This is a genomic window from Flavobacteriales bacterium, assembly GCA_019694795.1.
Taxonomy (GTDB): Bacteria; Bacteroidota; Bacteroidia; order Flavobacteriales_D; family UBA2798; genus UBA2798.
Genome location: JAIBBF010000007.1, coordinates 1 through 57,671 on the forward strand (window position 1 = coordinate 1; position 57,671 = coordinate 57,671).

Annotated in this window: 41 protein-coding genes and 1 pseudogene (1 of these 42 running past the window's edge); 14 read left to right on the forward strand and 28 right to left on the reverse strand. The window is 39.6% G+C overall.

The annotated features are described in order from the left end of the window. The 5 genes from K1X56_03965 to K1X56_03985 form a co-directional block, all read right to left on the reverse strand. The coding region (locus K1X56_03965) for a hypothetical protein (protein ID MBX7093855.1) at nucleotides 1-803 on the reverse strand (803 nt) is incomplete at its 3' end. Beyond that, nucleotides 796-1,701, reverse strand: a complete 906-nt coding sequence (locus K1X56_03970; protein ID MBX7093856.1) for a rhomboid family intramembrane serine protease — start codon at nucleotides 1,699-1,701, stop codon at nucleotides 796-798. The genes K1X56_03965 and K1X56_03970, both read right to left, overlap by 8 nt. A 2-nt stretch (nucleotides 1,702-1,703) precedes the next feature. Beyond that, nucleotides 1,704-2,420, reverse strand: a complete 717-nt coding sequence (locus K1X56_03975; protein MBX7093857.1) for a rhomboid family intramembrane serine protease — start codon at nucleotides 2,418-2,420, stop codon at nucleotides 1,704-1,706. Between the two features lie 23 nt (nucleotides 2,421-2,443). After that, on the reverse strand, nucleotides 2,444-4,273 hold the full coding sequence (mutL, locus tag K1X56_03980; protein MBX7093858.1) for a DNA mismatch repair endonuclease MutL: 1,830 nt from the start codon (nucleotides 4,271-4,273) through the stop codon (nucleotides 2,444-2,446). 13 nt (nucleotides 4,274-4,286) lie between these two features. Continuing rightward, nucleotides 4,287-4,604 (reverse strand): hypothetical protein, encoded by a 318-nt coding sequence (locus K1X56_03985; GenBank protein ID MBX7093859.1) that lies wholly within the window; start codon nucleotides 4,602-4,604, stop codon nucleotides 4,287-4,289. A gap of 208 nt (nucleotides 4,605-4,812) precedes the next feature. On the opposite strand from K1X56_03985, the gene K1X56_03990 reads away from it, so the two are divergent. Beyond that, on the forward strand, nucleotides 4,813-7,797 hold the full coding sequence (locus tag K1X56_03990; GenBank protein ID MBX7093860.1) for a serine hydrolase: 2,985 nt from the start codon (nucleotides 4,813-4,815) through the stop codon (nucleotides 7,795-7,797). Between the two features lies 1 nt (nucleotide 7,798). Here the strand turns inward: K1X56_03990 and K1X56_03995 are convergent, their stop codons facing one another. Next, the gene (locus K1X56_03995) at nucleotides 7,799-10,015 is read right to left on the reverse strand and encodes a patatin-like phospholipase family protein (protein ID MBX7093861.1); all 2,217 of its coding nucleotides are present in this window, start codon (nucleotides 10,013-10,015) and stop codon (nucleotides 7,799-7,801) included. Between the two features lie 120 nt (nucleotides 10,016-10,135). Further along, on the reverse strand, nucleotides 10,136-11,137 hold the full coding sequence (locus K1X56_04000; GenBank protein ID MBX7093862.1) for a formimidoylglutamase: 1,002 nt from the start codon (nucleotides 11,135-11,137) through the stop codon (nucleotides 10,136-10,138). Nucleotides 11,138-11,395: 258 nt separating this feature from the next. Between K1X56_04000 and K1X56_04005 the strand changes: the two genes are divergently transcribed. Next, on the forward strand, nucleotides 11,396-15,055 hold the full coding sequence (locus K1X56_04005; GenBank protein MBX7093863.1) for a PKD domain-containing protein: 3,660 nt from the start codon (nucleotides 11,396-11,398) through the stop codon (nucleotides 15,053-15,055). 138 nt (nucleotides 15,056-15,193) lie between these two features. Beyond that, nucleotides 15,194-18,337 (forward strand): SpoIIE family protein phosphatase, encoded by a 3,144-nt coding sequence (locus tag K1X56_04010; protein ID MBX7093864.1) that lies wholly within the window; start codon nucleotides 15,194-15,196, stop codon nucleotides 18,335-18,337. 50 nt (nucleotides 18,338-18,387) lie between these two features. Here the strand turns inward: K1X56_04010 and K1X56_04015 are convergent, their stop codons facing one another. After that, nucleotides 18,388-18,705 (reverse strand): hypothetical protein, encoded by a 318-nt coding sequence (locus K1X56_04015; GenBank protein MBX7093865.1) that lies wholly within the window; start codon nucleotides 18,703-18,705, stop codon nucleotides 18,388-18,390. 58 nt (nucleotides 18,706-18,763) lie between these two features. On the opposite strand from K1X56_04015, the gene K1X56_04020 reads away from it, so the two are divergent. Then, nucleotides 18,764-20,731, forward strand: a complete 1,968-nt coding sequence (locus K1X56_04020) for a tetratricopeptide repeat protein (GenBank protein MBX7093866.1) — start codon at nucleotides 18,764-18,766, stop codon at nucleotides 20,729-20,731. Here K1X56_04020 and K1X56_04025 read toward each other — a convergent pair. Together K1X56_04025 and map are read right to left on the reverse strand one after the other, a co-directional pair. Beyond that, nucleotides 20,714-21,457 (reverse strand): ferritin-like domain-containing protein, encoded by a 744-nt coding sequence (locus K1X56_04025; GenBank protein ID MBX7093867.1) that lies wholly within the window; start codon nucleotides 21,455-21,457, stop codon nucleotides 20,714-20,716. The two genes, K1X56_04020 and K1X56_04025, sit on opposite strands and share 18 nt — an antisense overlap. Nucleotides 21,458-21,511: 54 nt before the next feature. Then, nucleotides 21,512-22,333 carry a type I methionyl aminopeptidase gene (map, locus tag K1X56_04030; GenBank protein ID MBX7093868.1) on the reverse strand — a complete coding sequence of 274 codons (822 nt, stop codon included), beginning with the start codon at nucleotides 22,331-22,333 and terminating at the stop codon, nucleotides 21,512-21,514. Between the two features lie 105 nt (nucleotides 22,334-22,438). On the opposite strand from map, the gene bshA reads away from it, so the two are divergent. Continuing rightward, complete coding sequence (gene bshA, locus K1X56_04035) at nucleotides 22,439-23,563, forward strand: N-acetyl-alpha-D-glucosaminyl L-malate synthase BshA (protein ID MBX7093869.1); 1,125 nt, start codon at nucleotides 22,439-22,441, stop codon at nucleotides 23,561-23,563. On the opposite strand, the gene K1X56_04040 is transcribed toward bshA, so the two are convergent. Continuing rightward, the gene (locus K1X56_04040) at nucleotides 23,564-30,232 is read right to left on the reverse strand and encodes a hypothetical protein (protein MBX7093870.1); all 6,669 of its coding nucleotides are present in this window, start codon (nucleotides 30,230-30,232) and stop codon (nucleotides 23,564-23,566) included. A 107-nt stretch (nucleotides 30,233-30,339) separates the two neighbouring features. Here K1X56_04040 and K1X56_04045 point away from each other — a divergent pair, with 107 nt between their 5' ends. Next, a complete protein-coding gene (locus tag K1X56_04045; GenBank protein ID MBX7093871.1) occupies nucleotides 30,340-31,455 on the forward strand; it encodes an FAD-binding oxidoreductase in 1,116 nt (371 codons plus the stop codon). Here the strand turns inward: K1X56_04045 and K1X56_04050 are convergent. The 5 genes from K1X56_04050 to K1X56_04070 all read right to left on the reverse strand — a co-directional run bounded on the left by K1X56_04050 (nucleotide 31,452) and on the right by K1X56_04070 (nucleotide 35,403). Continuing rightward, nucleotides 31,452-32,054 carry a hypothetical protein gene (locus K1X56_04050; protein ID MBX7093872.1) on the reverse strand — a complete coding sequence of 201 codons (603 nt, stop codon included), beginning with the start codon at nucleotides 32,052-32,054 and terminating at the stop codon, nucleotides 31,452-31,454. The genes K1X56_04045 and K1X56_04050 overlap by 4 nt on opposite strands. Continuing rightward, complete coding sequence (locus tag K1X56_04055) at nucleotides 32,054-32,662, reverse strand: hypothetical protein (GenBank protein MBX7093873.1); 609 nt, start codon at nucleotides 32,660-32,662, stop codon at nucleotides 32,054-32,056. Before K1X56_04055 ends, K1X56_04050 begins: the two co-directional genes overlap by 1 nt. A 15-nt stretch (nucleotides 32,663-32,677) precedes the next feature. Further along, nucleotides 32,678-33,307 (reverse strand): outer membrane beta-barrel protein, encoded by a 630-nt coding sequence (locus K1X56_04060; protein ID MBX7093874.1) that lies wholly within the window; start codon nucleotides 33,305-33,307, stop codon nucleotides 32,678-32,680. Nucleotides 33,308-33,505: 198 nt separating this feature from the next. After that, nucleotides 33,506-34,363: a hydroxymethylglutaryl-CoA lyase gene (locus K1X56_04065; protein ID MBX7093875.1), complete on the reverse strand. Its 858-nt coding sequence runs from the start codon at nucleotides 34,361-34,363 to the stop codon at nucleotides 33,506-33,508. Then, nucleotides 34,360-35,403 (reverse strand): quinone-dependent dihydroorotate dehydrogenase, encoded by a 1,044-nt coding sequence (locus tag K1X56_04070; GenBank protein ID MBX7093876.1) that lies wholly within the window; start codon nucleotides 35,401-35,403, stop codon nucleotides 34,360-34,362. The genes K1X56_04065 and K1X56_04070 overlap by 4 nt, the downstream gene beginning before the upstream one ends. 76 nt (nucleotides 35,404-35,479) lie before the next feature. Between K1X56_04070 and arfB the strand changes: the two genes are divergently transcribed. Then, the gene (arfB, locus tag K1X56_04075; GenBank protein MBX7093877.1) at nucleotides 35,480-35,878 is read left to right on the forward strand and encodes an aminoacyl-tRNA hydrolase; all 399 of its coding nucleotides are present in this window, start codon (nucleotides 35,480-35,482) and stop codon (nucleotides 35,876-35,878) included. A 46-nt stretch (nucleotides 35,879-35,924) separates the two neighbouring features. Here arfB and K1X56_04080 read toward each other — a convergent pair whose 3' ends face one another. Then, nucleotides 35,925-37,502, reverse strand: a complete 1,578-nt coding sequence (locus K1X56_04080; GenBank protein MBX7093878.1) for a DUF4836 family protein — start codon at nucleotides 37,500-37,502, stop codon at nucleotides 35,925-35,927. A gap of 135 nt (nucleotides 37,503-37,637) precedes the next feature. Here K1X56_04080 and K1X56_04085 point away from each other — a divergent pair, with 135 nt between their 5' ends. Further along, nucleotides 37,638-38,213: a hypothetical protein gene (locus K1X56_04085; protein ID MBX7093879.1), complete on the forward strand. Its 576-nt coding sequence runs from the start codon at nucleotides 37,638-37,640 to the stop codon at nucleotides 38,211-38,213. Here K1X56_04085 and K1X56_04090 read toward each other — a convergent pair. The 4 genes from K1X56_04090 to mnmA form a co-directional block, all read right to left on the reverse strand. Continuing rightward, on the reverse strand, nucleotides 38,192-38,644 hold the full coding sequence (locus K1X56_04090) for an NUDIX domain-containing protein (protein ID MBX7093880.1): 453 nt from the start codon (nucleotides 38,642-38,644) through the stop codon (nucleotides 38,192-38,194). The two genes, K1X56_04085 and K1X56_04090, sit on opposite strands and share 22 nt — an antisense overlap. After that, nucleotides 38,641-39,276 carry a hypothetical protein gene (locus K1X56_04095; protein MBX7093881.1) on the reverse strand — a complete coding sequence of 212 codons (636 nt, stop codon included), beginning with the start codon at nucleotides 39,274-39,276 and terminating at the stop codon, nucleotides 38,641-38,643. Before K1X56_04095 ends, K1X56_04090 begins: the two co-directional genes overlap by 4 nt. A 67-nt stretch (nucleotides 39,277-39,343) precedes the next feature. Beyond that, nucleotides 39,344-39,742: a hypothetical protein gene (locus K1X56_04100; protein MBX7093882.1), complete on the reverse strand. Its 399-nt coding sequence runs from the start codon at nucleotides 39,740-39,742 to the stop codon at nucleotides 39,344-39,346. A gap of 127 nt (nucleotides 39,743-39,869) precedes the next feature. Further along, entirely contained in the window at nucleotides 39,870-41,048 is a 1,179-nt protein-coding gene (gene mnmA / locus K1X56_04105; protein MBX7093883.1) for a tRNA 2-thiouridine(34) synthase MnmA, read from the reverse strand. Nucleotides 41,049-41,119: 71 nt separating this feature from the next. On the opposite strand from mnmA, the pseudogene K1X56_04110 reads away from it, so the two are divergent. The 6 genes and pseudogenes from K1X56_04110 to K1X56_04135 all read left to right on the forward strand — a co-directional run bounded on the left by K1X56_04110 (nucleotide 41,120) and on the right by K1X56_04135 (nucleotide 47,386). Further along, nucleotides 41,120-41,994, forward strand: a pseudogene (locus K1X56_04110) (ChaN family lipoprotein). Between the two features lie 126 nt (nucleotides 41,995-42,120). Beyond that, on the forward strand, nucleotides 42,121-43,092 hold the full coding sequence (locus tag K1X56_04115; protein MBX7093884.1) for a glycosyltransferase family 2 protein: 972 nt from the start codon (nucleotides 42,121-42,123) through the stop codon (nucleotides 43,090-43,092). Continuing rightward, nucleotides 43,089-44,222: a glycosyltransferase gene (locus K1X56_04120; GenBank protein MBX7093885.1), complete on the forward strand. Its 1,134-nt coding sequence runs from the start codon at nucleotides 43,089-43,091 to the stop codon at nucleotides 44,220-44,222. Before K1X56_04115 ends, K1X56_04120 begins: the two co-directional genes overlap by 4 nt. Nucleotides 44,223-44,258: 36 nt before the next feature. Further along, the gene (locus tag K1X56_04125; GenBank protein MBX7093886.1) at nucleotides 44,259-45,068 is read left to right on the forward strand and encodes a toxin-antitoxin system YwqK family antitoxin; all 810 of its coding nucleotides are present in this window, start codon (nucleotides 44,259-44,261) and stop codon (nucleotides 45,066-45,068) included. Next, nucleotides 45,049-45,735: a hypothetical protein gene (locus tag K1X56_04130; protein ID MBX7093887.1), complete on the forward strand. Its 687-nt coding sequence runs from the start codon at nucleotides 45,049-45,051 to the stop codon at nucleotides 45,733-45,735. The genes K1X56_04125 and K1X56_04130 overlap by 20 nt, the downstream gene beginning before the upstream one ends. After that, nucleotides 45,722-47,386, forward strand: coding sequence for a S8 family serine peptidase (locus tag K1X56_04135; GenBank protein MBX7093888.1), 1,665 nt, complete (start codon nucleotides 45,722-45,724; stop codon nucleotides 47,384-47,386). Before K1X56_04130 ends, K1X56_04135 begins: the two co-directional genes overlap by 14 nt. Nucleotides 47,387-47,389: 3 nt before the next feature. Here K1X56_04135 and K1X56_04140 read toward each other — a convergent pair whose 3' ends face one another. From K1X56_04140 to K1X56_04170, 7 genes are all read right to left on the reverse strand, one after another. Next, nucleotides 47,390-48,004 carry a fumarylacetoacetate hydrolase family protein gene (locus tag K1X56_04140; protein MBX7093889.1) on the reverse strand — a complete coding sequence of 205 codons (615 nt, stop codon included), beginning with the start codon at nucleotides 48,002-48,004 and terminating at the stop codon, nucleotides 47,390-47,392. After that, nucleotides 48,001-48,771: a 3'-5' exonuclease gene (locus tag K1X56_04145; protein MBX7093890.1), complete on the reverse strand. Its 771-nt coding sequence runs from the start codon at nucleotides 48,769-48,771 to the stop codon at nucleotides 48,001-48,003. Before K1X56_04145 ends, K1X56_04140 begins: the two co-directional genes overlap by 4 nt. 7 nt (nucleotides 48,772-48,778) lie before the next feature. Further along, a complete protein-coding gene (locus K1X56_04150; GenBank protein ID MBX7093891.1) occupies nucleotides 48,779-50,314 on the reverse strand; it encodes a hypothetical protein in 1,536 nt (511 codons plus the stop codon). Nucleotides 50,315-50,418: 104 nt separating this feature from the next. Then, nucleotides 50,419-53,100: an OmpA family protein gene (locus K1X56_04155; GenBank protein ID MBX7093892.1), complete on the reverse strand. Its 2,682-nt coding sequence runs from the start codon at nucleotides 53,098-53,100 to the stop codon at nucleotides 50,419-50,421. Nucleotides 53,101-53,178: 78 nt separating this feature from the next. Further along, the gene (locus K1X56_04160; GenBank protein ID MBX7093893.1) at nucleotides 53,179-55,608 is read right to left on the reverse strand and encodes a hypothetical protein; all 2,430 of its coding nucleotides are present in this window, start codon (nucleotides 55,606-55,608) and stop codon (nucleotides 53,179-53,181) included. Between the two features lie 18 nt (nucleotides 55,609-55,626). Further along, nucleotides 55,627-56,964: a 2-oxo acid dehydrogenase subunit E2 gene (locus K1X56_04165; protein ID MBX7093894.1), complete on the reverse strand. Its 1,338-nt coding sequence runs from the start codon at nucleotides 56,962-56,964 to the stop codon at nucleotides 55,627-55,629. Between the two features lie 102 nt (nucleotides 56,965-57,066). Further along, nucleotides 57,067-57,671, reverse strand: partial view of a glycosyltransferase family 2 protein gene (locus K1X56_04170; GenBank protein ID MBX7093895.1) — the end only. It continues 1,354 nt past the right edge of the window; the window shows 605 of its 1,959 coding nt (coding positions 1,355-1,959); its start codon lies off the right edge, out of view; its stop codon occupies nucleotides 57,067-57,069.

The window sequence follows — 57,671 nt, forward strand, 5'->3', positions numbered from 1 at the left end:
CCAATTATTTTTTGCTCTGTTTTTTTTGGTTTTTCCCATGGATGCAACCACCGGCGTGTATTGGCAGTGTCTCCTATGTATTCATAATCGCTGCGTTGAAAACGAATGGAAGAGAGATGTGCATTGTAAACGCGGATGGTATCTGACTTCGTCTTTATATCTGCAAAAACCACATTGTTATTATCGTCGTTTTTAAAACGGATTTCTCCGCTGTTTATAATCGGATATGCACTGAAAATGGCGACCCCAAAATACTGTTCCATTCTCATTTTATGGGTGTAACCTTCTACCACATGTTTAGTGCGCAATATTGAAATAAGTGTATCCCGTGTTTCGAAATAACCGGGAATTCCCGAATAAAAAAATTCCTGAAAGCAAACAATATCCGGATCTTCCCGCTGTAATACTTTGAAAATTTCCTGTCGCACGGTAACGTGATCCTGGTAATTATATAAATCGAACAGGCGGACATTCCAGGTCAGCAGTTTAACTTTTTCGGATGATTCGCTTAATGGACCGGTGCTAAAATTAATTTGAAAGAAATGGCGCAGATGATTTAATCCAACAATGATGGTAAAGAGTGATAATAACATCCATTTATTACGAAGTAATAACCAAACGATGAAAAAGAGAATGGAGAGGAATAAAAAAACAGGATAGGCGAGTCCGAAAAATGCTAACAACCAAAAATCCTGGGGATCAATATGGGTGGCAAGATAGGAGAGAAGAAGACAAGCTGAACTAAGAATATTGCCAATTAGCAATAGTTTTAAAACAAAATTCAGCTTTCGCTCTTTAAACATTTTTATGCGAATTGAACAGGAATTCTTTTTCCTCTTTCGTCAAGCTTTCATAGCCGGAACGATTTATTTTATCCAGAATATCATCCACCCTTTTTTGAGTTGCAGCTTTTCTGTCATTATAAACTTCGTCGGAAATTGGACGCTTATTGTTGCTGTGTTTGACTTTTAATTTCGATGATTTTCTAAACCAGCGTGCAGGTGAAAAAAGATCGGTAAGGTCGAATCGGTTTAAAATAAAAGAAGGTTTTTTAAAAAATCCTGAAGCCCAGATTCCATATAATGCACCACCTAAATGCGCAATTCTTGCACCGCGGTTATCATTGGGAATTGCGACTAAATCCAGCATAATAAATAAAAGCGCCACAATGATCAGTTTAATGGGGAATACACCGAAAAACATGACTTCGAGTCGTGGTAAATGAAAGGTGACAGCAACGAGTAATGCCATCGTTGCTGCGGAAGCTCCGTGCAGGTAGTACATTTGTTTTCCCTCGAAAACAGGAAACAAATTCATGGCCGCAAAATAAAAAATGAAGCCGGCAAGGCCTCCGAAAATATAAGTGTTTAGTAATTTTTTTTCGTCGAGATGCTGGAGGTAAAGTTGACCGGTAAAATAAAGCAAGACCATTTGGATTAGAAGGTGCCAAAAGGATAAATGAAGGAACATGTAAATAAAAGGCGACCATGGATGCGTCAGATTGTGCCTGATCATTCCATTGGGTGCAAATACTTCAAGGATATTATCGGCAATAAAATTTTTAGGTGTGTTGTTCAGGTACATCACCAGCATCAGGATGGCCATAATGAGAAACACGCCAACATTCAACAGGATTAGTTTGGTTAAAAGGTTACCTGTTTTGAATTGATATTTTATTTCATCCGTAAAGGTGCGTTGCATGGTCAATAGAAATTACGACGGTCTTTTTTCTTCTGAAAATATACGATGAGTCCACCAATTAATGCTCCTCCCAAATGCGCAAAATGTGCCACATTATCCCATGAATATTGCATGACTCCAAGATAAAGCTCAATGAAAATCATTACTGGAATAAAATACTTTGCTTTAATCGGAATAGGTAAAAAGATAAGCATCATTTCAGTATTTGGGAATAACATTCCGAATGCAATCATAATTCCGTATAAAGCTCCCGAAGCACCCACCGCCGGCATATTCAGCGATAAATTGAGTGCAGCGACAGTTTCGTCTGAATAATTCATTCCCTGTTTAAAAAGCGATTGGCCATTTTCTTTTACGACTTCCACCACATCTGCTGGTAATTTGGAAACCAATTGAAGATATTCGACGTAATTCACCAGTGAATAAAGGAACATCGCACCAATCCCTGTGATGAAATAAAAACTAATAAATCGTTTGGGTCCCCACATCCGTTCCAAAATAGAACCAAAGGTTACCAATGCAAACATGTTAAAAAACAGATGGCCTAAATCGCCATGCATAAACATGTAAGTGATGATTTGATAAGGTTCAAAATTCGGAGAGGCAGGATTGGATAAACCTAAAATAAAATCGAGTTGTATTCCTTGCCGTTCAAATGTGAATTTGGCAAAAAACATCAATACGTTAAGAATAAGAAGATTCTTAACTACGGGTGGCATATTTCTGAAAAGGGCTTGTAACATCAGCTAAATTTTTTTTCTATTTCGTCCATCGTGTAAGTAATAATTACGGGTTTTCCCGATGGAGAAATAAAGGGTGTTTCACAAGCAAACAATTCATCGACCAAACGGTTCATTTCCTCATTTGTCAGTTTTTTTCCTGCCTTTATGGCAATGGAAGATGACAGTGAACGTGCCAAAGATTCATATTTGTTCTTCCTTATTTCAGAAGAATGATGCTTTAATTCCTCCAGCATTTTCTCAATTAATCCGACCGGATTCGCATCCCCAGCTTCTGCTGGTGTCCCGTTAATGGCAATGGAATTTCCTCCCATTTCACTGATGTCAAATCCCAAATGCTTCAGGTCCTCGTTCAACTCGCGGATCAGGGATAAATCGGCAGGACTTAAATCCATCATAGATGGAAATAACTGTTGCTGGGTCATACCCGTATGCTGCGCAAGCGAAACAATGAAACGCTCAAATAAAATCCGATCATGCGCACGATTCTGGTCAATAAGCCAAAAGCCGGATTTTACCGGACATAAAATGTATTTCCGGTGCAACTGTATGGTTATCCGCTCGCGTTCCTCTTCTTCTTCCTGTTCAAATATTTTAGGTTGTACAGGTTGATTGGTATTCATGATTTTATAAACCTCCTCCCATTGCTCAGAAGAAGCAGGTTTATTTAAATAGGCAGATGATGAGGACGAAGTTTTGGAAGCGCCACTGTTCTTTTTTTCTTGTTCAAATGGATTATAATTCGGATCAACTTTTATTACTGGTTGAACAATGGGACGATCTTTCTCCGGTAAAGGAAGATCGATAGCGGTTTCCGTATTAAAATCGATTGCAGGAGAAATATTGTATAATCCAATGGCTCTTCTTGCAGCAGAATGTAAAATAGCGTAAATACTTTTTTCATCCTCAAACTTAATTTCAGTTTTGGTTGGATGAATATTTACATCAATACTTGCAGGTGGAACATCCAGGTAAACAAAATAAGATGGGAAATTTTCTTTTAAAATAATTCCCTCATAGGCTTTGTGAATGGAATGGTGGAGATAAGGACTTTTGATAAAGCGGTCGTTGACAAAGAAAAATTGCTCTCCACGGGTTTTTTTTGAGAATTCCGGTTTTAAAAGATATCCTTTAATGTGCACAATATCCGTATGCTCTTCAATTGGAACCAGGCGTTCATTGTAGCTTTTTCCAAATATGGCAACTATACGTTGACGAATATTCCCTGCCGGTAAATTGAATATTTCATTTCCGTTGTGGTTGAGTTCAAAATGCACTTCGGGGTGTACCAGTGCCACACGTTCAAATTCATCAAGCACATGCTTGAATTCAACATTATCTGATTTTAAAAAGTTTCTTCGGGCCGGAATATTGAAGAATAGATTTTTTACCAAAAAGGTAGTGCCATCCTGACATTGATCTTCTTCAATGGACTTTATTTCTGATCCTTCAATAATGATTTTTGTCCCCAGAGCATCATTCTTTCGTTTAGTTTTGAGTTCTACCTGTGCCACCGCTGCAATGGAAGCCAATGCCTCACCTCGAAATCCTTTGGTGCGTATTGCAAATAAATCGGAAGCTTCTTTTATTTTACTGGTAGCATGCCGTTCAAAACATAAACGGGCATCTTCTGCTGACATCCCTGTTCCGTTATCCATTACCTGAATAAGTGTTCTACCGGCATCTTTAATCAGCATTCTGATTTTCGTTGCTCCGGCATCTATGGAATTCTCTAAAAGTTCCTTTACGGCAGATGCAGGACGCTGAACCACCTCGCCGGCGGCAATTTGATTGGCAATGGAGTCGGGAAGAAGTTGTATAATGTTCGACATGGTTATTCAGTCCTCAGAAAAAGCTGTCCCAAAGCTCTAGTCTCTTAATGGCATACAAACAAACACCAACTAAACCTGCTATAAGAACAAGCAAACGAACATGACGATCGCGGGCATCTCTCGTAGCATGATTTTTCGACTGCCAACGGCTGTTCATATTGTCACGGAAATTAAATTCCCGTCTTACTTTTTCAGGATCAGTTCCTGTTTTTTCCGAATGGGAGCGAACAAGGTCATCCAAACGTTCTTTTCTTTCGTTGTAATAACGCGGCGTGTACGAAAACTTTTTCGGATCGCGAACTTTAAAAAATCTGGACTTTAGACTAAACATAGGATAGATTTTACAAAAATACACTTCTTTCCTCTATAAACGAATTTTCATTGATAATATGCGTAGAAATGTGAATTCTTAACCAACGGTCATGTTGTTGCGTATCCGGTTTTCGTTCACCTGGTGATGTTGAAAATTCACCTGCCCATGTACGTTTTTAGGACCTTAGCCTGTGTATTTTCGGTTCAATTCTTGTTATTCCCTAAGCATGAGGAGTTTTTTTAAATGGTTGAGTGTGTCGTTCCTGCTGGTGCTGGTCACTGCATTTGTGTGGAAACCGGATGAGGGAGCAGGGTTTCGGTTGAATCCCATTTGGAACATAAAGCCCCGATTCCTTGATGCAGATAAGCATTGGGCCGACTCCGTACTTTCTACCATGACGCTCGATGAAAAAATTGGTCAGCTTTTCATGGTTGCTGCCTATTCTAATCGCGATTCGAGTCACCAGAAGGAGATCATTTCCCTCATAGAAAATCAAAAAATTGGTGGATTGATATTCTTTCAGGGTGGACCAGTTCGTCAAGCCCAGTTAACCAATTTATACCAGCAAAAAAGTAAAGTTCCCCTGATGATTGGTATCGATGGGGAATGGGGATTGGCCATGCGATTGGATAGCACCGTAAAATATCCCAAGCAAATGACCTTAGGTGCATTATCCAACGATACCCTGATTTACCTGATGGGACTTGAAATCGGAAGAGAATGCAGAAGAATGGGGATTCATATCAATTTCGCACCTGTTGTGGATGTGAATTCTAATCCGAAGAATCCGGTAATCAATTTTCGTTCGTTTGGCGAGGACCGATACAATGTGGCCCGGAAATCCTTTGCGTATATGCTGGGATTACAGGATCGATTTGTATTGGCTTGTGCCAAACATTTTCCCGGGCACGGTGATGCGTCCACAGATTCGCATTTGACCTTACCGGTGATTGATAAAAGCAAAAAGCAATTGGATTCACTGGAACTTTATCCTTTTCGCTTTTTAATCCGATCCGGATTATCCAGTGTTATGGTAGCGCATTTGTATGTTCCCTCATTAGAGAAAACAGAAAATTTAGCTACTACTTTATCAAAAAAGGTCGTTGCTCAATTACTGAAAAAGGAAATGCAATTCGAGGGCCTTGTTTTTTCAGATGCGCTTAATATGAAAGGGGTAAGTGCTTTTTACAAACCCGGTGAAGTAGAATTAAAGGCACTACTTGCAGGAAATGATGTGTTGTTATTTGCGGAAGATGTTCCTAAAGCGGTGGCCTTGATAAAAGAATCAATTCGTAAAAAGGAAATATCCGAAGAAGAAATTGAAAGCAGATGCAGAAAAATATTACTGGCAAAAAAATGGGTAGGACTGGATAAAGAAAAACTGGTTAAAACAGAAAATCTGTACAGCGATTTACATACCCCTTTTTCTGAATGGATTTCACGACGTTTATACGGTGAGTCGATGACCTTATTGGAGAATAAAAATAACATTCTCCCCATTATGCGATTGGATACTTCCAGAATTGCTGTTTTAACAATAGGTGATACCTTGAATAACTCCTTTATGCAATCCTGCGAAAAATATGCTTCAATCGATAAATACGCAGTTTCTCTTCAACCCGGAGGAGCAAATGTGGGAGAATTGATTTCATCCTTGAAGAAAAATGATTTAATTCTTATTAGTCTTCATCCTTCTACCAATTCCCCGGAAAAAAACTATGGAATTACAAAAGAAGCTGTTGGTTTAATCAATCAGTTGAATCAAAATAAAAAAGTGGTTGTTGCCTATTTTGGGAATGTTTACGGACTTTCTCATTTCCCGGGTGCAAGTTTATTGGATGCATTGGTGATGTGTTATGAAAATTCCCCATTAGGGCAGGATTTGGCAGCGCAGGCAATTTTTGGGGGAATTGGATTACATGGACAACTACCGGTAACGGCTTCCAGGTATTTTAAACTCAATGACGGATTATGTTATGAAGGCGGAATTCGATTTGAATACACCATTCCTGAAGTCTTTGGTATTAAGCGCGAATATTTTAATAAAATAGATTCATTAGCCACCCTTGGCATTCGGGAAAAGGCCTATCCGGGGTGCCAGATTTTTATTGCCAAACACGGAAAAGTAATTTACAATAAGGCCTTCGGTTATCACACCTATGATAGTACCCGCGCGGTAAAAACGGATGATATTTATGATCTGGCATCCGTTACCAAAATTACTTCTACTGTAGCTGTATTAATGCATTTGGTAGATCAGAAAAAATTTGATCTGGATAAAACCTTGGGAGATTATATTCCCGAATTACTCGATTCAAGTGATTATTCTAAAATTGTCATTAGAAAAATGCTTGCGCATGAGGCAGGATTGGTTCCATGGATCCCTTTTTATACAAAGACACTCATCAAAGGCAAACCGGATCCCAAAATTTACCGAACTACACCTTCAGATAGTTTTCCTTATCGTGTTGCCGACAATATGTATATTTTAAAATCGTATCAGGATTCGATTTTAAACGATATTAAACACACATCACTTCGTGGGCAAAAAAATTATTTGTATTCGGATGTTGGTTATTATCTGCTAAAAATCATTATCGAAAAAATTACCAGCACAAAATTAGATCATCTGGCAGATTCATTGTTTTATCGTCCGCTAGGTGCAAGCACATTAACCTACAATCCCAGAACAAAATTTCCATTGGATAGGATTCCACCGGAAGAGGATGATAAAGTGTTCAGAAAACAATTAATTCATGGCGACGTGCACGATCAGGGTGCGGCGATGTTGGGTGGTGTTGCTGGTCATGCTGGTTTATTTGCCAATGCCAATGACTTGGGGAAAATGATGCAAATGATGATGAATTACGGGACTTATGGTGGACAAAAATTCCTTTCCAGAAGTGTAGTTCTTGATTTTACACGTTGCCAGTTTTGTCCAGGAAATAGGAGGGGCGCAGGATTCGATCGTCCGGTAATGCAGGATGGATTAGGTCCAACCTGTAATTGTGTTTCAGCCGAAAGTTTTGGTCACACCGGATTTACCGGAATCACGGCATGGGCGGATCCCGGTGAGGATGTCATCTATTTGTTTTTATCCAATAGAAGTTATCCGGTTGCCGATAACAATAAAATTTTGAAAATGGGATTAAGAACGGATATTCAACAGGCCATCTATGATGCCATTCGGAAATCGAGAAATCACCAATAATTTATTCCAGTAATTTTTTTAGTTTCTCCATCGATTCCTGATTTTCCGGAATGTTTTTCAGTGAAGAAATTACTTGTTGTTTTTCTAAGCGGGTAAGATGCCAGCTCAGGGAAGTTCGTTGTTTTTCGTTCTGAATCATATGGAAATTCACTACGTCGAGCGGACAATCCAACCACGACGAAGCATATTGTAACAGCTGATCATTATCGAAATCCTGTGTGTTAAAAATGTTATCGTATAAATTTCCAAGCGGTTTTACGAGGAGTTTCATCACCGAATTTTTTTTGAGAGGCTCATCCACTTCTTTCTGACGATCTCTAACCTGAATGAAAACGACACCATCTGTATTTGAACTGATCCAGTTTCTGAATACATAAATATAGCGCAACGCCAAACGAATGCCATAATTGTCGCGATAACCTGCGTCCATCACCTCAATCGTTGGTTCGGATGGTAAGGTTACCATTGGCATTACATATGGAAATGATGCATTCATTCGAATGGCAGAACTATACCTTAAATTCCATGCATTTTGATGTTCAAACATTTTGGTAAATTCAATGTATTCCTGTCCCGGAATATTATCGAAATCGATTTCAGGTTGGCAGTTCGTTAAATAGGAAACCGGCTGGGAAGAAATGATTAATCGTCGTCCATCGTTGATGATAGTCGGACAAAACATCATGGTTGGAATTTCCGAATTTCGTTCAGGAACGATATAGTCATACAAGCGCTTATCAAAGGCAGAATCGAGGTTAATGTTGAGTTGCTTTTCGAACATATAACCGCGGTCGATGGTGTAGGAGTAGGGGCCATCACTAAAGTGACGATAACGAATGAAAATGTCGTTGGTAGCTATTGTAAATGCCACCGGATTTAAAATATCCTGAGAAATTTTATCAATGTATTTTTTATCGTTTCGGTGAATATCTGCTTCTGTTTTCTCTCTCAAAAACAGTTCACGGTAATAAGCTGCACCAATCATTCCTCCCGACGAACCCGTAATTAAATGGGTGCGGTCCATCAGTGTTCCGTTTAACGTACTATCTACATTTTGCAATACATTCAGTGTCCATAATGCAGAACGTATTCCTCCTCCGGATGTGCAGATCACTACAAATTTTGGTTTAGCCTTATCGCCGGTGAGAAGTTTATTGTTTTTCGCCCGCCATTGGTTAAGCGACTCCAAACCATAATTCATATCCTTTTTATGCATCTTTTTGTCCGACTGCATTTCATGGATTGTACTCAAATTATAGGTGGCTTGTTTACCACTGTAATCTAACCCGTAGGCGAAATTTTTATACGAGAATAATTCGGTGTGCAGCGATAAATAATTCAATAGAATTAATAGTCCGATCATAAAGGTAAAGGTCCAACCCCGCAACCAGCTGTACACTGCACTAATGATCATAATTAACATGGTAAACACCAGTAAAACACTGGCGCCTGCAGGAATCAGGAAGTAGGAATTTTCACCCATCGATCCAAATAACAAAAAGGAAATAACCATCACGATTTCGAAGATGGAGGCATTGATGTGATTTTGTGCTAAAACCCGTTTTAAAAGTTCCGTATCATAATGCTTACTTTCCCTTGCAATTTTAATTCTGAAAGGAGATGCCATGTAAGTCTCCACGTTCCAACCATGTTCGGTATTAAATAATTCATACCATTTAATTTTTTTATGGAGCGTGGTTTGTATGCCTTTCGATTTGATTTCTTCCTCCATGGCTTCTTCCGTTTTGCCACTGAGTTTGTAAAAATCTTTATTGGTTTTAAAGAAATAATACATGGAGAAAAAGAAAAACACAAACAAGCCGGTGAAAAATCCCGACATGTTCCGGATAATATTGCCAACCGGTTCTAATTCTTTATTGTATTGGAAATGGACCGCCTGGTAAACATATAATAGAATAAAGGCGGCAGGAATAATAAAATTATTAATGCTGAATTTGTAAAATGGTTTCGATACGGTGGCGATGAATGAGAATTTATATCCGTGCATTACATAGCTGTACATGTTAAAGGCCATAATAAATCCGGCACATGAAAAGCCCATGATAAAATGACTCATAAATCCCACTTCACCTAAGTATTCAGGATATAAAAACAAATAGGCGAGACCGAATTTAGAACCCAGTGAATGAGTAATAATCCCAAATAAAACTAACCAGAATAATAGGAGAAAATGGTTTCTCTTAAAATGAAGAAACATGAGTTGAAGTGGAAAGAAAAAAAAGATCCTTCTAAGTCCAGTGTGTATGTTGATCTTTTCTTCCACTCCCAATCTGAATTATTCCTGATACGACGCGAGGTCGAAATAGGTTCGGTTAAATTATGGTTTATTGTTAATGACCTTCATCAGGTCGCTCACCATGTAGCTGAGCGTTTTTCCGTGGATACCGGCATCCTCTTTTGAATGGCAGGGAGCTCCTTCCGGAAAATGAGCATAGGCCAAATCAACATTTTTCCCAATGTACATGATCATTTTTCTGGCAGTCTCCACCGAAAATCCACTCTCTGTCATTGCTGAACTTGGAAATCCGGCCACCGAATCCAAATCAAACTCCAGTCCTCGAAATCCATTACCGCCAAAACGAATTAATTCCAGTAATCGCTCTTCTAAAACAAATTCCCCTCTCAACCAGGCATCATAAGTGAAATAGGACATGTTCGAATTTTGATCGAGCTGCTGAAGCAGATACTCAGAGTTATAGCTTTCATGGAGTCCCGCTACAGCGTAGGTAGAAATGAGATGTTCATGCATGGCATAGGAAAAACCGTTCCCACTGTGGCGGCCTTCCTGTGGACGAATATCCGAATGGGGATCTACATTAATAATTGAAATGGTTTGCTGTTTCGCTTCAAACCAGGATTTAATTATCGGGTAAGCATTGTTATGTCCACCCCCAATTACAATGGGCAAATAACCCTTAGCGAAAATCGGTTTTAACACTGAAACGACCTTATGATCCAGCGCCTCAACTTCGGATCTCAATTGTTCGGTGGATAAATCCGATTTGTTTTTCCATTCCTCACAATCCACTTCACCGGCAATCATGATTTCGCTTCCGCTAAGAAAACGGTTGGACTGAATATTTAGGAATTTCGATAAAAACACTTCCCACATCTCCTGCGATCCAGCCCGACCTCCATTTGCTCTGGGACCAAAATCTTCGGGAATTCCAATTAGAACAAATCGAATTTGATCAGGCCAATTTTCAATGGATGCGTAATCTCCTGAAAAATGAACCTCTTCACCCAACTTTTTCTCTCCTTTACGGATAGATACAAGTTGCAAACCTTCACTGCGTGATATGGTTTTTAGATTTTTCACTTTATTCTTTTTGTAAAAATAGAATTAATAATTTGTTCATAGAATAAAAGTTATTTCACTGTTATTCAGTGATGTATGCAGATTAATCGATAAAGTAGTCAATTCTTACATTTTCAAAAATTGGTTGATTCCTTTAGTCGTTTGATAGTCCAAATCTTGCGATTGGTCAGATTTTAATTCCCGGTTAATAACTCTTTTGGTTTTCAACTCGTTTCTGTGCTCAGTTTCAATAAATTTGTCGAACCAAAATACGTGTTTATGGTTAAAAAATTACTCTTGGTGTTATTCGTGCTTGTTTCCGGCATGAGCTACGCTGTAACAAACAATTCCGGATTCGGATATTTTCAGATAACCTATGCCAGTGATTGTGCTCCGGTAAACGTCAGCTTTACCAATTTCGGGTATCCTGGTGCTACCAATTACAAATGGTACTTCGGAGATGGTTCGCCGGTGAATACCACGATGTCGCCCTCGCATACATTTGCGAATGCTGGTGTCTACACAGTGCAAGTTGAATATTATGGTCCTTCAGGAAATTTTCTGGCGAACGACTATTACTACTTGTATTTAAACGGTGATCCCAATGGAATTAACACCTACGCCAATCAAGGTTGTGTTGGCGACCGCATGGTGTTTTTTCTAAACTTCGGAGATCCGAACTCAATTTACAATGTTTATACCTATACCTACAACTACGGTGATGGTAATGTTGAAACACATCCTTATTCGTCTTCAGAACATACTTACAATAGTCCCGGAACGTATAACGTTTCCATTACTGTAAATACGCCTTGCGGAACATTTATTGAAAACACAACCATTACCATTGGAACCAATGTTCCCATGACAACAGGTTGGTTCGATATGTGGCCGAATAACATTTGTCCGGGAGATATGGCCTATGTCAATTACGGTGGTTCATCCACTCAATTTATCACCTTTGGTGATGGTACATTTGGAACAGATCCATACAACCATACCTACAATACTCCGGGTGTTTATCCGGTTACTGCAACACTGACAAATGGTTGTGGTAATTCTCAAACGTTTTACGATACGGTATATGTTTCAAATAATATTCAATTTGATCCATATTCTCCAATCAATTTCTGGCACGACAATGCTGCTTGTCCGGGAATGACGGTCAACTTCCAGGCATCTGCGCAATATTCTTCAGTGCTTTGGCAGTTCCCTGATGGTACCACTTCAAGCCAATTTGAGCTTGATAAACTTATCAATCAATCATTCGCAAATCATTCAATTTATTTAACAGTTACCAATGGATGTGGTTTCGACACTACGGTTCAGTCTCAAATCAATATTGTGAGCACCATGCCGGTTACTGACATCGATCTTTTTGCTCCTCCTACCGTATGTACAGGTGGCGAGTTCTTATTCACAGCTGATGGAAATGACTCACCGCCGGATAATGTAACTTACACTTGGGATTTTGGAGACGGAACAACAACCAATGATTATTCAGGTACACACATTTTTGCAAATTCAGGAACCTATACCATTACGCTCACAGCAGTGAATGCATGTGGTTCGGATTCTACGCAAACCATGACGGTAACTGCGGGTAACAACGTGGCTCCGGATCCTAATTACACACAGATTATGGTTGCACCGGAAGATGGAGCATGTGTAGGTGATTCGGTATTAATTGTGGTTTATCCCGGATTAGAAGGTGATTATTTCTTCGATTTTGGTGATGGTACTAACTCCAATTCCTATAGCTTCCTGAATGTGTTTGGAAGAGAATATGCATATACCAAACACCGTTATAATGCATCAGGTACTTATACTGTAACGGTTACTTACACCAACTCATGCGGATTATCGGTTACCAAATCGTTAGATTATAATATCGGTTCAAGTATTCCTGCTTCAGCCGAAGTATTGTATGATCCTTCACAAAATGTCTGCTTCGGAGATCCCGTTTCTTTTAGTGCATTTGGAGGTACTTCTTACGAATGGAATTTCGGTGATAACACAGGAACTTTAGTTACCACCAACACATTTATTCCGGTAGAACATACCTACGCTGTTCCTGGTCCGTATAATGTAACTGTTCGCGTTACCAACGCTTGTGGTAATACAGATATAGCAACCGTAAATGTGGTTGTTCCTGATAATAGAATCAATTTAACAACAAGTTCTGTAGATGCACAATGCGGACAAGAATCCGGAAAAGCTATTGCAGTTATTTCAGGCGGAAATCCTCCGTATAGCGTTACCTGGTCCAATGGCGACACTGGGGTATTAATTGATAGCCTTGCTTCAGGAATCTATGTGGCTAACGTAACCGATAGCAAAGGTTGTTACAATTTCGCTTTAGCCACAGTGAGTGATGCCCAGGCTCCTGCTATTGTGGTTAGTAATGTGGTAGATGTAACTTGTTATGGGGCTTCTAATGGCGTTATTGACATTCATGTGATCGGAAGCACTGGTCCATTTACTTATCAATGGAGCAATGGAGCAAATTCAGAAGATATTTCAAACCTGGCTGCTGGCCCATATGAAATCACCGTTACCGATGCCTATGGATGTAAAGCAGTAGAATCCATTGAAGTTGGTAGTCCTGGTGAAGTAACCGTTAGCTTTATTACTCAATCTGCAGATTGCGGTGCTAATAACGGAATGATTCAGGCAGTAGCCAATGGAAATTCAGGTCCATTTACCTATGTATGGTCTACCGGAACACTGGATGATGAATTATTCAATCTCGGAGCAGGAATCTACACTGTAAATGTAATCGATCAAAATGGCTGCCTGGTAACCGAAAGTGTTGCACTGAGTGAAGTTGACACAACAGCGGGACAATCATTTGGAGGTCCGGCCATTTTAACCAGTTCTATTTCAGATTTGGATTGTAATGGACCAGGTTCTACGATCGATATTGAAATCGTACAATCTTCAGGAAATCTATCCTACAATTGGAGTACTGGTGCAACCACTCAGGATGTCACAGTAAGTTCTGTTGGAGATTATAGTGTGATGGTAACAGACAATACCACCGGTTGTAAAGCTTATGAGTTATTTACAATTTCTCATGCAGCTCCAAACGGACAAGAAATCTGTATGGTTACTGTCGATTCCATGTACTCGTTCAATAAAGTGGTTTGGGAAAAAGAAATTACAACTCAGATTTCTCATTATAACGTATACCGTGAGTCATCTCAAAACGGACTTTACTATCTTATCGGAACAGTACCTTACGACAGTTTGAGTTTATATAACGACTACGTTGCTAATCCTATGATCACTGCCTGGAGATATAAAGTTGCAGCAGTTGACTATTGTGGTGAAGAATCATCATGGAGTGCGCTTCATAAGACTATCCACGTTAACCAAAACTTAGGATTAGGAGGAGTTGTCAACCTGATTTGGGATCATTACAAAGGATTCGATTACACAACTTATACCATTATTCGTTATACCGACGCTAATGGCTGGCAAACGATAGGTTCGGTTTCTTCTGCAAATACATCATTTACTGATCCAACCCCACCTTCAGATCCAAGTTTATTCTATGTAATTGAAACCAATCCTACAGTAGGCTGTGTTTCTACACGTGCAATCAATAACAACAGTACCCGGTCTAACCGCACACAAAACTCAGTAATGTCGCCCGCTGCTTCAGTAGGCGAAATATTGGGAAGCATCGAAGGAATGGCCATTTTCCCTAATCCAAATGATGGTCAATTTACCCTTCAGGCTGATTTTGTATCTGCGGATCAGGCAACTATCGAACTGTATTCCATGGATGGAAGAGTTATCTCAGCATGGCAAATCAATGCCGGACAAGGAAGATATTCCAGATCCATCGATATGAGTTCAGAGCCTGCAGGTATCTATTTTGTTCGCATCAGTAACGGAACATCCTCCTTTGTTAAAAAGGTAATCATCCGTTAATACAGGATAAATTTTCTAAACAGACCCCCGGAATTGCTCCGGGGGTTTGTTATTTTAGGAAAAAACGGCCATTTTTACGCTTCCTAATAATATTGATTGCGACTGATTTTCAGATATAGTTCCATTTTTATTCTTTTCATGTTTGCGCAAAACGCGTGGGCATGGGGCGATGAAAAAGGCGGATTGAACATAAGGAACTATTCTCCCCAAGAATATGGCGCACACGCTCAAAATCTTTGTATTACTCAGGACAAACGCGGAATCATGTACTTCGGTAATAATTCAGGCGTGTTACAATACGACGGTAATTACTGGACTTTAATTGATATTTCCGCAGGTAAAAGTGTTACCCAATTAGCCGTTGATTCTTCGGGTGTGGTTTATGTTGGAGCAGATGAAGATTTAGGATATTTATTACCGAATGCTAATGGAAAATTGGTGTTTCATTCACTGTTATCCAAATTGCCGAAAGAGGTAGAAACACTGGAGCGCTTTGTTGGTGTTTTCCCATCTGATTCTGGTGTTTATTTTATCACCAGAAAATACGTTTTATTTTATAACAAGAAATCCTTTTCGGTTATTGAACCCGAAGCACAAATTCATAATTCCTTTTTAGTCGGAGATCAAATTTTTCTGACGTTAAAAATAATTGGAATTCATTATTTGAAACAAGGAAAACTGGTAGCTCTTCCAGGGACAGAGGCCTTGCAAAACACCAATATTTACGATATTTCCATGTTCCGCGGGAATATGGTAATTACCACTTCCGACGATGGAATTTATGTTTACAGAGGCAATCATTTACAATTGGTGAATAAGGAAATTGTAAATGTGTATAATGCCATCAATGTATTTAACACCTATTACGCTGTTGGTTTATATGGCGATGGATTAGTTGTCCTGAATAAAAATTTCGAAAAGGAATTTTTCTTTGGATTAAACAATGGACTGCAAGACGGAACGATTTCCGATATTTTTGTGGACCGTGAAAATAATTTATGGTTAGCGCTTGTTCGAGGTATTGCTAAAATTGAACTGATTTCTCCTATATCCTTGCACAACTTTAATACAGGATTAAATGGAACGGTAGAAGACGTAATTCGACACAAGGGAAAAATTTATGCATCCACCTTGAATGGTGTTTTTTACATGGATCCAGCAGCAGAGGGGGAAAAGAAATTTAAACAAGTTCAGAATTTATCCATCGATTGCTATGGCATGTGCAATTTCATTCTGGAAGGCGACACTGTTCTGTTGATTTCGGGTGTAGATGGAGTTTACGAAATGTTACCCGGAAATATTCCTCACAAAGTGATGGAAGGAGCACCTTGGAATGTGCAACAATCCATATCCTATAAAAACCGCGTAATCGTAGCAGAGTATGGTGGATTATCATCGTTTGTGCGCAAAGAAGGAAAGTGGGTTACCGAAGGAATGGTGGAAGGCATTGAAGGTGATATTTTCAATTTCGTTGAAAAGAAAAACGGCGAACTCTGGTTAGGGACTTCAGACATCGGCGTTGTTAAAACCGATACCCGCGTATTTACCGATAAAAACACAAAAATCATATTTTACGATTCCACTTCAGGCATTCCTTCCGGGCTGGTTTATTTAACGCTGGATCCAAACGATAATGTGGTTTTTGGTACCGACAATGGCATTTTTCAGTTTAATGAAAAGCAAAAAAAATTCTATAAGGATAAAAAATACGATATAAAATCACCTACCGGAAAAACAGGAATTCACCGGGTGAACTTTGATAAAAAAGGTCATTTATGGACCTCTGTTTTCTATTCAGGAAACAGTTACGATGTTATGTTTTATAAAAATAATAACTGGTACAAAACACCATTTTTAAGATACAACGGCGAGATTGTTCATGCCATGTATCATGAATCGGATGGAACAACGTGGATTGGATCAGCTTCCGGCTTGTTGCGTTTCGACCAGAATTTCCAGAAAGAATATGAATCGCTTTTCGATGTTTCGATTCGTGAGGTAAGAGGAGGAAATAAACTGATTTTTGAAGGAGCATTTTTTAATTCCGATTCACTTCCTGTTTCTGACCAACCGGATTGGTTTGTACCTGAATTAGCGTATACCAACAACAATTTAGAGATTAAATTTTCGGCACTCTCGTTTTTCGATGAGAAAGCTACTTTGTTTTCATTTATACTCGAAGGGCAGGACAATGAATGGAGTCGCTGGTCTTCATCTTCATCAGCTACCTTTACCAACATCCACGAAGGAGAATATATCTTTCGGGTGAAAGCCAGAAATGTATATGGTGTTGAATCGGAAGAAGCAACCTTCCGTTTTATCATTTTGCCTCCATGGTACCGAACCATTTGGGCTTATATCGCTTATATTATTTTCTTCATCGCTTTTGTTTGGGGAGCAATTTCTGTTTCAACCAGAAGTCTGAAACGTATTATCCAGGAGCGTACGGCAGAGATAGTACACCAAAAAGAAGAGATTGAAAAACAAAAGGAAATTGTAGAGGAAAAGAACAAGGATATTCTCGATAGTATTAAATACGCGAAACGCATTCAGGATGCTATTCTTCCGGAAGAGGAAACCATGAAAGATGTAATGGGCAAGGACCTCTTTGTTCTATTCCGTCCTAAGGATATCGTTTCGGGTGATTTTTACTGGATGAAAGTGAAGGGGCCGAAAGTCCTTTTTGCAGCCGTAGATTGCACTGGTCATGGTGTACCCGGAGCATTCGTATCCATTGTAGGGAATAATGGCTTAAATCGGGCCGTAAATGAGTTTGGATTGGTGAAACCTGCCATGGTGTTGGATAACCTGGCTGTTAATGTTGAGGAGAGTTTCCGTCAGCAGGGTCATTCCGAGGTACGCGATGGAATGGACATATCGCTTTGCAGTTTAGAAATGTTGGGCTTTAATCAGGCAAAACTGGAGTGGAGTGGAGCTAACAATCCGATTTGGATTATTAAGGGCGAAAATCCGACAGAAGTGCTGGAGGTTAAGGCCGATAAACAACCGATTGGAAAATTTGAAAACAGAAAACCATTTACCAATCACGAATTTGATCTGGTGAAAGGCGATACCATTTATATTTTCACAGATGGATTTGCGGATCAGTTTGGTGGACCACAAGGCAAAAAATTCAAATATTCTCAGCTGAAAGAACTCTTATTGTCACTTCAGAATTTATCCATGGCCAATCAACGCCAAATCATCAGCGATAAATTCGATGAATGGAAAAACGAATTGGAGCAAATTGATGATGTCTGCATCATCGGTGTACGCATCTAAGCAAAAAAAAAGGCTTCCGTTAGGAAGCCTTTTCATTACAAACAATATGATTATACATCGCGGGTTTTGATGATAACTTTACATCCACCACCTGGAGTTCCACCACCTCGCTTATTCATGGTGAAGATTAAATCGCGTATGATGGCAATTTCATCTGTAGTAGGGGTTCCGTCTACAGCCAGGTTGGTAATCATTCTAGCTTTGGTAGCCGTTCCTGTTTCATCGGTTTCATACGATACGCCATCATTGTTGCTGATGTTATCTTTTAATACGTCGCCCTTGTAGGCCACTTCTTTGGCACCGGGTGATGGCAGAATGGTAGCTTGTGTACGATCTGCAGAAATTCCATAAATAATACCTGTGTTCATGATGTGTTTTTTTTAGGTTCTCTACAATACTAAAAAAAGAAAACTATATTTACTAGCGATGAGGGTACTGAAATTACATCTGTTTTTGACCTTTTTTGGGCTGATTCTTACATTTTCGGGTAAGGCGGAGAATGCGAAACTTGACTCACTTAGCCTTGAACTTGAGCGTGCTAGGTCGGTTGAAGCTAAACTTAATATTCTATATGCGATTTCAGTAAATTATAATTTCATTAATCCGGATTCGGCAGTTCTCATCAGTTCTAAAGGAATTGAACTATCCGAGCAAAATCATCAAATTTTATTAGAAGCTAAATTTAAATCTTCACTGGCCGATGCGCATCGGATTAAAGGTAATTATCAAGTAGCAATCAATTTATTATTAGAGGCCATTAACATTTTTGATGCTAATAATGATGAATTAGGGATGGGAGATTGCTACAATAAAATTGGAGCGGTATATATTGAATTAAATCAGTTTGAAACAGCAATTGACTATTTTTTAAAATCATTAGTAAAATTTGAACACCAAAAAAACTTAAAAGGAATTTCGAATTGTCTAAACAATCTTGGTGCTAGCTATTTTTACCTTGAAGAATATGAGAAAGCAATTGATTTTTTTAAGAGGTCACTTTCAGTTGAAGAGCAAAATAATAGTAAACAAGGTGTTTGTGAAGGATTAATGAATATTGGTGCTGTATATCACGGATTAAATAACTATGAATTAGCAGAAAAATATTTTATTGATGCGCAAATAATTGCAAAGGAAATTAATGACAAATCTTTAGAAAGTAATCTACTAAATAACATCTCACAAATTCAACTTGATATTAAAGATTATCATGCGGCTATTGAAAACTTAAAAAGGGCAGTTGCACTTGCTTTAGAATCGGGAAATTCGGATGATTTAGATACCTACTTAGTTAATTTAAGCGCAGCCTATGCGAGGGCGGGCGACTACCTTTCTGCATACCATACTTCACAGGATTTAATTGTTCACCGCGATAGTATCTTAAGTGTAGAAAACCAACGATCCATTGCGGAAATGACCACCAAATACAAGGCGGATCAAAAGGAAAAAGAAAATCAGATTTTACGTCAGAATGCGGTGATTTCCGATTTGGAAATTGAAAATCAGCGTTGGTGGATGTATGGAATTTCATCAGCACTTTTTGTAATGGTGGTTATCGGATTTTTAATCTTCTGGGCTTATCGTCAGAAACAAAAAGCCAATGTGATTTTAAAAGAACAACGGGATACCATTGCCATGCAAAAAAAGGATCTGACAGATTCTATTCAGTATGCCCGTCATTTACAAGATGCCATATTACCGGAAGATGATTTTCTAAAAGGCGTTTTTGCGGAATCATTTATTTATTATCAGCCAAAAGATATTGTGTCGGGCGATTTTTATTGGTTTCACGAAAGTGAAGAATATATTTTTCTTTCCGTTGCAGATTGTACCGGACATGGCGTTCCGGGGGCAATGGTAAGTATGGTTTGTCACAATGCTATTCAGCGGACCGTAACCGAATTCAATATTATTGAAACAGGAAAAATTCTCGATCATGTTTCAGAGTTAATTGAAAAAACCTTTTCAGGAAATAATCACTCGGTGCATGATGGAATGGATATTTCATTGTTGAGGATTACAAAAAAAGACCTCTCCATTCAATGGTCAGGAGCCAATAATCCATTATGGATATTAAGGAAAGATGCAGAAGAAATGGATGTAATTCGTCCAAACCCTCAGCCCATCGGTTCATTTTTCGAGCGCAGTTTATTTACCACCAATCACGACCAATTACAACGAGGCGATACCTGTTATCTATTCTCCGATGGTTATGTTGATCAGTTTGGTGGTCCCACAGGTAAAAAATTTAAAACTGGTAACCTGAAAAAACTGTTTTGTGCCTTATCAAAAACAACACTTCAACACCAACAGGAAATTCTCATCAATACACATATTCAATGGAAAGGTGAGATGGAACAGGTGGATGATATTTGCGTTTTAGGAGTTCGGATTTAATAAAAACAGCGCTTGTTTATTGCTGTAATTTTTCATTTTTCTAAACGTTCTGTTCCGAACGGCATTGACAGATTTTACAAATTGGAAAAATGATATTCCTGCTGTTTTAAATATTTTACGGTGATCCTTCCAAACCATTAGAATAGCACCTTGGGTAAGTACCCAATGATGAAATAAAATCCAGGCCCTCCGGAAGGAATTTCGTTTCTCATAAAAATGAGACAAGGTATAGGCCTGAAATTCCAAATGGTATTCCTCATCCGAAAGAATCTGAATACAAATATCATTCAGCGTTTCAGATTTTGTACAATGTCTCAATGCATCGTAATACACAGCGGCCACCATTTCGGCTGTGACCAATATGTAAACCGAATGTTCGATGGTCCCCCAGGAACGTATTTTTCGGAATACCGAATCGCTGAAATTTTTTCGGTTGGGAGGAATACCGTTTTCTTTCATAAAAACAGCGAGAATTTTCGCATGGTTTTGTTCTTCCCGTATAAAGGAGTGGATGGTTTTTAAATAGGATGCATCTCCCCATTCTTTTGCGGCGTGAATTAGATTTCTTCCTTCCGAATTTTCTCCCCGCTGAAAGATGGCAATGGATTTTCCAATGATGGATTTTTCTTTGGGACTAATCCAACTTGAGGAATCAAAAAGAATGTGATCGAAATGACCTTTGTTCGATTCGAAATGATTGTACCAGTGATCAAATTTTCCGTTCATGTTTTTGCTTTGGAGGCAAACGGAAAATTGAAGCGAAGAATTACTTCATTAACATTATTTGTGAATCGCCAGGGCAGAGGATGGTTTCCACATTCCTCGTTTTTCGAGCGCTGCTTCTACAAAATCGAAGGTGGAAAGAATATCTGCATTTCCATTTACAACAGCTACATCATGTTCGAAATGCGCTGAGGGTTTATTGTCGGCAGTGGTAATGGTCCAACCATCCGAAGATTGACGGATATTCCGGGTACCCATGTTGATCATCGGTTCAATGGCAATTACCAGTCCTTCCTGCATTTTCGGTCCATATCCTTTTCGGCCATAATTTGGCACCTGAGGCTCCTCGTGGAGGTCCTTACCCAAACCGTGACCAACAAGCTCTCTCACCACTCCGTAACCGTGTTTTTCGGCGTGGATTTGAATGGCATTAGATAGGTCTCCAATTCGGTTACCTGCTTTAACTTTAGATATTCCGATGTACAGGCAATCATAAGTGACCTGCAAAAGTTTTTTGGCATCTTCATTAATTTCTCCAATGGCAAACGTAAAGGCATGGTCGCCATGAAAGCCATTGAGTTTGGCCCCGCAATCCACGGAAACAATATCTCCTTCTTTAAACGGATTCTTGGTTGGAATTCCGTGAACAACAGTCTGATTAATGGAAACACATAAGGTGTTCGGATAACCATGATAGCCTAAAAATGTAGGTGTACCACCGTTATCGCGAATGTATTCTTCGGCAATTTTATCGATTTGAAGCGCAGTAACACCCGGACCAATCATTTCTGCAATAGCACCAAGGGTTCTGGAAACCAATTGGGCACTGTTTCGCATCAGTTCAATTTCTTCGGGAGTTTTATAGAGGATTGAAGCCATAATGCAAAAATGCCAATAATTCGGCAAAAGGAAAAATAATCAATTTTAAAATTAAAGGAACTTTCAATCGTCTTATTTGTTACTTTGAAATCAAATTCACCAGCAATGAAGATTGGAATAGTGTGTTATCCCACGTTTGGAGGGTCCGGAGTAGTGGCAACGGAGTTAGGAATAGCACTTGCAAATAAAGGACATCAGGTTCATTTTATATCCTACGATCAACCGGTTCGACTCAACGGTGCCCAGAAAAATATTTTTTATCACGAGGTTCGGGTTTCCGATTATCCCTTATTCGATTATCAGCCCTACGAACTCGTTTTAACCAGTAAGTTGGTTGACGTGGTGAAATATGAAAAGCTCGATTTATTGCATGTTCATTACGCCATACCTCACGCCAGTGCAGCTTATATGGCCAAACAAATTCTTAAAAAAGAAGGAATCGATATTCCATATATCACCACCCTGCATGGAACGGATATCACCTTATTGGGTAAAGATGAATCCTTTGAACCAGTAATTACATTTGCCATCAATGAAAGTGATGCAGTTACTGCGGTTTCCGAAAGTTTAAAACAGGACACGGTAAAATTTTTCCACGTAAAACGTGACATCAAAGTGATTCCCAATTTTATTTGTCCGGACGAATATGAAGTTCCCCGTAACGAAGGATTGCGAAAAATTTATGCACCGAATGGTGAATTTATTCTTACACATATTTCTAATTTTCGTCCCGTTAAGCGAGTAGGGGATGTGATGAAAGTGTTTGAGCAAGTGAGAAAGGAAATTCCGTCGAAATTATTATTGGTTGGAGATGGACCTGAACGTCACGCCCTGGAGAAAATGTGTCGCGATTCTCATTTATGCGGTGATGTGATTTTTGTTGGAAAGGTGAAACAGACCATCGATTTATTGCGGTTGTCCGATTTGTTTTTGCTCACTTCAGAAACAGAAAGTTTTGGTCTTGCCGCATTGGAAGCACTTGCAGCAGGCGTGCCGGTTATCAGTAGTAATACAGGAGGTATTCCGGAAGTTAACGTTCAAAATTATTCCGGATTTTTAAGTGATGTGGGTAACGTGGAAGAGATGGCTAAAAATGCCATTTCCATTCTCAAGAATCCAGAAAAATTTGAACAGTTTAAATCGAATGCTTTAGAGGTTGCCTCTCGTTTTAATATTGAGAAAGTGCTGCCTTTATATGAGGATTTATATCACTCGGTGATTCGGAAATAATTATTCTTTCGGAACGGCGGTTTCAACGCTGAATTGAGTTTCAGAAATGGGTTTTCCATCCTTAAAGTAGGAGTTACCGGTTCGGTTGGTAATCATCAAATATTCGTGAAGATTTTCACCATCGCGCACCATGCGTTGAATGGTAATTTCAAGCGGACGACCCTGTCCGTCGTTTTTCTGGAACGATTTTTCACTTACTAAACGGGCAGTATTGCCACTGAACGGATCGTTGGTTTGGTACTTGGTATTCTCCAGTTTTTCCTGGTTATTATCGCGCACCAAATCACCGTGTGATGAAATTTCTTCTTCCTTCAGATTTCTGAAATCCTTTTCTTCCTGAAGTTTTTTATTGTTTTCACCGGCATTCTGCCCCATATCCGCATAATGATTTTCGCGTTGAATGAGTTCTTCGGTGAGTTGATCTTTGGTTCCCTGACGTTTTTCAGTGGCGTTACCTTCGAGTGTACTTTCCGTGTTGTAACGATCTTCTTTTACCTGTGCAATGTTTTGTTCTTTTTCCTGACGGATAATGTCTTCTTGCGCTAATTGATCGGTTAGCGTATAATTATCCTGCGTCAGTTTTTCACTGGTACCTAGGCGTTTTTCAGTAGCATTACCTTCCAGTGTTCCTTCCATTTCATAGCGTTGTTCTTTGAAGTCGGAAAGGTTCATGTGTTTTTCCTGGCGAATAATATCTTCCTGCGCTAATTGATCGGTTAATGTATAATTATCCTGTGTCAGTTTTTCGCTGGTGCTGTAACGTTTTTCAGTGGCACTTCCTTCGAGTGTACTTTCCTGATTGTAGCGGTCTTCTTTAAACTGAGAGATGTTTTGTTCTTTCTCTTGACGAATAATATCTTCTTGCGCCAATTGATCAGTGAGTGTATAATTATCCTGCGTCAGTTTTTCGCTGGTGCCTAATCGTTTTTCAGTAGCTGTCCCTTCAAGGGTGCTTTCCTGGTTGTAACGATCTTCTTTAAACTGTGAAATGTTTTGTTCTTTCTCTTGGCGAATAATATCTTCCTGCGCTAATTGATCAGTGAGGGTGTAATTATCCTGTGTCAGTTTTTCGCTGTTATCTAATCTCTTTTCCGTTGCATTTCCTTCGAGTGTACCTTCCATTTCATAGCGTTGTTCTTTGAAATCGGAAAGATTCATATGTTTTTCCTGACGAATAATATCTTCCTGTGCAAGTTGATCGGTTAAACGATAATTATCTTGCGTTAACTGTTCGCTGGAGCTGTAACGTTTTTCAGTAGCATTTCCTTCGAGTGTAGTTTCGGTCGTGTAAATGTCCTCTTTTTGATCTCCGATATCGCGGACATTTTGGCGACGAATCATGTCGGTTCCAACTTCACTGTACACGTAGTCGGTTTTCATTTGTTCGTAAACACGACTATTCTCCAGCAATACCTCATTACGAGATCCGCTCAATTCTGAATTCGCCACTTCGCGTTGTTCTTTCAAATTGGCATAACCACTTACATTATCGGCACGTTTTTTCTCACCTTCTTCACTATAGGTTTCAAAACTTTCTTCGACAACAGTAAAGTTCTGGTCGTTTTCAATTCTTCGTTCGTCCTGCTTGTTTGTGGCAATCCTGTTTTGCTCATCAACCGCCAGCTTTTCATCTTCCGAGCTCGACCAACGGGCTTCATCCAGCTCCGATTTGGTTTTTGCCATTAAAGCCTGCGCTTCTTTTATATCAATATCAACAGGATTTCCATAATACGATTCTTTAAGAACCGGTGCATTGTTGCCTTGGTTTTGTACTTTTTGCTGATTGAATCCCTGGTTATTGGAGTTATTACTGTTACCTCCTAATAGCGCATCAATTTCTTTGATTCGTTTTTTAGGGTATTCGATGGTAGGTTGAAGATCGGATGCTTTAACATATAAATCGCGGGCTTCCGTGTAGTTTTTGGTATTAAAGTTCTTGTTGGCTTCTGCTATTATCTTGTTGTAATCTGAAGCACCCTGTTGAGCATTTTCTTTGGACTTAATTTTCTCCAGCTGATCCTTTGGATATTGTTCATTCGGCTTAAAGGTTAAAGCCCGTTTGTATAAATCTTTGGCGTCGGACCACTTACTGTTATTAAAATTCTCATCTGCTGCAGCAATAATGGCCTTATACTGATTTTCGAAAAATGCTTTTTTGTTTTCTAACTCCTCACGCGATTTCTCAAGCATTTTGGTCGCGTCTTTATCACCGGGAATAGCTTCAAGTGCTTTTTCAAAGTGAACGATGGCTTTATCAAATGCACCGGCATTAAATTCGTTCATTCCTTTGTTGTACTCAATCTGATATTTTTCTTTAGCACTTGCTTTGGCCGCTAATTCATCTTTGAGTCGTTTTGCTTCTTCAATTTTATCCTTAGGATATTGTTCACTTGGATAAATACCTAAAGCTTCATTGTAGGATGCAATGGATTTGTCAAAATCATTCTTGCCTAATTCTCCATCTGCGCGTTTAACAATGGCATCGTATTTTTTCCTTTTTTCTTCTTCGGCGAGCTTATCATTCAATTTCTTGTTGATTTCCTCAATCCGGTTTTTTGGATGCTGATCGGTAGCATTTAATTTAATGGCACGTTCATAATACATTTTTGCATCCGCATAATTTCCGGCATCAAAATCTTTATCAGCCTGCGCAATAATAAGATCGTATTGTTTCTTGATTTCACCTTGTGAGATTTCTTTTAGGCGAATATTGGCTTTGTCGATCATCTCCTGCGGATAGGTTTCGTCAGGTTTGATTTTCATTGCCTCAGCATAAATCTTTTTCGACTCTTCGTATTGCTCACTATTAAAGGCACGATCGGCTTCTTCAACCTTGGCCTGGTATTTTCTTTTTTGCTCTTCTAACTTGGCATTATTGGCAGCATTAGCAGCTTCCTCCGCTTTTTTCTGATTGGCTTTAGCAATCTGATCATCCGGATATTTTTCAGCTGGCTTTTTGCTTTTTGCCTGTTTGTAAACATCAATTGCCTGATCCCATTGTGAAGCAGCAAAGGCAGCATCCGCCTGGGCAATTAAATCTTTATATTCCTGATCTAAACGCGCCTGTTCATCTTTCGCTCTGATTTCATCTTTCTTTTTATTGGCAGCTGCAATCTGATCTTTTGGGTATTGTTCATTCGGTTTTAATGCAAGCGCTGCATTGTATTCCTGAATGGCTTCATCATAGGAAGCTGATTTGAAGAACTTGTCGGCCTCAGTTATTTTTTTCAAATACTCTTCCTCAAGTTTCTTCTTGTTATTTTCTAAGTCTTTTTGTTCCTGAATTTTTGCATTCGCTTTTGCAATTTGATCATCCGGATAGGTTTCTGTACCAATTATTTTTTTCGCCGCCTCATAGAGTGGGATAGAAGCAGACCATTGTGCAGCGTTAAATGCGGCATCTGCTTTTTTAATGGCCTCATTGTATTGTGAGCGTAATGCTTCGTTTTGTTTTTTCTCGTCGATTTTCTTTTGGGCCTCGGCAGAACGTTCCTTGGGATAGGATTGGTCCTTCATGATGTTGGCAGCACGATCGTAATATCCTTTAGCATCTTCATAATTACCGGCATTAAATTCTTTGTCGGCAAAAGCGATCATATCATCATACATCCGTTTTTTATCTGCGAACTTTTTGTCTTTTTCCTGACGTGCTTTTTCGAGATAATCCGACGCATTTTTATCGTTGGGCGTATAGGTTAAAGCTTCTTCGAAACGCGAGATTGCCAAATCAAATTCTCCGGCATTATAATGCGTCATTCCTGCATCAAATGCGGCTTTCGATTTCGCTTTCTTTTCATTTTCGGATGCAATTTGCGCTGCTTGTTCATTTTTCTTTTGTGTGGCAATTGCAATTTGATCTTTTGGTGTTTTTTCGCTGGGTTTAACTTTTAACGCATTATTATAATTTTCGATGGCTTTATCCCAATTACCTGCATTGAAATCGGCATCTGCTTTAGCCATAAATTCAACAAATTCCTGATCCTTTTTTGCGAGGGCTTCATTCTCTGCCTTTTTGGCTTTGGCTTTCGCAATTTGATCGGCAGGGTATTTTTCATTGGCTTTAATTCCCAATGCCGAAGTATAAGCACTAATGGCACTATTCCAATCGCCACTATCAAATGCCACATCTCCCTGCTGAATAAATTCCTTGTATTTCGCTTCTTGTTCCTCTTTCGATTTGAGTGCTAATTCTTCGTCGTTTTTGGTTTTTCGAACGGCATCCAGTTTAGCCTGATATTCCGGTTTCGGATCTAGTCCAATAGCCTCTTCATAGAATTTAATAGCGTCGTCGTATTTTTTCTGAGGAACCAAAGCATCTGCTTTTGCTACCAGATCTTTTGCTTTTTTAACCAGCGCTTCTTTGTCGAGCAGTTCCTGTTTCTTCTGTTTGGCCTGGTCGATGAGTTCTTGGGGACGACTCTCGCTGGGTTTTAATTTTTTAGCAGCTTCAAGTGTTGCAATGGCTTTATCAAATTCGGATGCATTCAATTCGGTTTCTCCCTGGCGCATCAGATCCTGATACTGTTTTTCGAGTGCAGCATTTTTTTCTGCATCCGCTTTTTTCTGTTTAGCCAGATTAATCTGATCGGTCGGATATTTTTCTCCGGGTTTAAGTCCAAGTGCGGAGGTATAGTCGGCAATGGCTTTATCGTATTCGCCTGCATTTAGATTAGCATCTGCTTTTGCAATCAGGTCCTGATATTGTTTTTCTTTAGCTTCTTTTTCTTTGTTGGCTAATTCAGCATCATCCTTCGCTTTTTTAGCTGCATCGAGTTTCTTTTGGTATTCAGAATTGTTATCAAGATTTAGAGCTTCCTGGTAGAGCGCAATGGCATCATCGTATTTTTTCTGAGGCAAGAATGCATCAGCTTTGGCAACAAGTTCTTTGGCCTTTTTAATATTGGCTTCTTTGTCGAGCGCTTCTTGTTTTTTCGCTTTTGCCTGTTCAATCATTTCCTGTGGCTTGGTAGCATCAGGCTTTACTTTTAAAGCAGCTTCATAACCGCTTATGGCTTTGTCCCATTGTGATGCAGTAAAATCGGCATCTGCAATTTTCATTAATTCAGTATACTGCTTTTCAATAGCAGCATTTTTTTCTTTGTCGGCCGCTTCCTGCTTCTTTTGTTTGGCCAGGTCGATCATTTCCTGGGGTTTACTTTCAGCGGGTTTGAACTTTTTAGCTGCTTCAAAGGAGGCAATCGCTTTATCCCATTGTTGGGCATTTAAATCGGTTTCACCTTGCTTCATTAAATCAGCATACTGCTTTTCGGTAGCGGCATTTTTTTCTGCTTCAGCTTTTTTCTGTTTGGCTAGAGCAATCTGATCGGCAGGATATTTTTCAGAGGGACGCAAAGCTTGTGCTTTCGTGTAGGCTTCAATGGCTTTGTCCCAATTACTTCCGTTAAGTTCATTATCACCTTGGGTGATTAAATCGATATACTCTTTATTCGCTTTGTCTAAATTCGCTTTATCGGCTTTTGCTTTATCCAGTTTAGCTTGAACGGCAGGATCTTTTTTAATATCCAATGCCGAGGTGTAATTGCTTATGGCATCGTCGAGTTTCTTAGCCGTTACGGCATCGTCACCTTTTTTAACGAAGGCAAGGAATTCCTGATTTTTTTTATCGGCATTCGTTTTGGATTCCTGGGCTTTTGCAATTAAATCCTTTGGTTCCTGTTCAGTTGGTTTTATTTTCTGCGCTTCGGTATATTTTTTTATCGCATCGTCATATTTCCCCTCATCAAAGAATTTATTTCCGTCGTTAATGGCCGTTGAATAATTTTTATCCTTTTCCATTTCTGCATTGATCAACTTATCAATTTCAGCGATCTTTTGCGGTGGAAGCGGTTCATTGGGTTTTAGTTTGCCGGCCTCCTGATAATTTAATTTGGCAGTAGCATAATCCTTTTGTTTAAAGGCGGCATCTGCTGCTGTGATTTTCTCCTGGTATTGTTTATCTATTCCCTTTGATGCTTCTAATTCGGCTTGTTTCTTTTTGGCATCATCCAATTTAGCAACTACTGCCGGATCATTTTTAATGGCAATGGCTTCGGTATACTTGGTAATGGCAGTTGTATAATCTTTTTTTGTTCCAGCGGCATCACCTTCCTGCACCAGCTTTGCAAATTTGGCATCCGCTTCGGCAGCACCTTTTTGTTTTTCTTCAATTTTCTTAATGATTTTCGCGAGCTCTGAATTATACGCTTCAACCACTTTAAAATCCCAGTTAACATCCTCCTCGCGTTTGTCATAACGGATAATTCCCGTCGGCTTGTTGGCTAAAGGGGAATAATCCACTCCTTCTACGATGGGAACCATCGACATATCCAACGGAAATCCATATCCTTCTTCCGGAATGTGTGCAGGAGGAATGTTGGTCAGGTCGACCTCCACATACCGGGTGTAAAATCCGGAAATGGTAAATGAAATTTTGTATTTGGCATCAAGTTCAATTGGATTCAGCTTCACTTTACCGTTGGAACCTGTCGTTTTGGTTTCTACTACTGAACCATTTTTTTCAACCGTAACTGTAACACCCCCCATCGGAGCGCCGGTCATTTTGTTCACCACTTTGGGGTTATCGAAAATCGCCGGTGGTTTTTCCTGGGCATAGGAAGTAAATGCAAGGAAAATACCAAGCACCGCTAAATTATGAGCAAGCCATTTCATCGATCGATTTTTCTTCTGTACACCCATTCAAGCCAAAGGTTGAGCCTACCTTACAAATATCGTTAAAAATTGCATTAGATTCGCCTTTAGGACTAATAACAAAGACCATGCAATTAAGTTACTGGGAGAAAAAGCGATTTTTTGATGGCATCGATGTGGCCATCATCGGAAGTGGTATTGTAGGACTTTCTGCAGCCATTGAACTGAAACGGACTGCGCCCAATAAAAAAATAGTGGTTCTTGAACGAGGATTCCTGCCCTATGGAGCCAGTACCAGAAATGCGGGATTTGCATGCTTTGGAAGTATAACTGAATTGGAGGAGGACCTACTTTCGGTAGGCGAACAAGAGACCTTTGCATTGGTGGAACGTCGTTATAAAGGATTGGTTAATTTGCGTCAATTACTTGGCGATCATTCCATTGGATTGGAACGGAAAGGTGGATATGAAGTGTTTTCTTCGGAAGAAGAATGGGAAAAGGCGAGAACCAGAATTCCCTATTTCAATCAGCTTTTAGCAAATGGCATTGGGGAAAAAGTGTATTCTGAATTTACTTCATTGGAATCCCAGTTTGGTTTTTCGGGATTTAAGGGTGCTATTTTAAACCAATTCGAAGCCCAAATTGATACCGGAGAAATGATGGCTAATCTATTGCGACTTGCCCAAAAAGAGGGAATCATCATTTTAAACGGAATTCAGGTAGAGGACCTGGATGGTCAACGGATTATTACCCGGGATTTCGATTTTAAGGTGGGACAGGTTTTAATTACGACCAATGGCTTCGCCCGCCAATTAATTCCTGAATTGAATGTAGACCCTGCCAGAGCACAAGTATTGGTTACGGAAGAAATACCGGGACTAAAACTGGAAGGAACATTTCATTATCAGAAAGGTTATTATTACTTCAGAAATATTGGGAAAAGGATCCTGTTGGGTGGCGGTAGAAATCTCGATTTCGAAGGCGAAAAAAGCACAGAAATGATTCAGACTTCCAGAATTCAGGAAGCGCTGGAAGAATTGCTTTATCAGCATATCATTCCTTATGAAAAACCTAACATCGAAATGCGTTGGAGTGGGGTAATGGGAGTTGGAGAAAAACGGTCACCGATTGTTAAGCAACTTAATGCACATCAATTCTGTGCAGTGCGAATGGGAGGAATGGGTGTGGCAATTGGAACCTTAGTAGGAAAAGATATTGCAACCTTAATGTTATCCGCAAATTAAAATAACCAGCGTAAGGAAGCATAAGTCAGGAAGTCGAATACAGCCGACAAACTGAATAGCAAAATGAAATTATAAATACCATTGCCCGGCTCATTTTCTCTTTGGTATTTCCACACAATTGAAACACCAGTTAATCCGCAAATCCAGTAGCTAAATGCGGAGAGAGGCACCTCGGTTTTTCCCAGGAAATTACCCGGTAAAAAAATTAAGGTTGCAATTAAAAACAGATTAAACATCATCCATTGCCGACCCCATTCTTTGGGTGTTTTCATATAGGATTTCACAAAAGTGAAAAGGTGAAAAACACTGGCAATGATTAAAAGCACATAGGAAAAAAAAGCAAATCCAAAGGTATTGTCGCCCACCTGCATCATGTCCGCCCAGGCGCTGATTCCCAATGAGGATGTTAATGAAATTAAAGCAAAACGTTCAGAATCTTTTTGCGACTGAAGTGCAAAATAAATTCCAATACCGGTTAATGCAATGGCATCAATGTAAATGGGCGGAATAAATTTTCCGGGTTGTCCCAATAAATTTGCTATTCCAAAAACAACAAACGTTAAAAGGGCAGAAATGGCAATTTTGAATGATTTTCTCATTAGAATCCCCAGGAGAAATTATCGATGTACACTTTATTGAGCGAATCCATTTTATCTTCTTTCACAAAGTGATCGTTTAATTCGACAACAGTGGTAGGTTCATAATGATTTTTTCTCCATTCATGATAGATAGCTACCGTTCCAACTACTCCATCTTTATAACGAATAATCATATCATATTTGCCGGAAGGAGTGGTGCGTAATTCCAATAGTTCCCCGGCAAAATCATTGGTGACTTTAAACACGCCATCAATTTTTGCAATGTTCAATACGCGGAAATCCGGTGAATACACATTTGCTTTTGCTTCAACCAAAAATCCTTCATTCCAATTACCACTTCGGTGATTCATAAAAACCCGAAAACGATCATGTCCGCACAATGGATTTTTCAACGAATCCGGTTTAGAAGGATCAAGGTTTATATCACATAATCCAACACCGCTCATAATGGAAACCACCACCGTGTCCTGATATTCGGGATAGGATAAATCAATCAGAATTTTTTCAGAAGCGAAGGTGTCGACAGGAATAACATTCTTTTTTTCTTCACTGGTGCAGGAAGAAAATGCTACGATAAAGGCAAGGCAGAATAAAAGTGGTGCTTTCATAATGCAAAAATACCATTAGAAATGATATTGAAAGCCTAGTTGAACACCGATTTGATGGGAATATATCTCCAGATTCTGACTTTCTTTTAAAGCCGCAAGGTTTTGTCGCCACCCGAAACCAAAATTAAGCGCTGCCTGATCCGAAAACTGGATAAGGATTCCTCCTCCGATTCCTGCATAAAATCCACTATAACCCGATGTATACTTTGGAGCAATTAAAGGATCTGTTTCCTGATAGTATTTTCCTTTTGCCTGAATGCTGTTCACGGCAGATAGTGAAAAATAGGGTGTAAAGCGATTAATTTCATTGGGAAAACGAAAAATAAAATCGACAGGAATTTCAATCATTTGATGATCGGAATAGGGATAATAACCAGTTGTGGAAATATGGTTTAATTGAAAATAGTCAACCCCCGACTGAATAGAAATCTCTTCGCTAATGTTCGTTCCAATACGCAATCCGCCACCAGGAGTATAGGTGCTAAAACGGAAATTTCCTTCTCCAAAAGTAAAAGCATCGCCATTTGCCTTAATCAGGAAATAGACATTTCCGGCTTTTTTAGAGGCTGCATCACAAAAGCATTTTTGAGCATTTGCCTGTGGGATGAATGCTGCTAATAGAAATATGCCAAGAACTAAGCGCATAAAAGTTGAACTTAAAAAGAGGATAAAATGTTGCTTATTGGTCCAACTAAAAAGGGCACAAAGGACCCAAAATTCCATAAATCACCCCTTCGGGTGAAGAATTAAATTTAATTGATTAACAATCGTTTATAGTTATTAACAATTTATCAATTAATGTTAGTAACTATTTAATTCGACTGAATATCAAGGTGTCGGAAATCAATGGAAAATCCTACTTGAATCGATCAATGTTTGATTAAAATGATCGTTATTGATTCCGGTTGAAATGTGATGCACGTTAAAATAGCCGATCATTTTTTCGGTGGGCATGTTGCCGGTTAAATCATCTTTAGCCATGGGACAACCACCAAAGCCTTTGATGGCCCCATCAAATCTTCTGCAACCTGCTTGATAGGCAGCAGCAACTTTTTCTTCCCAGGTATCGGGAGTAGTATGCAAATGCGCTCCAAATTCAACCTCGGGTAGGGCGGGAATCAACGAACGAAATAAATAATCGATGTTTTGCGGATCAGATACACCAATGGTATCGGAAAGCGCAAGGATTTTTACACCGAGTTCGCGATAAAGTTTTTCGCACCATTCCATTGCAATTTCTGCATTCCAGGTATCGCCATACGGATTACCGAAGGCCATTGAAATATATACGACCAGCTCCTTGTTTGTTTTGAGGCAAAGATTTTGAATTTCTTTAACCCTATCGAGCGATTCCGCAATGGAACTATTGGTATTACGTTGTTGAAATGTTTCTGAAATTGAAAATGGAAATCCCAGGTATTTAATTTCATTAAAACGGCAGGCATCTTCAGCACCGCGAACATTGGCGATAATTGCAAGTAGTTTTGAAGGTCCGCTTAAATCCAAACCAGCCAACACTTCTGCCGTATCGGCCATTTGGGGAATGGCTTTTGGACTAACAAAACTGCCAAAATCAACAGTGTTGAAATTACACTTTAAAATGCTGTTGATATAAGCGATTTTTTCTGCGGTTGGAACAAATTCTTTCATTCCCTGCATAGCGTCGCGTGGACACTCAACGAGTTTAACTGCAGTATTCATGCTTGTTGTTTCCATTTTAAAATTCCCTTATTGATCTTTTTCATGAGTGATGGTCCTTCATAAATAAACCCGGTGTAAACTTGTACCAGACTTGCGCCGGCTTTTAGTTTTTCAATCGCATCTTCGGCGCTATGAATTCCACCCACTCCAATAATTGGAAATGATCCGTTCGATTTTTTATGTAAATAAGAAATTACCTCTGTAGAACGTTGTTTTACGGGAAGACCACTTAATCCTCCTGCTCCGATTTCTTCTACTTTTTTAGGATCGGTTTTTAGCTTACTCCGATCGATGGTTGTATTGGTGGCAATAACACCGGCAATCTTCGTTTCATTTACAATTTCTATGATATCATTCAATTGCTCATCACTTAAATCCGGTGCAATTTTCAGAAGGATGGGCTTTGGCTGTTGTTTTTGTTTATTTAAAGCCATTAAACCATTTAACAGCTGCATTAAAGGTTCTTTTTCCTGCAGTTCACGTAATCCCGGAGTATTGGGAGAACTAACGTTTACAACGAAATAATCGACATAAGGAAATAAGGCCTCAAAGCAGATTTCATAATCTTTTCCTGCATCTTCATTGGGAGTCACTTTGTTTTTTCCAATATTACCACCAATGATAATTTTACCACTACGTTTTTTTAAACGTTCTACCGCTTCGCTTACGCCTCCATTGTTAAAACCCATTCGGTTAATGAGACCGGAATCGAGTGGTAAGCGAAATAAACGGGGTTTAGGATTACCAGGTTGTGCTTTTGGAGTTAGCGTTCCAATTTCTACAAATCCAAAGCCCAGACATCCCAATTCTTCATATAAGCGCGCATCCTTATCAAAACCTGCAGCCAGTCCTACGGGGTTCGGAAATTTAATTCCGAAAACTTCAGTTTCAAGCGCCGGATTTTTAACGCGGTAAATTGAACGAACGAGCGATTTCATTCCCGGTATCCAAAGCGAAATCCGGATCAAACGAAAAACGGTGTGATGTATTTTTTCGGGATCGAAAAGAAAAAAAACAGGCTTTAAAAGGATCTTGTACATGGTGCAAATTCAGTACAAAAATAGCATTCCAACACCATTTTTTCGGGAAAAGCAGCAAATGATTTAGTTTTGCAGGATGATTCCTGATTTATATACCGAATTTCAATTTAAAACCAGCCGAAGCGGAGGAAAGGGAGGTCAACACGTGAATAAAACGGAATCTAAGGTGGAGTTGATTTTTCATGTGAACAATAGTGAGTTACTGACCGAAGACCAAAAAACGATTTTACTAGAGCGCTGGACCAACAAAATGGATTCGGAAGGGTATTTTCACCTTACGGAAGAAGGTGACCGAAGCCAGATAAAAAATAAGGAAGAATTAATCCGAAAGTTTTATGCCCTTTTAAAATCGGCATTGCGACCGGTAAAAAAGCGAAAAACAACCAAAGTTCCCAAAGCAGTAAAGGCTAAACGAAGAGAAGATAAAAACCGACGGTCCGACATTAAAGCCAATCGCCAAAAACCGAAATTGTAAAAAAAAGTCCGACAAATTGCCGGACTTTTTATTATTAAGAAAAAGCTTAAAACTCGAATTGGAAAAAGGTATCCATTACGGCTTTTGTAATTACGTATAATCCATTTTCCCCGGTATTGCGGAAGGTCATTTCAAAATGCATTTCTTCCATGTTTCCGTATGCGTATACTTTGTCCCAATTAGCCATTACCTGACGCGCTTCTTTTTCACGTTCACTCATGGAGGCTACCAGAGGTTTAAAGTCGAACATACCGAAGAATGGGTTTTCGCTCGCTTTCTTTTCGAGTCCATCCGCTTTAAAATCTTTCAGTTTACCATTGGTGGCAACTGAATTGGCCAGACTTTCCGAATTAGAGATGTAAAGTTTACCGGGAGTGAAAACCATATAAGCGTCTCTGTTTTTGTAAACACCATTTTCTGATTTTGTAAGATCGGGCATGGTATCTACCATTGATTTTAGTAAATCACCTTTAATTCCAAGGGAAACAGAGAACAAGGGCTCGTTCGATTTATAGGTTTCAGTTTGTGTTTTTCCTGCTTCATCCTGGTATTCGTATGATTTTTCTACTTCTTCCATTCCTACAAAACTCATAGCAAAATCACCAGTGAAGGAATTCACCAAATCATTAAATGCTATACCTGTTTTTTCGGAAAACTGATTTTTCTCTTTAGAAATTTCTTCAGGATCTACCGATTCGATGAAGGACATGAAATTAGAAGGGGAGAGGGATAGTGAGAAGAATCCAAAAAGTTTATCGTTGGTCAAAAAAGAAAGGGTAGAAGGATCAACTCCCTTTTTCGTCAGGTCTTTAGTTTTTGCCTTTGCTTTATCCGATAAATGATTGATCATTTTTGCAGAGATCTTATCGGTTTCAAATGAAACGGTGTAATAGGTATAAGAACCATCAAAGGTTTCAATCAGGTTAGCTAATTGTTCCTTTTCCTTACCACGTGCTTCGCGGTTTCCGAGTTTCATCATATCCCCGGAGAAAATCATAGCGCTGAAATCGGCATCTTCTTTCAAAAAGGTAGCATAGTTTTCATTGGGTTCGGTTTCTACGATCGACTGCGCCATTTTTTCATCCATCAATTTTTCCATTTGCTCTTTGGTGATGTCGAAATTGTTAGGATCGGTCATGATAAACATTCCGAATTTTTTGTACCAGCAAATGGCCATTTCATTTTTAGGAGAAATCACATAGTGATAATCATTTTTTTCTGCCGGTTCAACTTCCATGTCTTCACGAATCAGCTTCGCAAAGGCTTCCGGATCTTTGAGATTGAAAACTGTAACCACACTTTCAATGGTCCCCTCATCATTGATGTCGGCCAACACAAAACTTTTACCTGAAAAATCGATACCCGTTTTTTCGGAATCCGTCACATAATCGATCATCTCTGCAAAAATCATTTTAAATGCACCCGGAAATACAGCTCCGTCGCTCATTCCTGATTTATCAAGTATTTCCTGCGCTTTTAATGATAAAATCATTTCGGGATTACTTTGTGCAATCAGGTTAATGGAGGCACGCTCTGCATCAATGGCGGTTTTGTCGCCACAGGCACTGAGTAAAATAGCTGCAGAAGCCAGAACAAAAAATGATTTCTTAAATGGAATAAACATAATTGGTGCTCTAATTTTTAGGTTTGGTCTGCCAAAAATACCGGTTTTATCTTTTCAAAAACAAGATGTATCGGTAGGAATAAAAATTATTTATGAACGGGAATCCCGTGGCATGGCCTTTAATATCTTTGCACCATGCACGATATTGAGCCGCATTATAACTGGAGAAGTCTGTATACCGCAGAAGAAGATGCGAGGAGTCCGTTCTACGGCAGGGAATACAGTGAGTTTGAGTTTGGCAATCATGTATATGATCATTATATCCATCCCCAATGGGATGAATTCGGATCGCAAACGCTTTACCTGAAACTGCTTTATACAGATTATCATCAGGGATATTGCATCATTGAAATGATTGGTGAATGGAACGATTGTTTGTACAACGATATCATGGTTTTAAAGCGTGAAATACTTGAACCACTTATGGATGAAGGAATCTCCAAATTTATCCTGGTCGGGGAAAATGTGCTCAACTTCCATGCCTCAGACGATTTGTATTATGAGGAGTGGTCCGACGATATCTCCGCGGATGGTGGCTGGATTGCCCTTGTAAATTTTCTGGATCATGTTATCCGCGATATGCAGGATGCCAATATCGATTCCTATTTGGTAATGGGGGGAAATGTCAATGAAATTGACTGGAGAACCTTACATCCGTCTGACTTCTATAAGCGGGTGGATAAATATGTTCACCGAAGATTAGAGGCATGAACCGATAGGAGTTCCGCCACTTTTTTATCTATGGGAAAGGTAAAATGTTCCGGACTAATCTCAGCCATTTCAATCCACCTGAACGACTGCGCTCCTTCCGATACTTCAAAGTCAAATTCCCGTTCCGAGATGCGGATATTACGGCTATCGAAATCCTGAACTAAATAATAAATACTGATGATTTGATTCGAGGTATGGAAAGCCGAAGCCTGAAAAAAATCGGTGGTATAAAAATGAGAAATGCCATCAATTTCAAGGTCCATTTCCTCCCGGCATTCCCGTTTTAGGCAGTCAATAGTTCCTTCTCCAAATTCAAGTCCCCCTCCCACAAACTTGGTAAATGATTTTCCAAAACGGTGCTCGTCGGTAACCAGGACCTTATTTTCATGGATTAGAATTCCATAAACACGGATATTAAATACCTTTTTCATGAATCAATGACCTCAGAATTGGATTGCGATTGCTGTAAATATTGGATATAGGCACTTATTTCTTTTTTATAGGTGGATAATAACCGGGCATTTAACAGCAATGAAGTGAAAACAATAAAAGAGAAATTTTGTTGGGGCGGCAAGATGAACAGGATAATCAAATTCAAATAGACAATCATCAGATCGATTATTCTAAAATTTGAAATTCCATTATGGAGCAAGATGAGAGAAAGTCCGTGCCCCATACTAAATGCCGAATAAACGACGGTAATATTGATTCGATCACCAAAATAATTTTCTTTAGAAAATAGAGCAGCAAGCAAATTAAGCAAAGCACAAAAGATGATAGAAATTTGAAGGGGCTTTAATTTTTTAGGCGGATGATTATTGGTGTTCCGCGGAATTAATCCATCCACTTTAATTTCAAGATCCAAACTAACAGGATTTACCCTTAATGAAAGCTCCCGGTGATCGGGAAGAATGTATTTTATTTCTTTGGATAATTCATTCATGCTCGGATAAGAACCCAGTTCCGTTTCATTGTACCAGATTCTGACATTCCGGAATTGTTTTTCCCAGGTCATTCTGATTTCTTCCGGATGATCTTTGGTGCCGAACTGAATGCTTTTCATATCCGAATGAGGGAATGGTCAAAAAAAAATCCCGCAGTTGCGGGATTAAATATAGGAATCATTTAGCTTAATCTTCATCATCATCATCACCGGCATCATCACCAGCTTCATCATCATCACCTCCGTCGGCATCCGGTTTATCATATTCCTCTTCGTCGTCGTCATCCGCTCCGAATTCTCCCTTATCGCCTTCGAAACCGCCTCCGGTATCCGGAACACTAAAGTCATCGTCGCCAAAGAATTCTTCATCCTCATCATCGACCGATTTTGATTTTTTCTCTACGAATTTAACCTTAACCAGGTAAATGGCTTCGGCTGTTTCAAGGGTAACAACGGTAAGTGTTTCCTTAGGCGTAACTATTTTCTGTACATGCCCGGCATAACCGGCAGGATACTTCTTTTTAAGCTCCTGTTGCATTTCAGGACTTAATTTCTCATAGCTAATGATACTTTTCTTCTTTTCCATTACTCGAAAGCTAAAAGATGTTTTGCGTTTTTAATTTCGGGGCTAATATAAAAGGAATTTCCAAATGCAAAATTTCCTGCAATAAAAAACGTGCTTCATTTTTTTAACCAAAGGATGAGGAAATCTTTCAATAATGGATTACTCCCGAACCAATCAATTCATCATCGAGGTACCAGGCAGCAAACTGACCGGGAGTAATTCCCTTCTGAGGCCTGTCGAATTTTAAGTACCACCCTTCGGGTGATGGAATGATCGTCGCATCTTCCAGGGGCTGACGATATCTGATTCTGGACTTCACTTTTAAACCGCCATTTCCGGGTATCAGATCTTTTCTGATCCAATGAATTTCATCATTTCGAATGAATAAGGCCTTGCGGTATAAACCGGGATGATCTTCTCCCTGTCCGGTATAAATAATGTTATTTTCTACATCCAGCGCTATCACAAATAAGGGACGGGCTGTGCCTCCGATGTTGAGACCTTTTCGTTGACCAATGGTATAAAAGTGAGCCCCGTCATGCTTTCCAACTATTTTACCCATTTCTGGCTGATACGTAAAAGGGTGGGAGAGGCCTGATAAATCGGAATCGCTTAGGGAATTGTAATCGGTGTACATTGGCAAATCGGAAGGGATTTCTATCACTTTCCCTTCTTTTACCTTCAACTTTTGTTGCAAAAATTCAGGCAGGCTGATTTGTCCGACAAAGCATAATCCTTGTGAATCTTTTTTGTTGGCGGTAATTAAATTTTCGCGGGCCGCTATGGCTCTTACTTCACTTTTTTGTAAATGTCCAATGGGAAATAGTGCTTTCGAAAGCTGTTCTTGCGATACCTGGCACAAAAAATAACTCTGGTCTTTATTTGGATCCAATCCGGATAACAGGCGATAAACCGGTCCATCTGGACCCTGAATTTCATCCCTCCGGCAATAATGACCGGTGGCCACCAGATCTGCACCCAATTTTAAAGCGGCGTCCAAAAACACATCGAACTTTATTTCACGGTTACACAACACATCCGGGTTAGGGGTTCTTCCCAATTCGTATTCCCGGAACATGTAGTCAACAATCCGATCCTTATATTCTGCCGAGAAATCAATGGTTTGAAAAGGTATTCCCAGTTTTTCTGCCACCAGCATCGCGTCTGTGGAATCATCTATCCAGGGACATTCATTGTGTAATGTAACGGACTCATCGGTCCAGTTGCGCATAAAAATCCCAATCACCTCATACCCTTGCTCTTTCAGCAAATAGGCGGCAACACTGGAATCTACTCCCCCCGAAAGGCCTACAACAACGCGTTTCATGGCACAAAGATAGTTAGTATTCAGCGTTTAATTTGTTTAAAAAGGAATGTTATTTTTACAAAAAAGCTCCTATGAAAAAGTTGATGGTTTTGGCCCTGGTGTTGAATGTCCTTACCGGCTTCGCACAAAAGGGAAAAAGTAAGGAAGATCTGGTTGCATTTCGGATTTTTGATTCGAAGGGCAAAGAAGTTCGCTTTGCTGATGCAAGTGCACGATTGCTGAAAAATGATGTCGTGTTTTTTGGAGAGCTGCACAACAATGCCATTGCACACTGGATTCAGCTTCGTTTAACGCAGGCCTGTTGGGAAGTGAAAAAAGAAAATATGTTTCTCGCTGCAGAAATGTTCGAAGCGGATAATCAATTGGGAATGGACGATTTTTTGAAGGGTAACATCGACGAAAAAGTGTTTAAGGAAAAAGTTCGTTTGTGGCCCAATTATGAAACAGATTACAAGCCTTTGGTGGATTTTGCCAAGGAAAAAAACTTGCTTTCATCTGTGCGAATGTCCCCCGCAAATATGCCAATCTGGTTTATAAACGTGGTTTAGATTCATTGGCACTTTTAAGTCAGGAAGAAAAAAACTGGATCGCTCCATTGCCCATTGAATATGATGGATCATTAGGCTGCTACAAACGCATGCTGGAGATGTCGGGTGGTCACGGTGGTGATAATTTACCCAAAGCACAAGCGGTTAAAGATGCTACGATGGCATGGTTTATTTCCAAGGCTTGGTCGAAAGGAAAATTTGGTATTCACTATAACGGATCCTGGCACTCGGAGTATGGCGAGGGTATTCAATGGTATTTAAAAAAGTATTCTCCGGGCATACAATTGGGTTCCATCACCACGGTGAGCCAAAAAAATGTGAATGTATTGGAAAAGGAAAACCTGGATAAATCGGATTTTATCATTGTGGTGGCGGAAGATATGACCACGACCCATTAAAAAATGTTAAGGGTTGAATTTCTCACCGAGGCTTCCGTTTATCTCTAAGATATTAACTATACATTGCTGATACTTATTCTTTGAATCAGACCAACAGTTGGGTCCAATTTGGCATTTTTGTAACACATGGAATACCCTTTAGATATATCGTTAGTCATTCCTCTGAAAAATGAGGAAGAATCTCTTCCGGAATTGTGCGCGTGGATTGACCGCGTTTGTAAGCAACACAAGTTTAGTTATGAAGCTATTTTGGTGGATGATGGAAGCGATGATAATTCATGGAGCATCATTCAATCGATCTCATCGGAGAACAATAATGTAAAGGGAATTAAATTCAGAAGAAATTACGGCAAATCGGCGGCCTTGCATGTGGGATTTGAAGCTGCAAGGGGACGTGTGGTAATTACGATGGATGCGGATTTGCAGGATAGTCCCGATGAAATTCCGGAACTCTATGCCATGATCACCGAGCAGGGATATGATTTGGTTTCCGGTTGGAAAAAGAAGCGCTATGATCCCATCATGAAAACGCTTCCCACCAAGTTATTCAATTGGGCAACACGTAAAATGTCGGGCATTTATCTCCATGATTTCAATTGTGGATTAAAGGCGTATAAAAACAAGGTGGTAAAATCGGTAGAGGTAATGGGCGAAATGCACCGTTACATTCCTGTTATTGCCAAATGGAACGGTTTTAAAAAAATCGGAGAAAAAGTAGTTGCGCACCAGGCCAGGAAATACGGATCATCCAAGTTCGGGTGGAATCGTTTTATCAATGGATTTCTCGATTTATTTACCATCACTTTTGTGAGTCGTTTTTCCAAAAAGCCCATGCACTTTTTCGGAGCTTTGGGAACCTTAATGTTTTTCATCGGTTTTATACTTGCCCTGTATATGGGAATCGATAAATTATTTATCAATACCGCAGGAAGCAAAATTGCTGAGCGTCCGGTTTTTTACATTTCCCTTACAACCATGATATTGGGAACTCAATTATTCCTGACCGGATTTTTGGCTGAATTGCTGGTTAGAAATTCGTCGACCCGCAACAATTATCATGTAGAGGACAAAACCGGTTTTTCAACTTCCGATAAGTGAGAATTGCGATCATAGGACCAGCATGGCCATTGCGTGGCGGTATTGCAAATTTTAATGAAGCTTTAGCGCGGGCATTGCAAAAAGAAGGACATCAGGTTCGACTTTTCTCCTTTTCACTACAGTATCCCGGATTTTTATTCCCCGGTAAAACACAATTTGAATCGGGCGCAACACCAGCGGATCTTGATATTGATACATGCATTAATTCGGTAAATCCGATTTCGTGGAGGAAGAGTTCCAGAAAAATTAAAGCCTATCAACCAGATCTTGTTTTAGTCCGCTTTTGGCTTCCCTTTATGGGACCAGCACTCGGGTCCATTTGTAAATCGCTGCGAAAAAAAATTCCGGTAATCGCCATTACGGATAATGTTATTCCACACGAAGGAAGACCGGGCGACAGGGTATTCACGTCCTATTTTTTAAAACAGTGCCACGGCTTTATCGCGATGTCGCAATCGGTTCTTTCCGATCTGGATAAATTTAATGTAAAGGGACCCAAAAAATTATTGGCGCATCCTATTTATAATATTTTCGGTGAAGCAGTAGATCGAAAATTGGCTTTGGAAAAATTGGGGCTCGATCCGGACTACAACTACTTATTGTTTTTTGGGATCATTAGAAAATACAAGGGACTGGATATTCTGCTTGAAGCATTAAGCAGGGTAGACGTTAAAAAATATAGCGTAAAATTATTAATAGCAGGTGAGTTTTATGAGGATGATCAACCCTACAAAAAATTCATCAGTGATCATCAGCTGGAGCAGGTGGTTGTTTTGCATGATCATTTTATTCCTTCCGACGAAGTGAAGTACTATTTCAGTGCCGCAAGTCTTGTTACACAAACCTACCGTACGGCAACCCAAAGTGGCGTAACTCAGATTGCGTATCATTTTGGTAGACCGATGCTGGTAACGGATGTAGGCGGATTGGCAGAGACGGTTCCCCATGGTAAAGTGGGCTATGTAACCAGTACTCAACCTTCCGTTATAGCATCATCCATCGAGGATTTTTTTCTTCACCACCGTGAGGAGGAAATGATTAAAAATACTCAATTGGAAAGCAAGCGGTTCGAATGGTCGGTATTTACCCAAGGCATAATGGATTTACTGGCGCAAGTCGAGGCCCGATAATTGTATTGAAAAAAATGAATGGTTAAATTTGAAAATATGAAGGTCCTGTTTTTTATTTCTGTGATGATGATTTCCCTGCAAGGAGTGGCACAAACGAGTCCACAGCAAGGACAACCGACCAAAACCAATCAACTGGACGCCAAAGGACAGAAAACGGGTCCATGGACGGTGACCTATGATAAGACCAACAAGGTTCGATATAAGGGTCAATTCAAAGCCGGAAAGCCTTATGGTGTATTCGAACATTATTACGAATCCGGCAAGCTGAAAGCAAAAATTACCTATATGACCGATGGAAAAACTTCCAGAGGTAAATACTATTATGAAAACGGAAATCTATTATCTGAGGGAAAGTATATCAATCAGAAAAAAGATTCCATCTGGTTGTTTTATGATGAGCGCGGTAAATTAAGTTCTTCCGAAAAGTTTGTCAATGATTTGAATGAAGGAAAGAAAACCGTCTTTTATTTAAATGGATCTCCATCTGAAGTATTAAATTTTAAAGGAGGCAAACGAAATGGCGAATGGATCCGTTATTTTGAGGATGGGAAAACCATGATAAAAGGGGCATACAAAGATGATATGTACGCCGGAGAAGTCCTTTATTATCACACCAATGGAAAAATGATGTTGCGTGAGTTTTATCTAAATGGTAAATTAGAGGGCGTTCGCATACAATACGACGATGAAGGCAAGGAAGTAGCCAGAGCTCATTACAAGCAAGGCAAAAAATTAGAAGGCAAGGAAGAGGAAGCTTACATCAAGGAAATGGAAGAACGCAAAAACAATATTCAGCAGCAAAAGCAAAACGGAAATAAAGGAACGAGTGGTACAAAACCGAAATAGTTTTATTCTCATTTTACTGGTAATCTTATCCATTTCCTGTAAAAAGCAAGCTGATCCGGAACTTCCGGAAGAAGGGAAATTGTATTTTCCGCTCGATATTGGGAAATATGTCATTTATAATGTGGCCGAAATCAACATCGATGCTCCCGTAAGCAGGTTTGATACCACGCGCTATCAGCTGAAGCAAATTAATCAATCTGTTTTTATTGATAATACCGGTCAACCCTGTATTCGTGTTGAACGTTATTGGAGAACTGCTGATACGTTACCTTGGGTGATAAAAGATGTCTGGTATCACTACCGTGGCGAACAAAATGCACAAACCGTAGAAGAAAACCAACGGTATATACGTTTGGTTTTTCCTATGACAGAAACCTCGGTTTGGAATGGGAATGCGTATAATCAAATCGGACAATGGAATTATTTATACGAGAATATTAATCAACCCTTGACCCTCAACAACCAATCGCTCAGTCAAACAGTTTTGGTTCGTCAGCGCGATTATTCCAATTTCATAGAAAAGCAGGATTGTTTTGAAATCTATGCCAAAGAAATTGGATTGGTAAAAAAACAATATGTAGATATCGAAATTATTAATGGCGATTCTACACAAGTAAACCGCGGTTATATGTTATTCCAAAACCTGATTTCTTATGGTGTGGAATAGGGGATTGGTGCTGGTATTTTTATTTTTTTTCCAGCTATCAAAAGCTCAAAGTCCTTTTCGTGTATTTGTCTATTTCAGCGATAAAACAAATACGCCATTCACACTTCAGCATCCGGAAGATTATTTAAGTCAACGTTCCATTCAACGCCGAATCAACCAGGGAATAGCTGTTAATGCTACCGATTTACCGGTTGATCCGCAATACCTTTCCACACTGAAAGGGATCAATGGAGTCCATGTCCGTTTTGCCAGCAAATGGCTCAATGGTGCAAGCGTTGAACTAGCTGATTCAAATGCTTTAAATCAGGTGCTGGCTTTGCCTTTTGTTCATCATGCTGAACGAAGTTTTGTTTCTTCCACGGCCCAGGTTGAAAAAAATTATGTTCAATCCGACACCCGCGAATCGGGTTGGCAAATTGCTTCAGATAATTATTACGCCATTTCTTACAACCAGATCAATATCATGAACGGACATTTACTTCATGATGCAGGATTTGATGGAACGGGAATGATGGTGGCTGTAATGGATGCAGGTTTTCCTAATGTAGATCAGATGTCGGTTTTTTCGCGTTTGCGGAATGAAGGAAGAATTTTAGGTACCTACGATTTTGTGGATAATGAAGTGAACGTTTACAACAATTATCATTTTCACGGAACCACTGTTTTATCGTGTATGGCAGCTTGGGATCCGGGGCATTTTATCGGGACTGCTCCCGGTGCTTCCTATTGGTTATTTGTCACCGAAAACGATGCAACGGAAACCTTATCTGAAGAAGACAATTGGATAGCCGCAGCCGAGTTTGCAGATAGCGTAGGTGTTGATGTTTTTAATACCTCACTAGGTTATACGGAATTCGACGATACCACCACGAATCACACGTATGCCGATATGGATGGGAATACCACCCGGATTACTATTGCGGCGGACCTGGCGGCTTCTAAAGGGATTTTAGTGGTAAATGCTGCGGGTAATTCCGGCGCTGCTCCCTGGCATTATATTTCTGCCCCTGCAGATGGCGATTCGGTTTTGACCGTTGGTGCTGTAATGCCGGATAAATCCTATGCTTATTTTTCTTCGCAGGGACCAAGTTATGATGGACGATTAAAACCGAATATAAGCGCGCAGGGAATGTATGCCAATATCGTTTGGCCGGATGGAGTAATTGGATTAGCAAACGGAACTTCATTTGCATCGCCTATTCTTGCGGGAATAGCCACTTCACTCTGGCAATCGTCGCGCAATAAATCGGCAATGGAAATTTATCATGCCTTGGAACAAAGCGGAGATCATTATCTCAATCCGGATTACATGGTTGGTAACGGTGTTCCCGATGTAGCTCTCGCATATCAATTTCTCAATGGAAATTCATTGAGTTCAGCTAAAAGTCAAAACGAAGAAATTGCGGTATATCCGAATCCATTCAACAATGAAATCGTGGTTGACTTCTACGCGCTCGAGAGCGAAAACTTAGTCATTGAAATAATCACCGTAACCGGTGATGTCGTTTATTCAGAACGACTTTTAGTTGGAGGAAAATTGAGTCACCGTATACAGTTAAGCGGAATTACAGAACCACTCCCAAGGGGAATGTACCAATTAAAAATTAGTCACTCCGGTGGAATTATAACTAAGAAATTAGTTCATTACTGATTTTTACTTTATTTCGAGCTCCAGCATTTTTTTATTGCCCAGGAATCCCTCGAGTTGATCTCCGATTTTAACAGGACCCACACCCGCCGGTGTACCGGTATAAATCAAATCGCCTGTTTTTAACGTGATAAAACGAGATACATAAGCGATAATGGTGGGGATATCGAAAACCATTTCAGCAGCATTTCCCTGTTGAACGGTCTTTCCGTTAATATCGAGACGAAATGTTAAAGCGGATAAATCACCAGCTTCTGCAAGGGGAATCATCTCATTCGAAATTATAGCGGCATTATCAAATGCTTTGGCAATTTCCCAGGGTAAGCCTTTGTTTTTTGCTTTTTCCTGAAGATCACGCGCCGTAAAATCGATGCCAATTCCTACTTCAGAAATGTAATTTAAAGCAAATTCTTTTTCAATGCTTTTTCCCATTTTCCCCACCTTAAGTACAATCTCAATTTCGTGATGAAGATTTTCGGTGAAATCAGGATAGTGAAAGGGGTGTCCTTTTTGCAATAATGAAGTATCCGGTTTTAAAAAGAAAACTGGTTCGGTGGGAACGGCACTATTGAGTTCTTTGGCGTGGTCGGCGTAATTTTTACCAATGCAAATTATTTTCATTGTGCTTTCATGTTTTGTTTGATCTCTGTAATGATTTTTTTGGTGAACAAGGGGAAATCACCCTGCATCATCCAGGAATAGTATCCGGGTTCATTTTTAAATACTTCTTCCACCGCTTTTCCTTTGTGTTTACCAAAATTAAAAACAGGTATATCTTTTTCGTTATAGACAATTCTTCCTGCAAAATCCAGTGGAACATATTTAGGTTTGGTAAATTCATGCAGGTAATCCACATCCGATTTTAAATCTACATATTTCTCCAATTGCGCATCCAGCACCTCGGCTGTAGCTTTAATATCGGCTTCAGCACTGTGTGCATTGGTAAGTTCTTTCTGGCAATAAAATTTATAGGCGGCTGCTAATGTGCGTTGTTCCATCTTATGAAAGATAGCCTGTACATCAACCATTTTCTTTTTACGGATATCGAAGTCGATATTACAACGCAGAAACTCTTCTACTAAAACAGGGAAATCGAATTTAATGGAATTATATCCTGCTAAATCTCCTTCACCAATGAATTGCAAAATCTCATTGGCCAATTCGGCAAAAGTAGGAGAGGCAGCCACATCTTCATCGTAAATTCCGTGGATGAGCGATGACTCCAGCGGAATGGGCATACAAGGATTCATCCTTTTGGTATACACTTCTTCGGAATTATCCGGATTTCGTTTTAATATGGAAATTTCTACAATACGATCCGCACCCACATTCACACCGGTGGTTTCAAGATCTATAAAACAAAGTGGACGCTTAAGTTGTAATTTCATAAAATCATCATTCTGCAGTAAGATTAATTATTTTCTCAATCTTACCCAAACGATGGGTGAATTCATTCACCTTAATGTTTTCCGAATGCGTTTTATAACCATCCGCTTCAACACTGAGAACGTATTTACCGGGACCAAGAATAATCGTATAACGTCCGGTACCGGGGTTGGGACGATAATCTCCAACTACATCACCCGATTCGGTGGAAATGGAAATGATAACATCCTTTAACGTTTCTTCCGTTTTAGCCGGATTGGGAATAGTAATAAGGAATAATGTCTGAATGAATTCTACTTCTTCAAATGTAACGCGGTAAATATCCAAATCGCCCTGACCATCTTTTCGTTGAGCAGATACATAGGCATGCTTCCCATCTTCTGCAAATGAAATGGTACGTTCATCAAACGGCGTATTGAGCGGATATCCTAGATTTTTAGCCTGAGAAAACATTCCTGTTTCAGGATCAAAAGAAGAACTGTAAATATCGTATCCACCCATTCCCGGTAATCCATTTGAACTAAAATACAAGGTTAATCCATCGGGACTCAAGGAGGGGAAATCTTCATCACCAGTGGTATTGATTTCTGGTCCGCAATTAAATGGAATTCCCCATTTGCCATTGGGTAATTTTCTAACCATCCAGATATCGTATCCTCCTGCACCACCGGAGCGGTTACTTGCAAAAAAAATAATATTACCGTCGGGCGACATATAACCTGAAGTTTCAATACTCTTCTCGGCATTTACCTGTTCTACGAAAGTTTCCTTTTTAAAGGCACCATTCTTTTTATAACATCTGTACAATGCGCCCTTTTCTTCGCTTCCGGTGGAAAACAAGAATACACTTTCACCATCAGAAGATAATCCAACCACCTGATCATCGTAAGTGGAATTCATTTGTGTTACCAGTTTACCGGAGGTAAAAGTTTCACCATTAAATGTTGTAGAAAATACTTCCGAAGCATAATATCCATCGTATTCCACTTTCGAAGATTTTCCTTCTTTGCGGCGCGAGGTGTAGTAAATGGTTTTTTCATCACCTGTGGTGAAGGGATAATAATCGGGGAATTCGGAATTAATTCCGGGACCAAGGTTTTGAAAAGTAACCGGAATGGGATGTTGCATCATTTGTTTTGCAACCTGACAATTATCGATGTATTTATCAATGGAAGCATGCAGTTTTGCCGGTGCCTTTTTTCGGAACTCCTGAAATAATTCAATAGCCTTATCGAATTTGTAATCGTAGGTATAAGCAATGGCAAGTTGAAAGGGCGTTTCTGCGGGATATTTAGGTTGTTTGTAGGCACGTTCGAGGTATTGAATAGCCATTACCTTATCAATGTTCGTACGCAAATAGCAAACCCCTAAATGGAAATTATAGTCGGCATTATCCCTTTCCAGTTTTAAGAGTTTTTTGTACTCGGGAATAGCGTAGAGGTAATTCGTTTTTTTTAAAAAATCTTCAGCAATACCAGGATCAGGTTGCGCCATGGATCCGGTAGAGATAATCGTTAACAAGAGAAAAAATAAATATTTCTTCATCAATCCAAATTCTTTCACTTCAACAACGTATACAACATGTGTACCAATCGCCTTTATAAAAATAACAGAAATTGGGAATAATTGAAAAAGAAATAGATGGGGACTTAAAAACTGAAGGTGAATTCCGCTACATCGGGAATATTCACTTTAAACTCCACACGGCGGTTTAATTGTCGTCCATCGGGATTGTCGCTTCCATCCGGATTGGTATTGGCAGCTGCAGGCTTGGATTCGCCATACCAGGCTTGTTTCATTCTTGAGCGGTCGATACCCTTCGAAAGCAGGTAATTATAGGCTGCGTTCGATCTTCTTTCCGAGAGTTTTACATTGTATTCGTCGGTCCCCTTATGATCGCAGTGTCCGTCCATGGCGATTTTAACGTCTGGATTAGCAATCATAAATGTGGCGATCGTTTCGAGGGTAACAATACTTTTCTGACGAAGGAAATAGCGGTCGAAATCGAAATAAATATTCTCGAAATTTGGAATCTCCTTCAAGAGTTTTTCCAGATACACACGATCGATGAACTCGGTATAATAAAGTTCTTTGGTTTGTGGATCAAGGGTTTTGATGTAAGAAGAGAATAATTGGTCGGCATCTCCAATATCAATTTTATACAAAAACGCTCCGTTATCCTTTAATAAAGCCAGATCACGTTTCGATTCTTCTGCATTTTTAAATCTGAAAAATCCGACTTTATTGGTGGCAGTAGCTTTTACAATTTCCTTGGTTTCGTTCACCAGATAAACCGGCATTTCATTTACGGGAGTACTTTCTTTAGAACGCAAATCGGTTTTTTCGATGGTTCCTTCTAACGAAAAGTCCACATTAGAACCTTGCTGCACATCACCATAATTACTTAAGCGTGCATCGGTTTCATCGATTAGAATTTTATAGGTTTCCTTTGGATCAACATGTAGAAATTGGAAATATCCGTCCTCGTTAGTTCGTGTGGTTCTTACAATTTCATTTTGTGCATTCACTAAAAAGATCTCAATTCCTTTACCAGGTATCACAGCATTGTGCATTACTCTACCACCCAGTGCCATCCATAAATCAGGATTCGCATCGCGGTTTAGGAATGAACCGTCTTCTGGTAAACGATCAATTTTAAATTCTTCGAGTGAATTCGTTTTCACATCGAACATAGCGTTTTTAAATTTCGATTCCTGAGCGAGTTGATTGGTAAGTGTATCTTTATTCCGTTTAACATTGATCTCCTGAAACAAAGGGAAAAATTCGCACTGCTTGGGTAGGGTAAATTCCTGGGTGTGCGGACGAGAAACTTCAAATCCGTCAACCACCATTTCCATTTGATAGGTATTGTTTGGTGGTAATACAATCACATATTTACCGCTGTATTTATCAGAGGTATAAGTGCCTATCAGATTACCTGTTTTTTTATCTGTGATGGTAATTTTAGCACTGGCAGGTAACATTTTATCACCTGCTAAAACCAATCCTCTGATTTCGGTATTAGGTATATTTCTGCAATCGAGTTGAACGCGATAAATATCCATATCTCCAAAGCCACCCATTCTGGATGATGAAAAATAACTGTAGGTATTATCAGCAGAAACTAAATAAAAGATATCATCACCGGCAGAGTTTAATGGTAAACCGAGATTAACCGGTTTGCTGAGTTGTCCACCCACCACCTCACATTTAAAAATGTCATACCCACCAATGGAGTTATGTCCTTTAGAAGAGAAGAAAAATGTTTTACCGTCGTGGCTTAAAAACGGCGCATCTTCATCAAAGGGTGTATTGATGGATTCCCCCAGATTTTCTGCTGGTCCCCAAGTTCCGTCAGGTTGTTTGTGACTCAAATAAATATCTCTACCACCAAATCCGCCACCGCGATTCGATACTACATATAATAGTTGTTCGTCGGGCGTAATAAAAACACTGGGTTCGTGACTTCTCGAATTCACATTTTTATTCATACGAACCGGTTCCGACCATACGCCATCTATCAATTCCGATTGCCAAACATCTTTATCTCGATAGATAAATAATTTGGTTTCATTTTCATTGTATCCAATAACGGCATCGTGACTCTTTGTATTTACTTTACTCGAAATATAAATACCCGAAGAATCGAATTTAGTAGGGAAGGACCAGGTTAAAGAATCGAGTTTGTAGCTTACATAGATGTCTTCAAAATACTTTGAATCCATATATAATTGATCACCTGTGCTACCACTTTTTCTTCCGGTAAAAATGAGGATCGTTTCATCTTGTTTTACAACAGGAGTATATTCAGAGTAATCTGTATTTACCCGTTCTCCCAGATTAATAACTTTTAATGTCTTATTTTCTTCACCGAGAAGTGCAATTCCGGAATTACACATTTCAATGTACCGGGTTAAATCCTGCGATAAAAGTTGTCCATCCGGTGATCCGTCTAAAAACCTTCTGAACTCATTATAATAGTATATCGCTTTATCAAATTGATGGGTATAATGATAAGCTTTGCCCAGGTACAAAAAGATCTCTGCAATGGTATCCTTACCTGACCGGCGAAGTGCTTCTTCAAAATAAGGAAGCGATTTTTCTTTTTGAACTTCAGAATTAAAATAGGATAAACCGGCTTCGAAATGATAATCGACTTTCGAAGGATTCATCTCAATCAGCTTCGCATAGGTCTGTTTAGACTCGGCATACTGACCCTCTGTTAATTGCTTTCTGGCCTTCTTTAATAGCTTACGCTCAGATCCTTGCCCGTAGGACAAACCCGCTGCCAGAAACAGAGTTATTAACAGATATGCTTTGGTCAATTTCATTGAAACTTACCAAAGCTACCTATTAATCAACCTGTAATATTTTACCCTTTTAGGTAAAATTGCACATAGTAATGTTAATTATTTTGCTTTTAAACGGATGTACTGGTACTTGTGGTACTCATCCGCATTCTCTTTATAGTCGCCGTTATACTCAGGTCCCTGAACCATTGAAGTCTCGGAAACGAACTTGATTTTGTCTTCAGAAATACCTTTTGCTTTTAGGGCAATGATCAATCGCTTTTTGGCTTCTTCCATACGCACCTTAGCCAGGTTTTCATTTGTTTTAAAGGTAGCCGTTGGAACTTTTGATGCGCTGGACTCAATATCGATATACACCACACCATTTGCTTTCACCAACTTCGCTGCATCGTTTACGAACTTGTTAAAGTTCTTATCATCCGATACTCCTTTTTTGTTGTAGTTGTAATAACGTTCGTAGGAACTAGGTTCCGCTTTAATAACAACATTATTTTGGTTGGTGTTGTTGTTGTTATTCGTAGCAACTTCTTTTTTGTTGTAACTGTATTTACATTTTCCGTCTCTGGTAGTTGTGCCCACCACCTTATTCGTATTATCGACCAATACAATTTCAAGTTCTTCACACAGGGTGATGTTATCCACCTTCATTTTGAAGAGATAGGTATTGTCCGGATTTAATTTGCGGAAATTAAATGTACCGTCGGGATTCACCGATTCGGTGGCCATTTTTTTACCGTTCTCATCCATGATTTCTACCGACAACTTTTTGCCTTTGAGATTATCCAGATTCCCTAACACTTTCCAGGTATAGGTAGTCTCGTTGGTAGTATTGGTATTGTTTTCCGGATTTTCTTCAATAATACCCATAGCCACTGGATCTAACAGAAGCACCTTTTCCAGTTCCTGATAAGAAGCTTCACAAGGAACCTGGAATTGGTATTGATGGAATGTATTTCCTTCCATTTGATAATCCACCAGGTATTCGTGGCAAGGGGTTAAAACGAATACATAAGAACCATCTTGCGGACGAGGCTTATATTCGGTTGGATCGCCACCTTCGGTGAGGTCGGAAACCAAAATCACAATTCCATTAGGAATCGGTTGTCCGGAAGGGACTTTAATATATCCTTTTAAGATAGCCACATTTACGATAGCAGTAGAATCCAGCTGAATCATGTAAATATCCTTTTCACCATAGGTGTCGGAACGTACAGAACTGAAATAACCTCTTTTTCCATCGGCACTGGTGATGAAGAATACATCATCATCTACAGAGTTAATCGGAACCCCAATGGGAACGGGATCAGAAAAGGTTTTGTCTTCTTTGAATTCGGAAACAAATACATCGAATCCTCCCATACTTTTATCGGAGTTGGAGGAGAAATAAAGTACGCGTCCATCCGCAGAAATAAATGGGGCGTCTTCATCGTAAATGGTGTTAATAGGCGCTCCAACGTTAAACGGAGTACTCCATTGTCCATTCGGTAATTTAGTTACTCTGTAAATATCACGACCACCTAATCCGCCCGGACGATCCGATACGAAATAAGCTGTGTTTCCATCCGGAGTAAAAGTAATGTGAGTTTCCCATGAGGTTGAATTGACGAAGTCACCAATGGGTTCCATTTCGGTATAAGCCGTATCAACAAAGTCGGAATAATAAATATTTCCATCACCATCTACATCGTGATAAATGTAGAGACGTTGACCATCGGCCGAAACGCTGATGGTAGCTTCATTCTCGCGCATTTTGTTGAATAAATCGACTTGTTGCGCTTTGCCCCATTCACCAGTTTCACGGTTACGGAATGAAACGTAGATATCTTCATAATATTTACCATCATCCGGAATAATAGCTCGGATGTTGGACGAATCGGCTCTCAATCTTCTTGAGGTAAAATAGAGTGCATTTTCATCTAAGGAAATTACCGGAGAGTAATCGGAGTATTCGGAATTGACATTCGGACCCAAATTGATGGTTTGGGTATTTCCCTGGCGAGGATTTGCAACTTCATATTTTGCATTGTTCGCCATGGCAATCTGACGGTCAGCATCCGGAGCGAGAATGTGTTTTGTACCTGCTTCTGATTTAAAGCGGGTAAACATTTCGATGGCTTTATCGAACTGATAATTTAAATGATAAGCCTTTCCGAGGTAATAGTATAAATCGACAGGAGCCTGGGTTTCGGTAAAGTCGAAGGGATTGTATTTTTTGGTAACCTGATTGAGGCCTTTTTCCAAATGAGGAAGTGCTTTCGTTTTATTCAGGTTCAAATTCAAATAACAAACCCCTGCCTTAAAATTGTAGTTGGCATTGTCAGGTTTTTCTTCCAGAATAATCAACCAAACGCGCAATGCCTGGTAGTACTGCTTTTCTTTCATCAGTTCTGTGGCAATGTCGAATTTATCGGGTAGAGGAATTTTTCTCAGATCCTCATCCGATGGTGGGGTTCCTTGCGCAAATACGCCGGAAACGATTCCTGTAAGAAAGAAAATTACTACAAGTAAAAAGGCCTTTTTAGTTCGCATCAGATTTGATTTCAGGTATTAGATTTCGCGGTTCATATCGAATTGTTCGAGGTAATCGGCCACTCTCCGCACAAAACTTCCACCCAATGCGCCATCAACCACTCTGTGATCGTACGAGTGAGAAAGGAACATCATATGTCGAATACCAATAGTGTCTCCAAAAGGAGTTTCAATTACTGCAGGTTTTTTCCGGATGGCACCGGTAGCCATAATGGCAACCTGCGGTTGATTAATAATAGGCGTACCCATTACATTTCCAAACGTACCTACATTGGAAACCGTGTAAGTTCCTCCTGTAATTTCATCTGGTTTTAATTGATTATTTCTTGCACGATTAGCAAGATCATTTACGGCTTGTGTAATACCTACCAGATTTAAGCGATCGGCGTTTTTAATCACCGGCACAATTAAATTTCCGGAAGGCAATGCAGCTGCCATACCGATGTTGATTTCTTTGCGTTTAATGATTTTGTCGCCATCAACGCTAATGTTGATCATTGGGAAATCCTTGATCGCTTTAACAATGGCTTCGATGAGAATCGGAGTATAGGTTAATTTCTCTTTTTCTCTTTTTTCGAATTCCTTCTTCACTCGTTCTCTCCATAAAACCATGTTGGTTACATCCACTTCAACGAATGATGTAACGTGAGGAGAAACCTTTTTCGAATTCACCATGTATTCCGCAATCAGCTTACGCATGCGGTCCATCTCAATGATTTCATCTCCTGGGAATACCGGAACAGATACTTTCTTTTCTTCTCTGACTTCGATTTTGCTTTCCGGTTTTGATTCTGCAACGGTAACAGGTGATTGCTGAACTACAGTTTGAACTTTTCCTTTACCGCGGTTAGGCAGGTAATTCAAAATATCTTTTTTGGTAACGCGTCCTTGCAAGCCGGTACCCTGGATGGAGTCTAATTCTTCGATGGTGACACCTTCTGTTTGTGCAATAGTGCGAACGAGAGGTGAATAAAATTTTCCTTGTCCGCCATTTTTTACCAATGGAGCAGGGGTGGAATGGTGACCATTCGAACTAACTGAAGCTGTATTGGCAACTGGTGCATTGCTTACGGAAACTTCTGCTTTAGGGGCTACAGGAGTTGCAGCAGCAGAGGCTTCAGATCCGATGATGGCAATTGCTTTTCCAACTTGCACCACATCGCCTTCGTTGCATAATCTTTTAACCAGAATTCCCGCATTGGGTGAAGGAACTTCGGAGTCAACTTTATCCGTTGCAATTTCAATGATGGGTTCATCGAGTTCAACCATATCCCCCTCATTTTTCAACCATTTGATGATCGTTGCCTCTGCAACACTTTCTCCCATTTTGGGCAACAAAACTTCGACCTGCGACATTTTATTTGCTTTTTTTGATTTTAGATTAAGCTACAAAAATAAGCTAATTATCCTATTGAACAAGCACTTTAATAAAATGTGAAAAACTGATAATCAGCTTATTTAGCTTTTTCTTTCAGAAGGTTTTTTAAACAAACCCGAAAACAGCAATTTGAAGTCATTGCCCAGCTTATAATCCTTGGCATAAATAATATCTACTTTTTTAATCCAATCTTCTGATTGAGAATTAATTGAGATATTACTTGCGGTGCTAAAAACACCCGGTTTAATTTTAGGAAGTCGGTAATGGGAGGGATTTGCCACCTGATATCCGATGAGTGTTTTTTTCCCAATGAAAACCTTTAAAAAATCGGGTAATAGGGAAAAATTGGAAGGACGAATTAGTCCGATAACCGGTATGAAAAGAATGCAGCAAATTGAACCAAATAAATCGAACATTCGTTTGTTTCTGACATTGGCCGGTCGGGAAATGGAGTTGATATCGATAACGTACAAATCGCCGGAGGTGTCGATGCTATTGCTTCCAATCAGATACAAACTTTCAGGTTGTGCTATTTTAAAATCCACTTTTGAGTGATCGGAGGTGGACATTAAATCGATGATTTGTTGTGCTGAATTATCACGGGCACAAAAAATAATTTCATCGATTCGCAGGACGTCGATGATCTCATTGAGTTGGGAAATGTCGCCTACAAAATGAGGGTCCT

Coding starts and splice junctions, on each gene's coding strand:
- K1X56_04040 (MBX7093870.1), bottom strand. CDS start 30,232: ATGAAATGGCTTGCTCATAATTTAGCGGTGCTTGGTATTTTCCTTGCA.
- K1X56_04165 (MBX7093894.1), bottom strand. CDS start 56,964: ATGTCGCAGGTCGAAGTTTTGTTGCCCAAAATGGGAGAAAGTGTTGCA.
- K1X56_03995 (MBX7093861.1), bottom strand. CDS start 10,015: ATGTTTCTTCATTTTAAGAGAAACCATTTTCTCCTATTATTCTGGTTA.
- arfB (MBX7093877.1), top strand. CDS start 35,480: ATGATTCCTGATTTATATACCGAATTTCAATTTAAAACCAGCCGAAGC.
- K1X56_04090 (MBX7093880.1), bottom strand. CDS start 38,644: ATGAAAAAGGTATTTAATATCCGTGTTTATGGAATTCTAATCCATGAA.
- K1X56_04115 (MBX7093884.1), top strand. CDS start 42,121: ATGGAATACCCTTTAGATATATCGTTAGTCATTCCTCTGAAAAATGAG.
- K1X56_04085 (MBX7093879.1), top strand. CDS start 37,638: ATGCACGATATTGAGCCGCATTATAACTGGAGAAGTCTGTATACCGCA.
- K1X56_04025 (MBX7093867.1), bottom strand. CDS start 21,457: ATGAACGGAAAATTTGATCACTGGTACAATCATTTCGAATCGAACAAA.
- K1X56_04095 (MBX7093881.1), bottom strand. CDS start 39,276: ATGAAAAGCATTCAGTTCGGCACCAAAGATCATCCGGAAGAAATCAGA.
- K1X56_04155 (MBX7093892.1), bottom strand. CDS start 53,100: ATGAAATTGACCAAAGCATATCTGTTAATAACTCTGTTTCTGGCAGCG.
- K1X56_04065 (MBX7093875.1), bottom strand. CDS start 34,363: ATGAATACTGCAGTTAAACTCGTTGAGTGTCCACGCGACGCTATGCAG.
- K1X56_04140 (MBX7093889.1), bottom strand. CDS start 48,004: ATGAAAATAATTTGCATTGGTAAAAATTACGCCGACCACGCCAAAGAA.
- K1X56_03975 (MBX7093857.1), bottom strand. CDS start 2,420: ATGCCACCCGTAGTTAAGAATCTTCTTATTCTTAACGTATTGATGTTT.
- K1X56_03970 (MBX7093856.1), bottom strand. CDS start 1,701: ATGCAACGCACCTTTACGGATGAAATAAAATATCAATTCAAAACAGGT.
- K1X56_03990 (MBX7093860.1), top strand. CDS start 4,813: ATGAGGAGTTTTTTTAAATGGTTGAGTGTGTCGTTCCTGCTGGTGCTG.
- K1X56_04125 (MBX7093886.1), top strand. CDS start 44,259: ATGAAGGTCCTGTTTTTTATTTCTGTGATGATGATTTCCCTGCAAGGA.
- K1X56_04100 (MBX7093882.1), bottom strand. CDS start 39,742: ATGGAAAAGAAGAAAAGTATCATTAGCTATGAGAAATTAAGTCCTGAA.
- K1X56_04160 (MBX7093893.1), bottom strand. CDS start 55,608: ATGCGAACTAAAAAGGCCTTTTTACTTGTAGTAATTTTCTTTCTTACA.
- K1X56_04055 (MBX7093873.1), bottom strand. CDS start 32,662: ATGAAAGCACCACTTTTATTCTGCCTTGCCTTTATCGTAGCATTTTCT.
- K1X56_04060 (MBX7093874.1), bottom strand. CDS start 33,307: ATGCGCTTAGTTCTTGGCATATTTCTATTAGCAGCATTCATCCCACAG.
- K1X56_04045 (MBX7093871.1), top strand. CDS start 30,340: ATGCAATTAAGTTACTGGGAGAAAAAGCGATTTTTTGATGGCATCGAT.
- K1X56_04020 (MBX7093866.1), top strand. CDS start 18,764: ATGAGGGTACTGAAATTACATCTGTTTTTGACCTTTTTTGGGCTGATT.
- K1X56_04150 (MBX7093891.1), bottom strand. CDS start 50,314: ATGAAGAAATATTTATTTTTTCTCTTGTTAACGATTATCTCTACCGGA.
- K1X56_04015 (MBX7093865.1), bottom strand. CDS start 18,705: ATGAACACAGGTATTATTTATGGAATTTCTGCAGATCGTACACAAGCT.
- K1X56_04135 (MBX7093888.1), top strand. CDS start 45,722: ATGGTGTGGAATAGGGGATTGGTGCTGGTATTTTTATTTTTTTTCCAG.
- K1X56_04005 (MBX7093863.1), top strand. CDS start 11,396: ATGGTTAAAAAATTACTCTTGGTGTTATTCGTGCTTGTTTCCGGCATG.
- K1X56_04050 (MBX7093872.1), bottom strand. CDS start 32,054: ATGAGAAAATCATTCAAAATTGCCATTTCTGCCCTTTTAACGTTTGTT.
- map (MBX7093868.1), bottom strand. CDS start 22,333: ATGGCTTCAATCCTCTATAAAACTCCCGAAGAAATTGAACTGATGCGA.
- K1X56_04080 (MBX7093878.1), bottom strand. CDS start 37,502: ATGTTTATTCCATTTAAGAAATCATTTTTTGTTCTGGCTTCTGCAGCT.
- mnmA (MBX7093883.1), bottom strand. CDS start 41,048: ATGAAACGCGTTGTTGTAGGCCTTTCGGGGGGAGTAGATTCCAGTGTT.
- K1X56_03985 (MBX7093859.1), bottom strand. CDS start 4,604: ATGTTTAGTCTAAAGTCCAGATTTTTTAAAGTTCGCGATCCGAAAAAG.
- bshA (MBX7093869.1), top strand. CDS start 22,439: ATGAAGATTGGAATAGTGTGTTATCCCACGTTTGGAGGGTCCGGAGTA.
- K1X56_04145 (MBX7093890.1), bottom strand. CDS start 48,771: ATGAAATTACAACTTAAGCGTCCACTTTGTTTTATAGATCTTGAAACC.
- K1X56_04010 (MBX7093864.1), top strand. CDS start 15,194: ATGTTTGCGCAAAACGCGTGGGCATGGGGCGATGAAAAAGGCGGATTG.
- mutL (MBX7093858.1), bottom strand. CDS start 4,273: ATGTCGAACATTATACAACTTCTTCCCGACTCCATTGCCAATCAAATT.
- K1X56_04070 (MBX7093876.1), bottom strand. CDS start 35,403: ATGTACAAGATCCTTTTAAAGCCTGTTTTTTTTCTTTTCGATCCCGAA.